At 61.2% G+C, this 57,671-nt stretch carries 49 protein-coding genes, 1 tRNA gene and 2 pseudogenes (1 of these 52 running past the window's edge); 22 read left to right on the top strand and 30 right to left on the bottom strand.

Annotated features, from left to right (window positions below; translation table 11 throughout):
- On the top strand, positions 1–162 hold the 3' portion of the coding sequence (hrpT, locus tag AOA60_RS07840) for an HrpT family type III secretion system protein (RefSeq protein ID WP_099583939.1). Its footprint begins 42 nt before the window's first position; 162 of the gene's 204 nt are visible here — the last part of the coding sequence; the start codon falls outside the window, past its left edge; it ends in the stop codon at positions 160–162.
- A complete protein-coding gene (locus tag AOA60_RS07835) occupies positions 159–527 on the top strand; it encodes a transcriptional regulator (RefSeq protein ID WP_099583938.1) in 369 nt (122 codons plus the stop codon). The genes hrpT and AOA60_RS07835 overlap by 4 nt, the downstream gene beginning before the upstream one ends.
- Here the strand turns inward: AOA60_RS07835 and sctU are convergent, their stop codons facing one another.
- The 11 genes and pseudogenes from sctU to sctW form a co-directional block, all read right to left on the bottom strand.
- Positions 528–1,625: a type III secretion system export apparatus subunit SctU gene (gene sctU / locus AOA60_RS07830; protein WP_099583937.1), complete on the bottom strand. Its 1,098-nt coding sequence runs from the start codon at positions 1,623–1,625 to the stop codon at positions 528–530.
- Complete coding sequence (gene sctT / locus AOA60_RS07825) at positions 1,622–2,410, bottom strand: type III secretion system export apparatus subunit SctT (protein ID WP_099583936.1); 789 nt, start codon at positions 2,408–2,410, stop codon at positions 1,622–1,624. The genes sctU and sctT overlap by 4 nt, the downstream gene beginning before the upstream one ends.
- 9 nt (positions 2,411–2,419) lie before the next feature.
- Entirely contained in the window at positions 2,420–2,683 is a 264-nt protein-coding gene (sctS, locus tag AOA60_RS07820; protein ID WP_065938437.1) for a type III secretion system export apparatus subunit SctS, read from the bottom strand.
- A 7-nt stretch (positions 2,684–2,690) separates the two neighbouring features.
- The gene (sctR, locus tag AOA60_RS07815; protein WP_099583935.1) at positions 2,691–3,344 is read right to left on the bottom strand and encodes a type III secretion system export apparatus subunit SctR; all 654 of its coding nucleotides are present in this window, start codon (positions 3,342–3,344) and stop codon (positions 2,691–2,693) included.
- On the bottom strand, positions 3,341–4,354 hold the full coding sequence (locus tag AOA60_RS07810; RefSeq protein WP_099583934.1) for a FliM/FliN family flagellar motor switch protein: 1,014 nt from the start codon (positions 4,352–4,354) through the stop codon (positions 3,341–3,343). The genes sctR and AOA60_RS07810 overlap by 4 nt, the downstream gene beginning before the upstream one ends.
- Positions 4,351–4,809, bottom strand: a complete 459-nt coding sequence (locus AOA60_RS07805) for a type III secretion system HrpP C-terminal domain-containing protein (protein WP_099583933.1) — start codon at positions 4,807–4,809, stop codon at positions 4,351–4,353. The genes AOA60_RS07810 and AOA60_RS07805 overlap by 4 nt, the downstream gene beginning before the upstream one ends.
- Positions 4,806–5,249, bottom strand: coding sequence for a YscO family type III secretion system apparatus protein (locus AOA60_RS07800; RefSeq protein WP_099583932.1), 444 nt, complete (start codon positions 5,247–5,249; stop codon positions 4,806–4,808). Before AOA60_RS07800 ends, AOA60_RS07805 begins: the two co-directional genes overlap by 4 nt.
- Positions 5,236–6,594: a FliI/YscN family ATPase gene (locus AOA60_RS07795; protein ID WP_099583931.1), complete on the bottom strand. Its 1,359-nt coding sequence runs from the start codon at positions 6,592–6,594 to the stop codon at positions 5,236–5,238. The genes AOA60_RS07800 and AOA60_RS07795 overlap by 14 nt, the downstream gene beginning before the upstream one ends.
- Positions 6,591–7,502: an FHA domain-containing protein gene (locus AOA60_RS07790; protein WP_099583993.1), complete on the bottom strand. Its 912-nt coding sequence runs from the start codon at positions 7,500–7,502 to the stop codon at positions 6,591–6,593. The genes AOA60_RS07795 and AOA60_RS07790 overlap by 4 nt, the downstream gene beginning before the upstream one ends.
- 37 nt (positions 7,503–7,539) lie before the next feature.
- Positions 7,540–9,633 (bottom strand): annotated as a pseudogene (gene sctV / locus AOA60_RS07785) (type III secretion system export apparatus subunit SctV).
- On the bottom strand, positions 9,630–10,703 hold the full coding sequence (gene sctW / locus AOA60_RS07780; protein ID WP_099583930.1) for a type III secretion system gatekeeper subunit SctW: 1,074 nt from the start codon (positions 10,701–10,703) through the stop codon (positions 9,630–9,632). Before sctW ends, sctV begins: the two are co-directional and overlap by 4 nt.
- 261 nt (positions 10,704–10,964) lie before the next feature.
- On the opposite strand from sctW, the gene AOA60_RS07775 reads away from it, so the two are divergent.
- Together AOA60_RS07775 and AOA60_RS07770 are read left to right on the top strand one after the other, a co-directional pair.
- Positions 10,965–11,516, top strand: coding sequence for an RNA polymerase sigma factor (locus AOA60_RS07775; protein WP_099583929.1), 552 nt, complete (start codon positions 10,965–10,967; stop codon positions 11,514–11,516).
- A 235-nt stretch (positions 11,517–11,751) separates the two neighbouring features.
- A tRNA-Met gene (locus AOA60_RS07770) sits at positions 11,752–11,828 on the top strand.
- 195 nt (positions 11,829–12,023) lie between these two features.
- Here AOA60_RS07770 and AOA60_RS07765 read toward each other — a convergent pair.
- The 5 genes from AOA60_RS07765 to AOA60_RS07745 are packed head-to-tail and all read right to left on the bottom strand — an operon-like array spanning position 12,024 to position 18,223.
- On the bottom strand, positions 12,024–13,763 hold the full coding sequence (locus AOA60_RS07765; protein ID WP_099583928.1) for a biotin carboxylase N-terminal domain-containing protein: 1,740 nt from the start codon (positions 13,761–13,763) through the stop codon (positions 12,024–12,026).
- Positions 13,760–15,379 carry a 5-oxoprolinase/urea amidolyase family protein gene (locus AOA60_RS07760; protein WP_099583927.1) on the bottom strand — a complete coding sequence of 540 codons (1,620 nt, stop codon included), beginning with the start codon at positions 15,377–15,379 and terminating at the stop codon, positions 13,760–13,762. The genes AOA60_RS07765 and AOA60_RS07760 overlap by 4 nt, the downstream gene beginning before the upstream one ends.
- Before the next feature lie 9 nt (positions 15,380–15,388).
- A complete protein-coding gene (locus AOA60_RS07755; RefSeq protein ID WP_099583926.1) occupies positions 15,389–16,195 on the bottom strand; it encodes a putative hydro-lyase in 807 nt (268 codons plus the stop codon).
- Positions 16,192–16,962 carry a LamB/YcsF family protein gene (locus tag AOA60_RS07750; protein ID WP_099583925.1) on the bottom strand — a complete coding sequence of 257 codons (771 nt, stop codon included), beginning with the start codon at positions 16,960–16,962 and terminating at the stop codon, positions 16,192–16,194. The genes AOA60_RS07755 and AOA60_RS07750 overlap by 4 nt, the downstream gene beginning before the upstream one ends.
- A 28-nt stretch (positions 16,963–16,990) precedes the next feature.
- The gene (locus tag AOA60_RS07745) at positions 16,991–18,223 is read right to left on the bottom strand and encodes an NRAMP family divalent metal transporter (RefSeq protein ID WP_099583924.1); all 1,233 of its coding nucleotides are present in this window, start codon (positions 18,221–18,223) and stop codon (positions 16,991–16,993) included.
- A 253-nt stretch (positions 18,224–18,476) separates the two neighbouring features.
- Here AOA60_RS07745 and AOA60_RS07740 point away from each other — a divergent pair, with 253 nt between their 5' ends.
- The 6 genes from AOA60_RS07740 (at position 18,477) to ggt (ending at position 25,988) form a co-directional block, all read left to right on the top strand.
- Positions 18,477–19,142, top strand: coding sequence for a GntR family transcriptional regulator (locus AOA60_RS07740; RefSeq protein WP_099583923.1), 666 nt, complete (start codon positions 18,477–18,479; stop codon positions 19,140–19,142).
- An 82-nt stretch (positions 19,143–19,224) separates the two neighbouring features.
- The gene (locus AOA60_RS07735; RefSeq protein WP_099583922.1) at positions 19,225–19,752 is read left to right on the top strand and encodes an RNA polymerase sigma factor; all 528 of its coding nucleotides are present in this window, start codon (positions 19,225–19,227) and stop codon (positions 19,750–19,752) included.
- Positions 19,745–20,701, top strand: coding sequence for a FecR domain-containing protein (locus tag AOA60_RS07730; protein ID WP_099583921.1), 957 nt, complete (start codon positions 19,745–19,747; stop codon positions 20,699–20,701). Before AOA60_RS07735 ends, AOA60_RS07730 begins: the two co-directional genes overlap by 8 nt.
- A gap of 103 nt (positions 20,702–20,804) precedes the next feature.
- A complete protein-coding gene (locus AOA60_RS07725; RefSeq protein WP_099583920.1) occupies positions 20,805–23,246 on the top strand; it encodes a TonB-dependent siderophore receptor in 2,442 nt (813 codons plus the stop codon).
- Positions 23,247–23,343: 97 nt separating this feature from the next.
- The gene (locus tag AOA60_RS07720) at positions 23,344–24,123 is read left to right on the top strand and encodes a PhzF family phenazine biosynthesis protein (RefSeq protein WP_099583919.1); all 780 of its coding nucleotides are present in this window, start codon (positions 23,344–23,346) and stop codon (positions 24,121–24,123) included.
- 35 nt (positions 24,124–24,158) lie between these two features.
- On the top strand, positions 24,159–25,988 hold the full coding sequence (gene ggt, locus AOA60_RS07715) for a gamma-glutamyltransferase (protein WP_099583918.1): 1,830 nt from the start codon (positions 24,159–24,161) through the stop codon (positions 25,986–25,988).
- Between the two features lie 37 nt (positions 25,989–26,025).
- On the opposite strand, the gene ddlA is transcribed toward ggt, so the two are convergent.
- Positions 26,026–27,120: a D-alanine--D-alanine ligase gene (gene ddlA, locus AOA60_RS07710; protein ID WP_099583917.1), complete on the bottom strand. Its 1,095-nt coding sequence runs from the start codon at positions 27,118–27,120 to the stop codon at positions 26,026–26,028.
- A 44-nt stretch (positions 27,121–27,164) separates the two neighbouring features.
- A pseudogene (locus AOA60_RS07705) lies at positions 27,165–27,338 on the bottom strand (lysine transporter LysE); the annotation flags it as partial.
- Positions 27,339–27,433: 95 nt separating this feature from the next.
- Between AOA60_RS07705 and AOA60_RS07700 the strand changes: the two are divergent.
- Positions 27,434–28,243 (top strand): AraC family transcriptional regulator, encoded by an 810-nt coding sequence (locus AOA60_RS07700; RefSeq protein WP_099583916.1) that lies wholly within the window; start codon positions 27,434–27,436, stop codon positions 28,241–28,243.
- 66 nt (positions 28,244–28,309) lie between these two features.
- Here AOA60_RS07700 and AOA60_RS07695 read toward each other — a convergent pair whose 3' ends face one another.
- Together AOA60_RS07695 and AOA60_RS07690 are read right to left on the bottom strand one after the other, a co-directional pair.
- Positions 28,310–29,626 carry a methyl-accepting chemotaxis protein gene (locus tag AOA60_RS07695; RefSeq protein WP_099583915.1) on the bottom strand — a complete coding sequence of 439 codons (1,317 nt, stop codon included), beginning with the start codon at positions 29,624–29,626 and terminating at the stop codon, positions 28,310–28,312.
- A gap of 106 nt (positions 29,627–29,732) precedes the next feature.
- The gene (locus AOA60_RS07690; protein ID WP_099583914.1) at positions 29,733–30,065 is read right to left on the bottom strand and encodes a DUF2790 domain-containing protein; all 333 of its coding nucleotides are present in this window, start codon (positions 30,063–30,065) and stop codon (positions 29,733–29,735) included.
- 225 nt (positions 30,066–30,290) lie between these two features.
- On the opposite strand from AOA60_RS07690, the gene AOA60_RS07685 reads away from it, so the two are divergent.
- The 3 genes from AOA60_RS07685 to AOA60_RS07675 all read left to right on the top strand — a co-directional run bounded on the left by AOA60_RS07685 (position 30,291) and on the right by AOA60_RS07675 (position 34,007).
- Positions 30,291–31,610, top strand: coding sequence for an OprD family porin (locus tag AOA60_RS07685; protein WP_099583992.1), 1,320 nt, complete (start codon positions 30,291–30,293; stop codon positions 31,608–31,610).
- 340 nt (positions 31,611–31,950) lie between these two features.
- A complete protein-coding gene (locus tag AOA60_RS07680; RefSeq protein WP_099583913.1) occupies positions 31,951–32,625 on the top strand; it encodes a heavy metal response regulator transcription factor in 675 nt (224 codons plus the stop codon).
- Positions 32,622–34,007, top strand: coding sequence for a heavy metal sensor histidine kinase (locus AOA60_RS07675; protein ID WP_099583912.1), 1,386 nt, complete (start codon positions 32,622–32,624; stop codon positions 34,005–34,007). Before AOA60_RS07680 ends, AOA60_RS07675 begins: the two co-directional genes overlap by 4 nt.
- 66 nt (positions 34,008–34,073) lie before the next feature.
- On the opposite strand, the gene AOA60_RS07670 is transcribed toward AOA60_RS07675, so the two are convergent.
- The 4 genes from AOA60_RS07670 to AOA60_RS07655 form a co-directional block, all read right to left on the bottom strand.
- A complete protein-coding gene (locus AOA60_RS07670; RefSeq protein ID WP_099583911.1) occupies positions 34,074–37,208 on the bottom strand; it encodes a CusA/CzcA family heavy metal efflux RND transporter in 3,135 nt (1,044 codons plus the stop codon).
- Positions 37,209–37,226: 18 nt separating this feature from the next.
- Positions 37,227–38,333 carry an efflux RND transporter periplasmic adaptor subunit gene (locus AOA60_RS07665; protein ID WP_099583910.1) on the bottom strand — a complete coding sequence of 369 codons (1,107 nt, stop codon included), beginning with the start codon at positions 38,331–38,333 and terminating at the stop codon, positions 37,227–37,229.
- Between the two features lie 18 nt (positions 38,334–38,351).
- On the bottom strand, positions 38,352–39,572 hold the full coding sequence (locus AOA60_RS07660; RefSeq protein ID WP_099583909.1) for a TolC family protein: 1,221 nt from the start codon (positions 39,570–39,572) through the stop codon (positions 38,352–38,354).
- Between the two features lie 121 nt (positions 39,573–39,693).
- Positions 39,694–40,983 carry an MFS transporter gene (locus tag AOA60_RS07655; RefSeq protein ID WP_099583908.1) on the bottom strand — a complete coding sequence of 430 codons (1,290 nt, stop codon included), beginning with the start codon at positions 40,981–40,983 and terminating at the stop codon, positions 39,694–39,696.
- Between the two features lie 183 nt (positions 40,984–41,166).
- On the opposite strand from AOA60_RS07655, the gene AOA60_RS07650 reads away from it, so the two are divergent.
- The 4 genes from AOA60_RS07650 (at position 41,167) to AOA60_RS07635 (ending at position 46,350) form a co-directional block, all read left to right on the top strand.
- Positions 41,167–42,585 carry a short-chain fatty acid transporter gene (locus AOA60_RS07650; RefSeq protein WP_099583907.1) on the top strand — a complete coding sequence of 473 codons (1,419 nt, stop codon included), beginning with the start codon at positions 41,167–41,169 and terminating at the stop codon, positions 42,583–42,585.
- 101 nt (positions 42,586–42,686) lie between these two features.
- Positions 42,687–44,387: an acid phosphatase gene (gene acpA / locus AOA60_RS07645; RefSeq protein ID WP_099583906.1), complete on the top strand. Its 1,701-nt coding sequence runs from the start codon at positions 42,687–42,689 to the stop codon at positions 44,385–44,387.
- Positions 44,388–44,508: 121 nt separating this feature from the next.
- Positions 44,509–45,678: a hypothetical protein gene (locus AOA60_RS07640; RefSeq protein ID WP_099583905.1), complete on the top strand. Its 1,170-nt coding sequence runs from the start codon at positions 44,509–44,511 to the stop codon at positions 45,676–45,678.
- Between the two features lie 147 nt (positions 45,679–45,825).
- Positions 45,826–46,350, top strand: a complete 525-nt coding sequence (locus AOA60_RS07635) for an SET domain-containing protein-lysine N-methyltransferase (protein ID WP_099583904.1) — start codon at positions 45,826–45,828, stop codon at positions 46,348–46,350.
- On the opposite strand, the gene can is transcribed toward AOA60_RS07635, so the two are convergent.
- Positions 46,347–46,991, bottom strand: a complete 645-nt coding sequence (gene can, locus AOA60_RS07630; protein WP_099583903.1) for a carbonate dehydratase — start codon at positions 46,989–46,991, stop codon at positions 46,347–46,349. The genes AOA60_RS07635 and can overlap by 4 nt on opposite strands.
- Before the next feature lie 139 nt (positions 46,992–47,130).
- Here can and AOA60_RS07625 point away from each other — a divergent pair, with 139 nt between their 5' ends.
- Positions 47,131–47,535 carry a serine kinase/phosphatase gene (locus AOA60_RS07625; RefSeq protein ID WP_099583902.1) on the top strand — a complete coding sequence of 135 codons (405 nt, stop codon included), beginning with the start codon at positions 47,131–47,133 and terminating at the stop codon, positions 47,533–47,535.
- Positions 47,536–47,595: 60 nt separating this feature from the next.
- On the opposite strand, the gene rimI is transcribed toward AOA60_RS07625, so the two are convergent.
- Positions 47,596–48,048, bottom strand: a complete 453-nt coding sequence (rimI, locus tag AOA60_RS07620; protein WP_099583901.1) for a ribosomal protein S18-alanine N-acetyltransferase — start codon at positions 48,046–48,048, stop codon at positions 47,596–47,598.
- On the bottom strand, positions 48,041–48,784 hold the full coding sequence (locus AOA60_RS07615) for an SPOR domain-containing protein (RefSeq protein ID WP_099583900.1): 744 nt from the start codon (positions 48,782–48,784) through the stop codon (positions 48,041–48,043). Before AOA60_RS07615 ends, rimI begins: the two co-directional genes overlap by 8 nt.
- A 187-nt stretch (positions 48,785–48,971) precedes the next feature.
- Here AOA60_RS07615 and mksB point away from each other — a divergent pair, with 187 nt between their 5' ends.
- From mksB to mksF, 3 genes are read left to right on the top strand one after another with little or no spacing between them, the layout of a single operon-like run.
- Positions 48,972–50,249, top strand: coding sequence for an Mks condensin complex protein MksB (gene mksB, locus AOA60_RS07610; protein WP_099583899.1), 1,278 nt, complete (start codon positions 48,972–48,974; stop codon positions 50,247–50,249).
- Complete coding sequence (mksE, locus tag AOA60_RS07605) at positions 50,239–50,946, top strand: Mks condensin complex protein MksE (protein ID WP_065923985.1); 708 nt, start codon at positions 50,239–50,241, stop codon at positions 50,944–50,946. The genes mksB and mksE overlap by 11 nt, the downstream gene beginning before the upstream one ends.
- The gene (mksF, locus tag AOA60_RS07600) at positions 50,943–53,783 is read left to right on the top strand and encodes an Mks condensin complex protein MksF (RefSeq protein WP_099583898.1); all 2,841 of its coding nucleotides are present in this window, start codon (positions 50,943–50,945) and stop codon (positions 53,781–53,783) included. Before mksE ends, mksF begins: the two co-directional genes overlap by 4 nt.
- 102 nt (positions 53,784–53,885) lie before the next feature.
- Here the strand turns inward: mksF and AOA60_RS07595 are convergent, their stop codons facing one another.
- The 3 genes from AOA60_RS07595 to AOA60_RS07585 are packed head-to-tail and all read right to left on the bottom strand — an operon-like array spanning position 53,886 to position 57,451.
- The gene (locus tag AOA60_RS07595) at positions 53,886–56,189 is read right to left on the bottom strand and encodes a PqiB family protein (RefSeq protein WP_099583897.1); all 2,304 of its coding nucleotides are present in this window, start codon (positions 56,187–56,189) and stop codon (positions 53,886–53,888) included.
- Positions 56,182–56,805: a paraquat-inducible protein A gene (locus AOA60_RS07590; protein ID WP_099583896.1), complete on the bottom strand. Its 624-nt coding sequence runs from the start codon at positions 56,803–56,805 to the stop codon at positions 56,182–56,184. The genes AOA60_RS07595 and AOA60_RS07590 overlap by 8 nt, the downstream gene beginning before the upstream one ends.
- A complete protein-coding gene (locus tag AOA60_RS07585; RefSeq protein ID WP_099583895.1) occupies positions 56,792–57,451 on the bottom strand; it encodes a paraquat-inducible protein A in 660 nt (219 codons plus the stop codon). The genes AOA60_RS07590 and AOA60_RS07585 overlap by 14 nt, the downstream gene beginning before the upstream one ends.
- Positions 57,452–57,671: the final 220 nt, after the last annotated feature.

Here is a 57,671-nt window from a genome sequence, read left to right as displayed (position 1 = left end):
TTGCTCGCCACCGGTTGCACACCGACCTGCAAGGGCGACTCCTGCTCACGCCCGCAATCCACCAAGGATAAGCTGGTGATCTGGTGGCCGCCTCAAATGCGCGTCGAACCCGGCCCCGCCGGGGAGCGTGCGGACTATCAGACGGTGTCGCTGGAGCGATGAGTACTCCGGGGATACTGGACGACCATCAGCGTCAGGTCTTCCTCGATAACCTGGTGGGCGGCACTGCCGCTCACCTTACGCTCGGCCCTGGTATAACGGTGTGCGCACAGAACGCAGGCACCCAACCAGGGGTGGCGCTGCTGGTCGCTCGCGAAGCGCTGCAGACTGGGCAATTGCAGCAGGCGTTGGAACGACGCTTTGAGCAAGCGCTGGCGTTCGATGGCTGTTTTATCTACCTCGACGCCCAGGACACCCTGGTGATCTGGCACGCGCTGCCTGCAACAACCCGCGCTGCGGACAGGGTCCTCAGCCGGATGCTGACACTGGCCAGCCTGCAAGCCCTGGACACGGGCTCAACCCGCTGATCAATGTTGCTCAAGCTCTGGCAACTCCAGGGTTTCACGCTTGGCCTCATCATCCAGCTCGCGCAAGGTCCGGTAGATCAACGCGACGGCTTGCAAGGTTTCGCGCGGAATGTTCTCGCCCAGTTTCTTCGTATAAAGCGTGCGAGCGAGCCAAACACACTGGATCACTGGCACGTCGGCCGCCTTGGCGCGGTGGATCAGTTTGCGAGCGTTGGCGTCAGTGCCCTTGTCCACCAGCAAGGGCAACGGTGTTTTGCCGGGGCGGTAGTAAAGCGCTACGGCAAAGTGCGTCGGGTTGACCACCAGCATATCGGCCTCCTCCAGCTTGGGCAGCTTGACCTTCGGTTCCTCTTGGGCCAATTGGTACGCCAACGAGCGGCGCTGCCCTTTCACATGGGGGTCGCCCTCCATATCCTTATACTCTTTGACGACCTCGACCTGAGTCATGCGCATGCGCTTGGCAAAAAAGTGCTTCTGCAATATCAGGTCGATCAGAGCCAGCACCAGCAGCAACCCCAGGCACGCGTGCAGCAGGTGACGGAACAGTGCAATCAGCGCCAGAAGGTAACTTTGCAGATCGCTATTGGCCAGGTTGATCAACGTTCCCAACGAAGGCCAGACCACCACGTACACAATCAATCCCAGGAGAAACGCTTTGGCGATGCTCATCAATAGGTTCATCAGCGACTGGGCTGAGAACATCTGCTTGATTTGGCTGAGGGGGTTCAGGCGGTTGAAATCGAGCTTCAGGGTCTGCGGAGCAAACAGTATCCCGAACTGCATCCAACTGCTGATCAGCTTCACGATGATCGCAACACCGGCCATCAGCAGGGCGAACGAGAAAAACACCACCAGGCCTTCGGCCAACACTTCCTCCAGCGCTCGCACGAAAGGCTGATTCAGGCGGGACATCGGTAACATCATCAGTTGCTGGAACCGTTGCAAACTGGTCTGGGCGGTGAACAACGCGATTTCGCTGATGGCGGTGAGCACCAGCAACTTGCCCACATCCTGGCTTTGAGCAACCTGGCCTTTCTTGCGTTGGTCACGCAGCTTCTTGGCAGATGCCGGGTGTTTTTTCTCCCCGGAATCACTCATGGTATCGCCGCCTTGAACAGCAGGCCCAGCGAGTGCTTGAGGTCCCCCAACTGGCTCATGCGCCCGACGATCAAGTCCTGTAGCAGCGCAAAGTACAACAGCAGGATTCCGATACCCGCCAGGCTCTTGACCGGTGGCGCCAGCGAACTCACCTGCAACTGCTGACTGTAGACCCCCAGCAACGCGATGCCGAATTCCAGCAACAGCAGCACTGCAATGAACGGTGCGGCATAGAGCATCATGTGCGTGAAGGTATCCGCGAGCAGGTCGACAAATACGCTCATGCCATTCGCCGCCGGCAGCGGAAACCACACCGTGGGGGGCCAGATCAGGTAACTGTCCCAGATCACCTGAGTCAGGGAGCCCAGCCCCAGGCTGACGATCAACAGAAAAATCGCCAACTGCTTGAACAAGTGCCCGATGGGCGTCGCATCCGGCCCCAGCGAAGGGTTGAGCTGGCCGCCGGCCAAGGCGCCGCGCTGGTTATCGAGCAGTGCGCCTACCGACTCGAACATCCAGAACGGCATAGAAAGCAAAACGCCCAACAAAAACCCCAGGGCCACTTCCTTGAGCACCAGGCCACCGAGCATGAGCCCTGAGTAGTCGTGGCCCTCCAATGCCGCATGAATACCCGGTGCAGGCATCAGCGCCATGACCATCACGATGGTGTGCCGTGGCATGCCGCGGATATGCTGAAAACAGAACGCGACCACCAGAAAGGCGCAGGGGTAGATACGCGCCATGCCAATGATCAGGCTGGGCAGGAACTCCAGATACAGCAGCACAGGCAAACCTCAATTCAGGGCCGAGCGACCGATCATCTCGAACGTCAGGTTGATCAGTTGAATCAACTCCACACCAATCCAGCGGCCGGTCATGATCAACGTGATACCCACGGCCACCAGCTTGATACCAAAGGGCAGCGTCTGGTCCTGTATCTGCATCAGCGCCTGCACCAGCGACGTCAGCACGCCCACCACCACCGCCACAATCAGCGGCGGTGCCGACAGCACCACCACCAGCAACATGCCTTGCTTGAACAGTACGATCGGTTCCATACGCCCCTCAGAGATAGGAAAGGAACAGGCTGTCGAGCAACCGCGACCAGCCAGACACCAGCACGAACAAGAGCAACTTGAGCGGCAGGGAGATGGTCATGGGCGAGACCATCTGCATCCCCAATGCCAGCAGCAGGTTGGAGACGATCAGGTCGATCACGATGAAGGGGATATAGATGAGAAAGCCGATCTCGAACCCCGCCTGCAGTTGCGACAGCACGAAGGCCGGTATCAACAGGATCAGGTCCTCGCGCTGCACCTCTTGCGCCATCTGCGCAGGCCACAGGCGCGCGGTATTTTCCAGCAGATGGGTCAGTACGTCCGGGTCGACGTTGCGCAGCATGAATGCACGCAGCGGTTTGATTGCCTCATTCCCGGTCTGCAGAAACGTCTGTACGTTAGTCATGTCCAGAGGCGAAGCCTTGACGCTCTCGGCGATCTCGTACCCCACCGGGGCCATGATAAACAGCGTGGCCGCCAACGCGATCCCGTTGATGGCCATGCTTGGCGGGACCTGCTGCACACCGATGGCGTTGCGGGTAATCATCAGCACAATGACAATCTTCAAGAACGATGTGCAGATGATCAACAGCATGGGCATCAACGACAATGCCCCAAGGAACATCGCTAGAATGAGGGGATCTATCCCCTGCAGTGTCATCGACCGACCATCACGCGAGACAACTGCAAGCCCAGGCGCCCGTCGACTTCCACCAACTGACCCTGGCCAATAGGGAGATCCCCATAGTAAAGGCCGGCCATTCCTGGGGCATATCCGGCAATCCCCAGCACCGCGCCGGGGGCGAGGTTACGCAACTCACCCAGAGTAAGGTTCAACGTCCCGCAGCGTACGTTCAGCCCGATGCTCAACTCATCGAACGGCTCGCTGCCGAACACATCCACTATGGGCTCATCCTCCTCATGCCCTGAGAAGGGGGGTATTGAAAATTCCTCGTCCACAGACGTGTCCTCGATAGAAGTAAGGGTCAGACGCAGCTGCCCGGTGTCGTCATCAATGCAGCCATGCAGCCGCTGTCTGCCAACCTGTAAATGGCCATTGCCGTGGGCTTGAAACAAGCACTGCTCAAAGATCAGCACGTCGCCAGGCCGCAGGCTGCGTGCCTGCGCAATGGGTAATTGCAAACGTCCCAGGATCACGGCAATTGGCAGTTGAAATGCTCCAGGCATCGGAGCGCCCATGGCGCGCCAAGGCCCCGCATCACACAACGCCAGGAAACTTTCAGCCGACAACCACATATAGCCCGTGACACGCGACGCCCCCAGGGTCACGCTGAGCCGGCAACCAAACCCGGTGGGGCGCTCTGTCTCCAGCAAGCGCACATAGCCCAGCAGGGCCAGCACCTGAGGGCTGAGATGATGTTGAAACAGCGCCCAGAACCAGGACTCTGCATCGTTGCCAGCCTCGGCCAGCGTCACCGGGCACTCACCCAGCAAGCTCAATAACGGCCCGGCCTCAGCGAGCGCCAGCACCCCGCATACGGTTTCCAGGCACACGGCTTTGACCCCGGCAGGCGCGCGCCCTGGTTCGAGACACAACTCACCGCCCTGCCCCGCCACGTGGAACGGCAGGCGCAAGCCGCGCCCCAATCGACGGCGTGCGGCAACCGTATCGCCGTTGACCAAAGGCAATATCAACTGCGGCATCATCATGCCGACCCGGCGTTGGGTATAAACAGGCTGACCGGCTGCCCCAGCGCGGCGGCAAATCGACCTTCGCACTGTTGGCGCGTGCCCCTGAGCCAACGCGCTGTGGCGTCATCTTCCGCTTCCAGATCAATGCTCCAGGCGTTCTGCTCACGGCGTACGCTGGCGTTGATCCGTCCCAGCCGCGGCAAATACAACACCGCCTGAAGCGGCCACTGCGCGCTGCCCATCACGCGAGGTGCCAGTTGCTCCGCAAGCGCCTCAATCATGGAAGTCGTCATCGACTCTTTCATGCCCGACAAGCCACCCCGCGTCCCGCTACCTTCATCGCTATCGCTGAACAACTGGGCAAACAGCCGCCCTTGCTCCCACGGCACCACGACGCCAGCACCAGGCTCATGTCCCTCTCTAGGCTCGCGCTGTCGTGGGCGTTCGGTGGGTTTGGTTGAAACCTGGGTCATGTCGACTCCTGGAGCAGTAAAAGAGATAACTCCTGCAGTTTTTCCACCTGACGCAGACACTCGGTAACCTGTTTCTGAGTACTGTCGACGCGGGCTTCCTTTTCTTCCTGCTGCCCCCGTAGCGTTTCCAGCTGACCTTGGTCGCGCCGAGTCGTGGCAGACAATGAGCGCTCCTGCGCACCCCAGGATTTGAGCGCCTGCAGGGTCAATACCTGGCCTTGATGCTGACTGAGCAATTGGGCGCTTTGCCGGGCCTCTTCCTCCCGGGCTTGCTCAAGGGCGGCCTGGGCCTGCTGGATATGTGCGAGCAAGGCTTTCTGAGCCCGCTTCGCTTCACGCAGCGCGCGCTCGGCCCGGTCCGCCCGATGCCGGCGCAGGCGTCGCAAGGTCTCGACTTCATCCAGCAGCACATTCGAATAGTTTGATTCAGAAAGGGACATAGGCAGTCAGCTCCTTGAGCTGGTCCAGCGTAGCCGCGAGTGGCGCCGGCTCACGCAAGTCTTGGCGCAGGAAATCGTCCACGGCCTGACGACTGTCCACGGCCAGGTCGGTCAGGGCATCGCTGCCGGGCTGGTACTCACCCAGCTTGAGCATCAACTCGATCTGCTGGTACGCCGACAACAGGCGCCGCAACGCCGTCCCGGCACGGATGTCGTCAGGCTCGGCGACATTGCTCAAAATCCGCGACAGGCTCGCGAGGACATCGACCGCCGGGTAGTGCCCGCGCTCGGCCAGCTTGCGGGACAGCACGATATGCCCATCGAGCAGCGAACGAACCTCATCGGCCACGGGGTCGTTCATGGAGTCCTGTTCGATCAGCACCGTGTAGATAGCGGTGATCACGCCTTCACGGGTCAGGCCGGCGCGCTCGACCAGCCGTGGCAACAGGCTGTACACCGACGGAGGTAAACCACCGCGCCCCAAGGGTTCGCCGGCGGCCAGGCCGATTTCGCGCTGGGCCCGGGCGAAACGCGTCAGGGAATCGATCAGCAGCAACACCCGCTTCCCCTTGCGTCGAAAACCTTCCGCCAATGCGGTTGCCGTAAAGGCCGCACGGGCGCGCTCCATGCTGGAGCGATCGGACGTGGCACACACCAGTACCGCTTTGGAGCGCAGCTGCTCATCCAGTTCGTGGTCGAGAAACTCACGCAGCTCCCGGCCCCGCTCGCCGATCAGGCCGAATACAATCACATCGCACTCGACATTACGGGCGATCTCGGCCAACAAGGTGGTCTTGCCGCAACCGGCCCCCGCAAACAACCCCACACGCTGGCCTTCGCCGAGCGTCAGAAGGCCGTCGATCGAGCGCACACCCGTGGCCAGCGCGCGGTTGATCCTCGGCCGGTCGGTGGGCAAGGGCGCTTCACATAACACCGGGCTTGCATCAGGCGCATCAGCCTCGGCAAACGCACTGGGGCCATCCCCCGTAATCGGCCGTCCAAAACCATCCAGCACCTGGCCCAGCAGCGCGTCACTGACCTGCACGCAATGCGGCACACCCAGGCGCTCCACGCCGGCGCCCACGCGCACACCTTCCAGGTTGCCCAGGGCACTGAGCACCGCATCCTGCTGATCAAAACCGATGATCTCGGCCAGCATGTATTCGCCTGGCTTTTTTTCTACCTGGCACAAGTCACCGATACGCGCCTGAGGCAACCGGCATTGCAGCAGCATGCCGTTGACGCGCTGGATACGACCGCGCATCTTCACCGGCGAAAACCTCACCAGCGATTGTGTCTGGCGCTGCTGCCATGCATCGAGGCGCGCTTGCAGATCCGTACTCACCAGCGCACCTCATAGCGCTGTGCGCCATCGAAAATCACTTTGCTGTTATCGATCAAGACCAGACGCAAGCCATCCAATTCGTCCCCCACAAACAGCCGACCGCCGTCTTCAAGCACCACATGACCGTTCGGCCCGCCAACGATCTGCACAATCCTGAACGGCGGTGCGCTGTCGCGTACCCGGACACGGCTGATCACCGGAACGTCACTGTCAAACTGCTCGCCAAAGCGGCTGAGCATGCGCGCCACCAAGTCCACATCCTCTTGGGAAACATCCCCATTGAGGGCAACCTGGCCATTGATCACCTGCAAGCTGACGCGATGATCCAACTCGCGCTCGTTGAGCATCTTCAGCAACTGCTGGCGCACTTCGAACGGCGAACCCAGCTCGTTTTTCTTGACCTCAGGAGGCATCAGCGAAGCCTGGGCCTCGCGCTCCCCCGTAGAGGCCATGCCCACCGCCATGATGATGATCGTCACCACCAACACCAGGCTGAGCAGGCGCTTTTGCTGGGAGTGCGAGATGGACGACAACGTGAGTGTTCGCACAGGGTCGACGCTCGGGCGCGATGATGTCGGTACCGCCGCCGGAGCTGGCGCTGGTGCCTGGGGCCAGGGATGATCAGCCAGGGCGACACACAGCCGAACTGTGCCCACCAGAAACGGTACGCTGACTTCCAGCCTCGCAATCTGGGCCAGCACCTGTCCGTCGACGCTGCGCAGCAGACCGGCTTCGGCTTGTACCGACCAGTTCGAGTCGATAAACCGCAACCGCGCATGCTGCTCGGCGATCCCAGAATCATTGAGCACCAAATCTGCATCTGCATGGGCACCAATACTCCATTCGTCGCCAAACAACGGCAACGCAGCGCCTTGGTGTAAACCGTCCAGCACACGTAGCTCAAACATCATCGAGCCCTACCTGACACTGACCATGGATGGGCACTCACGCCACGGCACCCCGCATCAGTTCGTCCTGGCCGAAGTCAAAACGTCCCAGTACTTTCACCTTCGAGGTGCTTCCCAGTTCAGCAAAGGACAGCACCGGAACATGGTTGAACTCCTCCAGCAGCAGGGTACGTAGAGGGCTGCGCAAGTCCTGCGCTACCAACATCACGCTTTTGGTTTTTGGACGTAAGGTAAAGGCCTGGTTGAGCAGGCTGACCAGCGCTGCACTGCTCTCATCGTCAAGCGCAAAAAACACCCCGGTCTGAGTCTGGCGCAGCGCCTCGCGCAAGGTGTTTTCGCTCTGTGGTGACAACAACCACACGTGCAGGCCATCAGCTTCACTGTACTGGTGAAATATCTGGGACTTGAGGGCAATACGGGCATAGCCGGCCAATGCCTCCGGCTCACGTTCATGCTGGCCATATTCGATCAGCGACTCGACGATCAGCCGCACTGCGCGCAGCGGCACGCCTTCACCGGCCAGTCGTTGCAATACCGCTGAAAACCGCGAAAGCGGCATGATGCGTTGTAACTCTTGCACCAGTTCGGGCTGGTTGTGCTCCAGCCAACTGAGAATCGACTTGCTCTCCTGAATACCCAGGAACTGCGGTCCGCTGAGCATCATCGCTTGCTTCATGCGTTCAATAATCAGGGTCGTTGCACTGAAGCGCTCCAACTGCTGATCATCCAGCACCGGATCATCAGGCCTCACCCAGACCCATTCCTGCTCATCACGCTCGGCCAGCCCTTGCTGGGCGTCTTCCAGCTCAACAGTCAGCGCCTTGCGCTCTACCGCCACGCGGCTGACGACAGAGGCTTTGATCATCGGCACTTCATGCACGCAAAACCGCATTTCATCGTCGGCCAGCGAATCATCCAGCTCGACCTCGAATGGCGGCAACGTGAGCCCGATGTTAGCGACAAGCGCATTGCGTGCCTGGCGGATGCCGTGAATCAAGTCCGTCACTTGCGGCGTCCCTCGCAGTGCAGGGGGAAACTTCAACAAGTAAGGCCGCGACGGATCAAAGCCACGCAGGTCTTCACTGCCGTTCTCTTCAGGGCGTACCGCTTCGGCTGCCTGGGCTTCGGGCTGCGCTTGTTGCTGCCGCTTGCGCGCGAGGTAATAACCCAGAGCCCCGGTCATAATCGAGATAAAGATAAACACGAGTGTGGGCATGCCCGGCACTATCGCGAACGCCAGCATTCCGACCGAAGCAATCATCCAGCTCTTGGGCTCGCTGGTCATTTGCCGGGCAATTTCGGCGCCCATATTGCTGACGCCCTTGCGGCCGTCCGGTGCGACGCGAGTAATGATCATGCCCGCCGTCAGCGAGATCAGCAGCGCAGGAATCTGCGCAATCAGGCCATCACCGATGGTCAGTACGGAATACAGCGAGATCGACTCGGCAGCGCTCAAGCCGTGCTGGAACATTCCCGTGGAGAAGCCGCCCAGCAGGTTGACCAGCACAATGATCAAACCGGCGATGGCGTCGCCCTTGACGAACTTCATCGCCCCGTCCATGGCTCCGAACAATTAGCTTTCACGGGACAACTGCTCGCGCTTGTCCCGCGCTTGCCCGCCGTCAATCAGCCCGGCGCGCAGGTCGCTGTCGATAGACATTTGCTTACCGGGCATCGCATCCAGGCTGAACCGCGCCGCGACTTCGGCGACCCGTTCCGAGCCTTTGGTGATGACCAGAAAGTTGACCAGTGTCAGGATCAGGAAGATCACCATCCCCACCGCCAGATTGCCCCCGACCACAAAGTTGCCGAAGGCCTCGACGATCTCACCGGCGTCCTGTTCCAGCAGGATCAAGCGGGTGGTAGCGATCGACAGCGCCAGACGAAACATCGTGGTCAACAGCAAAATCGACGGGAACGACGAGAACGCCAACGGCCCCGGCAAATACAGCGCCAGCACGATCAACAGGCACGAGATACAAATATTCAGTGCAATAAGGATATCCACCAGCCAGGTGGGCAAAGGCACGATAAAAATAAACACGATGGCCATGACCACCACGGCGCCCAGCACCTCCGCACGCCGTGCCACCTTGAGCAGCACGTTATTGATGACCGCCAGTGCGGTCACGCCCGGTCCCTCGAAAAGCCTGCCACGTAGGCAGAACCCCGTTCGATACGAGCAAACTCATCCATCACCAGCAAAAAGTTGTGCAGGGCCTCCTGACGCCCACGCTGATCACTCCACAACGCGATAGGGAATTGTTGGAACAACGGGTACAGCGCATTGAGCAACACTAGAGAAACCGATGACTTGTCACCAGCCAACTCCTGCACCAGGCTCTGGATCTCCGCAGGGGCGATGCCGCTGCCGGCATAACCCAGCAGGCGCTGCAGCAGGCTGACCGAGTCCTGCTCGATACTCATGCGCTGAATCAGCATCTGGCATGCACCGAGCACCGCACTCAACTGCCCACAGCTTTGCAGGCCCAGTAACAACGTACGCAACTGCGCCGTGGGTACCGACGGCGTGTGTGCCGCAATATCGTCCGCCAAGGCCTTGCGCATCACCATGAGCCCTGCGGCGAAACGGTCGCCACCGTACACGCCCAGCAAGGCCTGCATCATGCGAGCCAGGGACTGGCGCTGCACCACACTCGCGTAGTAGAGCGCCCGCACCGCCTGACACTCCTGCGGATCACCACTGGCCGCATGCAGCGTCATGGCGATGTTGAGCCCGGCCTGGATCTCACCCTTGTAGCGAACCTCCAACTTGGCCAGCGCGTCTCGGGCCAGCCCGGCTTCGGTCTCGCGCAATTCACCTTCGGCCTGGGTCAGGACATGCTTGAGCACCACATACGTGCAAGCAGGATCACGGCCAGTCAGCTCCACTATTGTGTCAACGCTGGGCCGTTGCAGCAGTTGCATCCTGATCCGACGCGCAACAGCGGAAAGGCTTGCATCAGCGGGGAGGCTAAGCAGGCTGTAGAGCCGCTTGAACTGCTCGATGGGCGGCACGCGCACCTCAAACGTACGCTCGCCCAACGGTTGGTTGTTACGCATTGCTTCCTGGCTGAACACGTTGGCCAGTTCATCGATGCCCGTCGTAGCCGACAGCGTCTGGGGTGCGATCCCAGTGCTGGGACCCAGCTGATCCAGATACTGGCTCTTTTGCACTTCAGGGGTGATTTCGACGTTCATGGGCGTGCCGAGATAAGAAGAGTGTGTGCTTGTGTGGCAAGAAACCCCGAGACGGTTCCACTTTTATTCACACCCTGAACTTTTGAAAAAACCGGCACAAAACACCCATGGTTTTTTGCAAAAAACTGCGCAACCAGCATCAGATAAAATATTTTTATTCATATATTTCAGCTGCTTACATAGATCTTCCGTTTGGCACAGCCAGTGCTACAGGGCTTTGCGTCGAAAGCATTTCGACCCGTTCACCCTGAGGAAAAAACCATGAATCTTCCCATTGAAGCTTTAGCTCACCTCGTTGGCAGCTCGCCTCAATTCATGCATCACCTGACAGACGAACAGCAGAAAAAACTCCGACGCTTCATTCACAAACGCGTACTCAACCCGGAAGATGCGGATGACCTTCTGCAACTGACTTACCTGGAAGCATGGCGCAACCGCGAGCGCTTCTGCGGTAACGCATCGCTCAGCACCTGGATGTGTGGCATCGCACAGAACCTGATCCGCAATCATTTCAGGCGCATGTATGCTAAACCTGTGCATTGCGAATTTGATGAGTCGTTGTGGCATGGCCAGGCAGAAAACAACAACCTGGATTGGGAATTTGAGGTCAACCGCCGCCTGGAGAACACCCTGAGCGCCATCGACCATCTGCCAACGGAAATGCGCAAGACGCTATACGCATCGCTGGAAACCGACGGCAGCTACCAGGACACCGCCGACGTATTGGACATTCCTATCGGAACAGTCCGCTCACGCTTGTCGCGCGCGCGCGAACAGCTCAAGCGCGCCACCCAAAACCCGTTTCAACCGTAAGACTGGCTGACAGGCCAAACGTTGGGCGGCAGGGATATCTGCCCAACCGGACTCCACCTGTTTCCAGCCGGCGCCCCCAATGTTGCCAGGCCCCCACCACTGTCCAGACATCACGAAAGCAGAGGCTGGCAGTCACGCAACACCCTCAGTTTCGTTAAACAATTGAAAGCGTAGAAAAAATCTTCACAAAAGTGCTTGACGCATTTGCGTTCTACGCGAATAATGCGCGCCACTTGGCTACGTAGCTCAGTTGGTTAGAGCATAGCATTCATAATGCTGGGGTCCGGGGTTCAAGTCCCTGCGTAGCCACCAAGTACCGATTCATAGATGTCTACAGCAGTCTGTGAATCACCTCAAGAAGCCCGCCTAGTGCGGGCTTTCTTGTGTCTGGAGTTTCATCCAGATCCGCCCCTCACATTACGCATGCTCTCTGAAAGCCTCGATTAAGCACGCGGCAAACGGGTGATTAACCCGTTGCGCGTAAGGCCTGCGAAAGAAGCAGTTGAATCAACTGACGGCGTTGATACGGCCGATCAGGGAGCCGGCTTCAAAGTAATCACCCGCCTGTTTGGCAATCTGAAGTTCACCCGCACAGGGGGCCAGAATCGATGTTTCCATCTTCATCGCTTCGACCACCGCGATCACTTGCCCGGCACTGACCGATTCGCCATCGTCGACGACCCAGGTGTGCAGGTTGCCTGCTACCGGCGTCAGTACCGCGTGCGGATCAACCGCCTCGCGTGTGATTGTGCTTTCGCTGGCGGGACCGGCGGCATTGAGGCTGACACCGCGCAACAGGGCCGCAGGCAGGCCTAGCTCATGGCGCTTGCCGTCGATCTCGACAAAGGTACGCAGCACGTCAGGGTCGGCCGACATGGCGTTGCGCGGCGCGATGGTGATCTGTTCGGCGAAGTCGGTCTCGATCCAGCGGGTGTGCACGGCGAAGCGATCGGCGCCGGTGAAGTCGGCATGATCCATCACGGCCCGGTGGAAAGGCAGTACCGACGCGATGCCCTCGATGTTGAATTCAGCCAGTGCCCGGCGTGCACGGGCGATAGCCTGTTCGCGGGTGGCGCCGCTGACGATCAGTTTGGCCATCATCGAATCGAAGGTGCTGGGCACGCGTGAACCGCTGGTCACGCCGCTGTCCAGGCGCACGCCCGGGCCCGAGGGCGGCACAAACTCGGAAATTTGCCCCGGTGTCGGCAAGAAGCCCTTGCCCGCGTCTTCGGCGTTGATACGAAACTCAAAGCTATGGCCGCGTGGGGTTGGCGTCTCACTGAACGACAAAGGGAAACCGTCGGCGATGCGCAGTTGCTCGATCACCAGATCGACGCCGGTGGTTTCTTCGGTCACCGGGTGCTCGACTTGCAAGCGCGTGTTGACCTCAAGAAACGACAAGGTGCCATCCTGACTGAGCAGGAACTCCACCGTGCCGGCGCCGACGTAGCCGGCCTTGGCGCAGATATCGTGGGCCGACTGATGAATGCGCTGGCGCTGCGTGTCGCTGATAAAGGGCGCGGGCGCCTCTTCCACCAGCTTCTGGTTGCGTCGTTGCAGCGAGCAGTCACGCGTGCCGACCACCACCACCTTGCCGTGTTTGTCGCCCAGAATCTGCGCTTCAATGTGACGAGGGCGGTCGAGGAACTGCTCGACGAAACATTCACCGCGACCAAAGGCGGCTTCGGCTTCACGCACGGCCGAGGCAAACAGCTCGGCGACCTCATCCAGGCGCCAGGCGACTTTCATGCCGCGCCCCCCGCCGCCGAAGGCTGCCTTGATGGCAATCGGCAGGCCATGCTGCTCGGCAAAGGCCAGCACTTGGGCGGCGCTTTCGACAGGTCCGGGTGTACCCGCAACCAGAGGTGCGCCGACCTGCTGGGCCAGTTTCCGCGCTTCGACCTTGTCCCCCAGCACGTCGATGGTCTCTGGGTTGGGACCCACCCAGATCAAGCCAGCGGCGATCACTGCGCGAGCAAAGTCGGCGCGCTCCGACAAAAAACCATAACCCGGGTGCACGGCATCGGCGCCGCTGCGTTTGGCGATGGCCAGGAGTTTTTCGATATCCAGGTAGGTCTCTGCCGGGCGTTGGCCATTCAGCGAAAACGCTTCGTCCGCCTGGCGCACATGCAGGGCGTCGATGTCCGCGTCGGCATACACCGCGACAGACTGCACACCGTAGTCGCGACACGCGCGGGCGATGCGGACGGCGATTTCACCACGGTTGGCGATCAATAATTTTTTCATGGAGTTGTCTTCGCATCGGCAGTTGAAGAAGAGGCGTCTGTGCTGGGTTGGATTTCGTGGAATCCGCCCAGGGGGTTGAAGCGAATCTGCGCGTTGATCGGTATCTGCCCCGCCAGGTCCAAGTGGTGTGTAGCCACTGCGGCGATCACCGGGTAGCCACCGGTCAACGGATGGTCGGCCAAAAACAGCACGGGCTGGCCGCTGGCTGGCACTTGGATAGCGCCGACGGAGGTGCCTTCGCTGGGCAGTTCCTGAGGGTTGCTGCGCGTCAGCGGCGCATCACCGGCCAGGCGAATGCCCACCCGATTGGACTGCGAGGTCACGCGCCAGAGCTGGCCGCTCAGGCGCTGGATCGCGTCTTCGGTAAACCAATCGGTGCGCGGCCCCATGACCACATCAAGGGTAACGATATGGGTCGCCGTCGGCAGCTCAAAGGCCGGGGCTTCGGTCAGCGATACGCTGGTGCCCGTGGTCAGGGTGGTGAAGCCCAGACGATCACCAGCGGCAAGTGCCGCAGGGCCGACCTGGGCCAACGTGTCCGTGGACAAGCTGCCGAGCACCGGCGTGACCTCAAAACCGCCACGAATGGCCAGGTAGCTGCGCAGGCCCGCCAGCGGTGCGCCCAGACTGACACGGTCACCCACGTCCAGTTCGATGGGTTGATAGTTGCTGGCCGGCCATTGCAGGCCACTGGCGTTGGTGATGGTGACCGGCGTGTGCGCACCGGTGATCGCTATCACCGCACGGCCATGGCTAACGAAGCTCAAGCCGCCAAGTACCGACTCTACGCAAGCCATGTCCGAGCGATTGCCCACCGCGCGGTTGGCGGCGCGCAGGGCGCCGAGGTCGAGCGCACCAGAGCGGGAGACGCCTTGACCGGTTTGGCCGGGCCGTCCCATATCCTGCAAGACGCTGTGTAACCCAGGATGGATGATTTCCAGATAAGCACCGCTGGGGGCGGCGGGACGCAGTGCCGCAGCGGGGGTTGGCAGGCCGTTGGCCGGGAGCGGGCCGGCGTCGGTAAAGCGCACTTTATAACCAGGGCGCAGCAGGGCCGGCTCCGTGCGGTTCAGGTCCCACATCTGCAGGGGCGTGACACCGATGATCTGCCAGCCGCCAGGACTGGCTTGCGGATAGACGCCACTGAAATCCCCGGCCAGCGCCACGGCGCCCGCCGGTATGCGGGTGCGAGGAGTTTGTCGGCGCGGCACCTGGAAACCGGCGCCGCCCGTGAGGTAGGCAAACCCCGGCGCGAACCCACAAAAGGCCACGCTGTAGTCATGGGCGGTGTGGCGCTGTATCACTTCGTTACGGCTGATGCCGAGCAGCGTGGCGACCTCGTCGAGGTCTTCGCCGTTGTAATGCACGGGGATTTCCACGCGGCGCTGTTCGCCCTCGCGGCGCTGGCTCAGGTCCCGGCCGGCGATACGATCGACCAGCGCCTGACGCTCTATGGCGCTGGGGCGAAACTGGATCAGCAGCGTCCGCGCAGCAGGCACAATTTCTTCCACGCCCGCAATAGGCTCCGCCATCAGGGCGTCGAACAAAGCCAAGGTCTCGTCGAGATCGTTCAATTCGACGAGCAGGGTGTCCAGGTTGACCGGTAGAAAACGCACGGGAGACTCCTAGACGTGATAGGTGCTGTCAGGCACATCGGTAATGAACATGTGGCCAGGGGCGTGGGTGATCGCGAAAGGCACGCCCGACGCCGCCACCGCCGCCTGGGGCGTCACACCGCAGGCCCAGAACACCGGGACTTCGCCGGGCTCGATGCGCACGGCATCGCCGAAATCGGGTCGACTCAGGTCATGGATGCCCAGCAGCGCGGGCTCTCCGATATGCACCGGAGCGCCGTGGACCGACGGATAACGCCCGGAGATGCCACTGGCCTCGGCCACACGATCGGCCGGGATCGGGCGCATGGACACAACCATTTCACCCTGCAATCGTCCCGCCGGACGGCAAGCGCGGTTGGTCCGGTACATCGGTACGTTGCAGCCATCGGCGATATGCCGCACTTCGATGCCGGCTTCTTGCAAGGCGGTTTCAAAGGTAAAGCTGCAGCCAATCAAAAACGCCACCATATCGGCGTGCTCGGCCCAAGCCTGGGTGGCATCGCTGACTTCCTCGACCAGCTTGCCGTCCCGCCAGATGCGATACAGGGGGATGTCGGTACGCAGGTCGGCGCCTTCAGCCAGCAGTGTTCGCGGGCTGCCCGCGTCGCTGACGTCGAGAATCGGGCAGGCTTTCGGGTTGCGCTGGGCGTACAGCAGAAAGTCGTAGGCCCATTCGCGCGGCAAGGCGATCAGGTTGGCCTGGGTCATGCCCGGCGCGATGCCCGCCGTGGGGGTGACCAGCCCGCCACGGTAGGTTTGACGTGCGTCCTGGGCAGCGGCAATGGCCGCTCGTCGGGCGCGGGCGAGCGTATTCATGGACGACCTCCGGCGAACGGTTGCAGCGACAGGTTGGCCTGCTCCAGCACTCGGCGCAATTCGCGAGCCATCGCTACGGCGGCAGGGCTGTCGCCGTGGACACAGATCGAGTCGGCCTGGATTCGGGTGAGCGTGCCGTCGATGGCTTCGAGGGTGCCGTCTTGCACCAGGCGCAACATGCGTTGAGCCACAAGCTGCGGATCGTGCAGCACGGCGCCCGGTTCGCGTCGCGAAACCAGGGTGCCTTGCGGCGTATAGGCACGGTCGGCGAAGGCCTCGGCGACACACTGCAAGCCCGCGTTACGTGCCCACTCAATCAGCTCGGAGCCAGCCAACGCCACCAGGATCAGCGTGGGATCAATGGCACGGATGGCGGCGATCACCGCCAGCGCCTGGCGACGGTCGTGGGCAATGGTGTTGTACAACGCGCCATGGGGTTTCACGTAACGCACCGAGGTGCCGGCAGCCTTGGCCAAGCCTTGCAGCGCACCGATCTGGTAGATCACGTCGGCGGTGAGTTCATCGCTGGCCAGGTCCATGTTCCGTCGACCGAAACCCACCTTGTCCGGGTAGGCAACGTGGGCGCCAATGGCGACATTTCTTGCGGCGGCGGCTTTGAGTGTCCGCAGGATGCCGGCGGGGTCGCCGGCGTGGAAACCACAGGCGACGTTAGCGCTGGTTACCACATCGAGCATGGCGTCGTCGTCGCCCATGCTCCAGGCGCCGAAGCTTTCGCCGAGGTCGCTGTTGATATCTATCGTTGGCATTCACGTAACTCCTTTTTCGTTATCCGGCTCAGGCGACGCTGAGGATGGCAAAGATCGGCACAACGGATTTGATCGCCATGTACCAGGTCAGCAGGCAGGTCAGAGCGCCCAGGACCAAGAGCCAGCGTGGGTAATGGTAACCGCCCATGAGGTCGGATCGGCGCCAGCCGACGTAGATAAAGATGCTCAGGCCGATGGGCAGTATCAGACCGTTGAACCCGCCGGCAAACAGCAGCAGTGCGGCAGGCGCGGTGCCCAACAGAACAAAGATCAGCAGCGATACGGCGATGAACACAGTGGTGGCACGGTTGCGACTCTGCTCGGTGATGTCCGGCTTGAATACGGTGATAAAGGAAATGGACGTGTACGCGGCACCGATCACACTGGTGATGCTGGCGGCCCAGAGGATGAGGCCGAAGATGCGCAGGCCGATCTGTCCCGCGGCTGCCTGGAAGGCTTGTGCAGCCGGATTGGCGCCCTGCCCCGAGGTGTCGATGACGACGCCGCTGGCAACAACGCCAAGGATGGCGAGAAACAGGATATAGCGCATAAGGCCGGTGACCAGGATGCCGCTCAGGGCCGCCTTGGTCACAGCCTGGAGGTTTTCGACGCCGGTAGCACCGCGATCCAGCAGTTTATGAGCCCCCGCATAGGTGATGTAGCCACCGACCGTGCCTCCAACAATGGTGGTAATGGTGGCAAAGTTGATCTGGTCCGGAAGGACGGTCTGGTAGAGGGCTTCACCCAGAGGCGGGTTGGAGGCGAAGGCCACGAACAGCGTCAAGCCAATCATCACCACGCCCAGCACGACGATCAGCCGATCGACGGCCAACCCGGCGCGGTGAGAGAGGAAGATGCCGATAGCCAGCAGGGCGCTCAGGCCACCGCCCCACTTTGCATCAAGCCCCATCAGCGCATTCAGACCCAGCCCGGCACCGGCGATGTTGCCGACGTTGAACACCAGCCCACCGAAAATCACCAGCACCGCCAGCAGGTAACCGCTGCCTGGAATCGCTTTGTTGGCCACGTCTGCGGCACGCATTCGAGTCAGGGAAACGATACGCCAGACGTTAAGTTGAACCACGAAGTCGATCAGAATCGACGCCAGGATACCGAACGCAAATGCCGCCCCCATCTTGGCCGTGAACGTGGCGGTCTGGGTGATGAATCCAGGGCCGATGGCAGACGTCGCCATCATGAAAATCGCGGCGATCAACGAAGCGCGCCGCGCTTTTGTGAACGCTTGAGGGGTCTGTGTCACGGCATCATTCCTACAGTGAGAGGTAGTTTGACTGAGCAATGAGCATGCCAAGACTCAGGCAAACACCCTGAAATGTAGATGCATCAAGGCATTCTTGTTGAACAATCCATATCCTATAGTTGATCGATTGGCACCAAATTGTTACCTCATACCGCGCATGTGCTACTTAATGACGCATACGACGCGCGTCATCCTTGTGCCACTCACCCGCTCTGATGGAATAATGGAGCGGTTTTCTCACCTAGGATTTTTTATGAACGACGCCTCTTCCGCCCTGCCAAGATCACTGGGAGAAACCATCACCCAGGAAATTCGCAGGATGCTGGTCGAAGGCGAGCTCGTGCCCGGCCAACGCCTTTCAGAAGCGGCACTGGCCGAGAACCTGGATATTTCGCGCAACACGTTGAGAGAGGCCTTCCGGGTCCTGACGCGTGAAGGGTTGCTCAAACACGAACCCAACCGCGGCGTCACGGTGGCGGAACCGGACATGGGGTCGATCATCGACATCTACCGGGTGCGCCGCTTCATCGAGTGCAAGGCGATCGCACAGGGTTACCCCCAGCATCCAGGCACGCTGCACATGCGCGAGGCGGTCGAATTGGGCGTGCGTGCGCGCGAAGCGAAAGACTGGGGCGCGGTCGGCACGGCCAACATGATGTTCCACACCGCTATCGTCGAACTGGCCGACAGCCCGCGCCTGCTGGTGTTCTACGGTCAGATCTCGGCTGAATTGCGGCTGGCGTTCGGGCTGCTCAACGACCCTCAGTTCTTGCATTTGCCGTTTCTCAATATGAACGCTTCGATACTGCAGTGCGTTGAGGAGGGCCGGCCAGACGAGGCGACTGTCATGCTGGATGCCTACCTTGTGCAATCGGAGCGAACGGTGCTGGCCGCCTACGAGCGCAGCCTGAGGCGATAGTCACCCAGCGCCCTATCAAATGAGACGACTTCTCATTAGTATGCCTGCTATTCGCGCAACGCAGCAGTAAGGTATCGGGGCCATGGAGACAGGGACGCCAGGGGATCAGGAAAAACTCAGCGCCGTTTTTATCGGGCAGCGCAGTGCGTTAATCCGTATGCTGTCGCGCGTCGTCGGCTGTTCGAACCAGGCGGAGGACCTGGCCCAGGAAACCTACCTGAAGGTAGCCAAGGCGCTGTACGCCCGCCCCATCGAACACTTGAAGCCGTTTCTTTATCAAACCGCGCAGTACCTGGCCTTTGACCATTTGCGCAGTGTGCGCAGCAAAAGGCGCTATGAGTGCCATTTGGCCGAAAGCCTGGTGGTCGAAGTGCCCACGACGGCGCCCGGGCCGGAGAGTCAGGCTCAGGGCCAGCAGCAACTGCGGCAGTTTCAACAGGTGCTCGCTACCTTGCCCAAACGCCAGCAACAAATCCTGGTTTTACATCGACTGCACGACCTGTCCCAAGGCGAGATCGCCCAGCGCCTGCAGGTATCGTTGAGCACGGTGGAAAAGGACCTGCGCCAAGCCCTCACCGCCTGCGTCAAGCAAACGACCTACCATGATTGATCGCCCCGACATTCCCGATGCCGTACGTGAGCAGGCAGCCGACTGGTTCGCGCTGCGCGATGAGACAGCGCGCAACCTCATCACCCGCCAGCGCTTTGAGCAGTGGCGCACGGCCGATCCCCGGCACGCCAGCGCGTATGCGGAACTGGATACGATGTGGGAAAACCGCGCCTTCGAACAGGCCTTGAAAGACCTCGCCGTCGGCCTCGAATCACCCTCGCCCCCGCTAATCGCCAAGCCTCCCAGGATGCGTTTGACGGCCGCCGCTGCTGCCGTGTTGCTCGCACTGGGCATCGGCTGGATGGCCGATGTGCCGATGCGCCTGCAAGCCGATCACATGACCGACGTTGCGCAGCTGGAACGCTTTGACCTCGAAGACGGCTCGCACATCGTGCTGGGCAGCCACAGCGCAATCAGCACCGCCTTCGACGGCGCGCATCGACGCATCAAGTTGCTGCGCGGCGAGCTCTACGTAGAAGCCGCCCATGATGCCAACCGCCCCATGAGCATCGAGACCGCCGAGGCCAGCGTGACCGTGGTCGGCACGCAATTGAGCGTCAGCCAGCGCAACTCGGGGGTCACCGTCGCCGTGCGCCAGGGCCAAGTGCGCTTCGCCGACCGCAAGGGCGAACAGAGCCTGTTGCACGCGGGCAACTGGCAACAGTTGCGCGATGGACAGTTGCAACCGCTGTCACTGGAAGGCAGTGAACGGCAGATGGCCTGGATCAACGGGCGGCTGTCGTTCCAGAACGCGCCACTGGTGCAGGTACTCGAAGAGATCCGGCGCTATTACCCGGCGCCGATCCTGTTATTCAACGATGCCGCCGCCAGTGAGCGCGTCAGCGGGAATTACCAGTTGGATGACCCCGTGGCGATCGTAAAGGCATTGAGTAAAGTCACGTCCACCCAGGTCCAGCGCCTGCCCGGTGGCATCCTGGTTATCCGCTGACACAGAGCCCCGACACCGTCGAAAAAAGTTTTACGGCTTTCGAAGGTTCAACCCGTCAAGAACTTTGCCTTTGCAAATCATTCCTATTTCTAACGGGGCTCACATGCACTTTCCAGCATTCAATCCGACCCATGCCCGCAGCGTCCTGGCGCTCGCCATTTGCCTGGCGTGCAGCCACGCGGTTGCCGTGGAACCGGCGGGCCAGCTGGCCACTCGCGAAGCGGCGGACACCCGCAGTTTTGCCATCGCCGGCCAGTCGCTGGTCAATGCCCTGGATCAATTGAGTGTGCAGAGCGGGCTGCAAATTGCCTACACGGCTGACCTGGCCCAGGGTGTCGAATCGCCCGGTGTCAACGGCCGCATGACCGCCCTGGAGGCGCTGGCCCAACTGCTCGAAGGTACGCCGCTGAGCTTCGAGCGAAACGGTCCCAACGCGGTGATGCTAACCCGCACCGAACAGCCCGGCGCAGCCTTGCAACTGGGCACCACCACGGTGATCAGCAACCAACTGGGCACCGTCACCGAAGGGACCGGTTCCTACACACCTGGGACGATCGCCACGGCCACGCGCCTGGTGCTCACACCCCGTGAAACGCCGCAGTCCATCAGCGTCGTCACGCGCCAGCACATGGACGACTTCGCCCTCGACAGCGTCGACGACGTGATGCGCCACACGCCCGGCATTACCGTCTCGGCCTACGACACCGACCGCAGCAACTACTACTCGCGCGGTTTCTCGATCAACAACTTCCAATACGACGGCATCCCCTCGGCCGTGCGCAACGTGGCCTATTCGGCGGGCAACACCCTGAGCGACATGGCTATCTATGACCGCGTCGAAGTGCTCAAAGGCGCCTCCGGCCTGCTCAGCGGCGCCGGCTCCCTGGGCGGCACCATCAACCTGGTGCGCAAGAAGCCCACGGCGGAGTTTCTCGGCCACATCACCACGGCAGCCGGCACATGGGACAACTACCGCACGGAAGTGGACGTCAGCGGCCCGCTGACCGAAACCGGCAATGTGCGCGGGCGTGCCGTGGCGGCTTATCAGGACAGCAAGTCGTGGATCGACCGTTACTCGAACAAAAGCTCGGTGTTCTACGGCATCCTTGAATTCGACCTGTCGCCCGACACCCTGCTCACCGTCGGCGCGGACTATCAGGACAGCAAACCCAAAGGCTCGACCTGGTCCGGCAGTTTCCCGCTGTTCAACTATTCGGGTGCGCTCAACGATGCCAAGCGGTCTTTCAGCAATGCCACCGACTGGAGCAGTTGGCAGCAATACACCCGCACGGTGTTCGCGAACCTGGAGCACGACCTCGGCGACGGCTGGGTGACCAAGCTGCAACTGGACCACAAGCTCAACGGCTACGATGCCCAGCTGGGCGCGATCCAGTTCTACCAGCCGGCAGCGGACGGTACTGCAGACATCAACGCGCAGCGCTACAAAGGCGAGACCACCAGCGATTCGGCCGACCTGTACCTCAGCGGCCCGTTCAACTTCCTCGGCCGCGAACATGACCTGGTGGTCGGCGGCTCGATCAGCACCGCCCATTGGAAGGGCAAGGGCTACTGGGATGAAACCTTCCCCACGGCCAACCTCGTCGACTACTTCAACTGGCACGGCAACCTGGCCAAGCCCGACTGGGGCGTGGCCTCGCAAGTCATCGACGACACCATCCGCCAGACCGGCATGTACGTCACCACCCGCTGGAACCTCACCGATGACCTGAAACTGTTGCTGGGCGGTCGCGTGGTCGACTACACCCTGACCGGCAGCACCGACACCTACCGTGAAACCGGTCGTTTCATTCCCTATGCCGGGGCCATTTATGACCTCACGGAAAACCTGTCAGCCTATGTCAGCTACACCGATGTGTTCATGCCCCAGGAAAGCTACAACCTCGACCGCGACCGCAAGCTGATCGACCCGGACGAAGGCGAGAACTACGAAGTGGGCCTCAAGGGCGAGTTCCTTGACGGTCGCATGAACGCCAGCCTGGCGTACTTCGAAGTCAAGGAAAGCAACCGCTCCCTCCCCGACGACGCTTACAACAACCAGACGCCAACCCCGTCCAACTTTGCCTTCAAGGGCACCGACGCGACGACCAAGGGCTATGAGTTGGAACTGTCCGGCGAAATCGCCCCCGGCTGGCAGTTGCAAGGTGGCTACACTCACAAAGTGGTGCGCGACGATGCCGGCAAAAAAATCTCGACCTTCGAACCCGAAGACCAGGTGAGCATGTACACGATCTACAAGCTCAAGGGCGAGTTGGACAAAGTCAGCGTCGGCGGTGGCCTGCGCTGGCAGAACACGGTGTGGCAGGACATCTACAACAGCCCCAAGGGCACTACCGATGAATTCTCCCAGGAGTCCTATTGGGTGGTGGATTTGATGACGCGCTACCAATTCACCAAAAACCTGTCGACCACGCTGAACCTGAACAACGTGTTCGATAAGCACTACTACACCAACGTGGGTTTCTATAACTCCGCCATCTACGGCGCGCCGCGTCACTTCATGCTGACCACACGCTGGGATTTCTGATGACCTGGCCACACGGCCTATCCCAAGGCAGGCCGCTTTTGACGCCCTGCTTTGCCACTGTTAGTGTCCAGCCTCCCACCACACGGAGTGCTTCACGGTGAAACTGGACATCTACCAAGTCGACGCCTTCAGCCAACATCCTTTCGGCGGCAACCCGGCAGCCGTGTGCCCGCTCACCGAGTGGCTGCCTGACGATCAACTGCAAAGTATCGCCGCCGAAAACAACCTCTCCGAAACCGCCTACTTCGTGCCCCGTGATGGGTTCTACGAGTTGCGCTGGTTTACCCCCGAAGTCGAGGTGGACCTGTGTGGCCATGCCACGCTGGCGGCGGCGTGGGTGCTGATTAATCAGTTGCCCGATGCACCCGAAGTGCTGCGCTTTTCCACCCGCAGCGGCGAGCTGCGGGTGACACGCGATGGCGATGAGTTGGCGATGGATTTCCCGGCCAAGACGCCGCAGCTCTGTGAGCCGCCAGCCGGCATGTTGAGTGCCCTGGGGATCGAGCACGCCGAAGTATTCAGCACCGATGACTACATCGTGCTGGTGGCCAACGAAGCCCAGGTCGCTGCGCTGACGCCGAATTTCGCACGGCTCAAGGGCCTGCCTAAACGCGGGATCGCAGTGACCACCCAAGGCACGCAGTTCGATTTTATTTCGCGCTGGTTCGGGCCGAACGTGGGCGTCAATGAAGACCCGGTCACGGGTTCTGCGCACACCTCGCTCGCGCCGTTCTGGGCTGCACGCCTGGGGAAAACAACACTGACGGCGGAACAAGGCGGTAAACGCAAAGGCCAATTGCGCTGCGCGCTCAAAGGCGACCGAGTGATCATTTCCGGCAAGGCCGTGTTGTACATGCAAGGCACGATCTACCTGTAATCGGCAGCAACCAGGGACAACAGATCATTCTCAAAATGAACGGAGTTCAGCACGTGTTTTCGATTTCCCGCCGTCAGTTGTCGGTTATTGCCGCAGCCCTGGCCCTTGTGGCCTGCCACACCCCGGTCAACGAACAACCACCGGCACCGGAGCTGGGCTCGGGCTATCGCACCGACCTGAGCACGCAGCACGCGCAACGGCATATGGCCGCCGCCGCCAACCCGCTGGCCGCCGAAGCCGGCCGCGCGATGTTGCGCCAAGGCGGTTCGGCGATTGATGCCGCCATCGCCATGCAGGCGGTGTTGACCCTGGTGGAACCGCAATCCTCCGGCATCGGCGGCGGTGCGTTCATCATGCTGTGGGATGGGGAAAAGGTGCGCGCCTATGACGGCCGCGAAACGGCACCGGCCGGGGCGACGCAGCGGTTGTTCCTCAATGCCGACGGCACTCCCATGGCCTTCACCGACGCGCAGATCGGCGGGCGCTCGGTGGGCACGCCCGGTGTGTTGCGGGCCTTGGAAATGGCCCATAAGAAGAGCGGCCACCTGCAATGGGCCAAGCTGTTTGAACCGGCGATCCGCTTGTCTGAGCAAGGCTTCGCGATTTCACCACGCTTGCACAGCCTGATCGCAGCAGACCGCTTTATCGCGCAATCGCCAGAGATGGCCGCCTACTTTCTGAATGCCGATGGCACGCCCAAAGCCGCGGGTACGCTGCTGAAAAACCCGGCGCTGGCCGCCGTGTTCAGGCGCATCGCCACAGAGGGTCCGGACGCGTTGTACCACGGGCCGATTGCCTATGAGATCGCACGCAAAGTACAGGGCAATCGCAACCCGGGCAGCCTGTCCCAGACCGACCTCAAGGCTTACGCGGCCAAGGAGCGTGAACCGCTGTGCACCGATTACAAACGCTGGAAAATCTGTGGCATGCCGCCGCCATCGTCAGGTGGGATTGCGGTCGCGCAGATCCTCGGAACGTTGCAGGCCCTGGAAGCCCGCGATCCGCGTCTGGCTATTGCACCGATGACACCGATCAAGAGCGCCTCGCCTGCCGGGCTTGAGCCAATGCCCGAGGCCGTGCACCTGATCGCCGAAGCCGGCCGCCTGGCCTTCGCCGACCGCGCGCTGTATGTGGCTGATGCGGACTTTACGCCGGTGCCGGTGGCTGGCCTGGTCGCGCCGAACTACCTGGCCCAACGCGCCACGTTGATCAGTGAACGCAGCATGGGCATCGCCAAACCGGGCCAGCCTGCGGGCATTCAAGTGGCTTACGCGCCGGACCGTTCGCCGCTGCGCATCTCCACCTCGCAAGTGGTGGCTGTGGATGACTGGGGCGGCGCCGTGTCGATGACCACCACCGTGGAAGCCGCGTTTGGCGCACATGTAATGGTTCAGGGCTTTTTGCTCAACAACCAGATGACCGACTTCTCGTTCATCCCCGAAGAAAACGGCCAGCCCGTCGCCAACCGCGTACAACCCGGCAAACGCCCGCGTTCGGCCATGGCGCCGACGCTGGTATTCGACCGCAAGAGCGGTGAGCTGCTGGCCACGGTGGGGTCACCGGGCGGCTCACAAATCATCGAATATGTGAGCAAATCCCTGGTGGCCATGCTCGACTGGAACCTCGACCCACAGGCCGCCATCAGCCTGCCCAACTTCGGCAGCCGCAACGGCGCTACCGAGTTGGAAGCCGGTTTGTTCAGCCCTGGCGTGAAGCAGGCGTTGAAGGACAAAGGCCATGCGCTGAGCGAGATCGAGATGACCAGCGGCGTGCAGGCGATTGTTCGCACGCGGGATGCTCAGGGCAAGGTGTCGCTGAGCGGCGGCGCGGATCCTCGGCGTGAAGGCGAAGCCCTGGGGGATTGATGAACACACAGCCTCCCCTGTGGCGAGGCGTGGCAAGTCAGCGGCTGATCTTCAGCCCCTTGCGCCCCGCATGCCGTTCCAGCGCCAGCTCAATCAAGCGGCTTACCAACTCGCTGTAGCTCATGCCCGCCGCCTGCCACAGCTTGGGGTACATGCTGATGCGGGTGAAGCCGGGGAGTGAGTTGATTTCGTTGATCAGCACTTCGCCGTCTGGCGTAAGAAACACGTCGACGCGCGCCAGGCCCGAGCAGCCCAACACCTCAAACGCTTCAATGGCCAATTGGCGGATCCGCTCGCTGGCCTCGGGACTGATCGCCGCCGGCACCACCACCTGGGCCGCCTGGTCGTCGATGTATTTGCTGTCGTAGGAATAGAAACCGCTGCTCACCACAATCTCGCCGCAACCGCTGGCGATGGGGTGTTCATTGCCGAGCACGGCACATTCGATTTCACGGCCTTGCACGGCCGATTCGACCAGCACTTTTTCATCGAAACCCAAGGCCAGCTCAACCGCCGCGTGGTACTCGGCTTCATTCGCCACTTTGCTCACGCCCACTGAAGAACCCTGGTTGGCCGGTTTGACGAACATCGGCAGGCCGAGTTTATTCAGCGCAGTGTCGAAGGAAGTACGCGCAGCGTTGCTGCGGGTCAGGGTAATGAACGGCGTCACCGCAATGCCCGCGTCGCGCAGCAGGCGCTTGCTGATGTCCTTGTCCATGCACACCGCCGAACCGAGCACGTCGGAGCCGACGAAAGGCAGGTCAGCCATGCGCAGCAGGCCTTGCAGGCAGCCGTCTTCGCCAAGGGTGCCGTGGACGATGGGAAAGATCACATCAATGTGTGCCAGCAGGTCGTTGCCAGAGGTTTCCACCACTTGCTGGCTGGCTTTGCCGGGCACCACCGCCAGTTCGCGGTTGGATTGGTTGAGGGCGATGAGCGCCGGGTTTTCCTGGTTGATCAGGAAGTTCGAGGTGTCGTTGAGGTGCCAATGGCCAGCCTTGTCGATGCCGATCAGGACGGGCTCGAAGCGCGAACGGTCCAGCGCGTCGACGATATTGCGCGCCGACTGCAATGACACTTCGTGTTCAGCCGAACGGCCCCCAAAAATAATACCGACCCGCAGCTTGCTCATGACCCGACCTCACAAATAAACGTCAGGCTTCTTACCACGGGCCGTCAGCGATTTGCTACAAGATCTGCGCCGAACAACACGTAGCAACCGCCGGCAAAACGATCGAGCCATTTGCGTGAGCGACTGTAGAGACTGGCCATATGCGCACTGGAAAACACCAGCGCCACGCAGGAATACCAACTGAACGACAGGGTAGCCATGAGGGTCACCAGCATAGGCCGCCCCCACCGCCCGCACAATCGTACAAGACCCCGGCAGACAGGCGATGCAGACTGGGTTAACGTAATTCCCTCTCTTTTTGTGACAAGCCACCATGGGCAAACCGACCCCCACCTTCGACTGGCTGCACCGCGCCCCGCACGCCAGCGGCCTGGACCGTATCGAGGCGTACTTTGCGGGCTTTGCGTTCGATCCCCATCGCCATGACACCTACGCCATCGGGCGTACCTTGTCCGGGGTGCAGAGCTTTCACTATCGCGGCGACATGATCCACAGCCTGCCCGGCACGACCATGGTGCTCCATCCCGATGAGACCCACGACGGCCACGCCGGCAGCGACGAGGGCTTCAAGTACCGGATGATTTACGTGGAGCCGTCGCTGATCCAGCAGATTCTCGGCGGCAAGCCGCTGCCGTTTATCCCCAGTGGTTTATCCACCGACCCCAGGCTGTTCCGCGCCAGCGAAGTACTGCTGCAGAACCTCGATCACCCGATTGATCCACTGCAGGAGCAGGACGCGATGTTCGACCTGGCCCACGCGCTCAGCACTGCCGCCGGGGCCATCATCAGCCGCAAGACCTTCGATTACGTGGCCGCCGAACGCGCCCGGGAATTTATCCACAGCGCCCTGGGCCGCAGCATCACCCTGGATGAAATGGCCGACCACGCCGGCCGTGACCGCTGGGCGTTGTCGCGGGATTTTCGTGTGCTGTTCGGCACCAGCCCCTATCGCTACCTGACCATGCGCCGCCTGGATCTGGTGCGCAGCCTGCTGGCCCAAGGGCGTTCATTGGTCGATGCAGCCTTGACCGCCGGATTCACCGACCAGAGTCACATGACCCGGCAGTTTCGCAGCACCTACGGCATGCCGCCGTCGCGCTGGGTGAAGATGCTGGGGCGCTGAGTCAGCGACTTGAGATCGGCTCTTCAAACGAAAAAACCTACGACACCTCAGCATCAGCCCTACGGGTCAGGTCGATAGCTGGTTTGCGAATTGCCCTACGGCGCTGACCACCTTCTGGGCGCCGTCCTGGATTTCCACGATCACCGTACCTGCCTCCGCCGCCAGAGCCAGGCCTTGCTCGGCTTGCAGGCGGCCGTCGGTCATCAGCGCCACCGCGTCGCGGGCCATGTCCTGGTTCTGACGCACCACGCCGACAATTTCTTCGGTGGCTTTGCTGGTACGTGACGCCAGTTGGCGCACCTCATCAGCCACCACCGCAAAACCGCGGCCCTGCTCGCCGGCACGCGCCGCCTCGATGGCCGCGTTAAGCGCCAGCAAGTTGGTCTGTTCAGCGATGCCACTGATGGTCTTGACGATGGTGCCGATGACTTGGGATTGCGCATTCAGCGCCTCGATACCTTCGCCCGCCTGTTGCATGTGCGTGGCCAGGTCGCGCATCACCTCGACCGCCTGAGTCACCACCGTGGTGCCGCGCTGGGCGCTGCTGTCGGTTTGCAAGGACGTGCTGTACGCGATGTTCGCGGCGTCGGCCACCGTCTGTTCACGGTTGACCTGATCGGTGATCACCGTGGCGAACTTGACCACTTTGTACAGCCGCTCGTTGGCGTCCAGCACCGGGTTGTAGGTGGCTTCCAACCACACCACCTGGCCACGGCTGTCCACACGTTTGAAACGCGATGCGACAAACTCACCGTTGTTCAGTCGCTTCCAGAAGGCCTGGTACTCGTCGCTGTTGTATTCCTGCGGCTCACAGAACATACGGTGATGTTTGCCCTGGATCTGCGCCAGGCTGTACCCCATGCCGGCAAGGAAGCGATAGTTCGCGGTGAGCACATGGCCGCCCAGGTCGAACTCGATCACGGCGGTGGAGCGTACCAACGCGGTGATCAGGTTTTCATGCTCACGCGACGCTTCGATGGTGCGCGTGAGGTCGCTGGAAAAAATCGAGAAATGCTTGATGCGTCCATCGGAACTGCGCACCGGCTGCACGATGGAGCGCAGCCAGGCTTCCTGGCCACTGCCACGCATCAGCCGCACGGTGCCAGCGAAGTGTTCGCCACGGCGCAGGGCATTGTTGAAGCGCTGCTGGAATTCATCCCGGCGCACATGGGCCGGCACCAAGTCTTCAATAGGGCGCCCTACAATGTTGCTCGACTGGTAGGCCAGTTCCTGCAGGAAATTGGCATTCGCCCATTCCACCCGACCATCGGCGTCCAGCGTCAGGCACAACATTTCGCTTTCCAGGCTCTCTTTGACCTGCTGCAAGCTGGACAATTCTTCGCGAAGAGCCGACAGCTCCTGCTTCAAACGGGTGTTGAACATTAGGCACCGATGGTCAATTGGAGAGAGTGATCTGACCTGCATCGGCCCTGAGGGGCTTTTCTGAAGCGAACTTCAGTGCCATACCCGACTGTTTTTTTTGACGCCGTTAACCGCCGTTATTTCGACACACGCCCATGACTTGATACTCCAGTGTATTGAGGGCGCCGCTGGAGTCTTCATAGGTCATGCGCGACGGCACCGGGTTACAGGCACGGATCGGCGGCGTGACACTAACCACCTTGGCAATGTCCAGATCCATGCCATAGCGATACACCTGTACTTGAGGCGCCGGCTTGCCCTGCTTTTCGGCATAGGCGGCCATGGCCTTTTCATTGCGCTCCATCATCAGGGCAAAGGTGCGATCACCGCCGTTTTCGGCCAGCGCCCCCAATGACAACGTTGCGATCAATACACCCAAGCCAACGCGATAAAAGTTCATGGTTGATTCCTCGACTGAAAGTTCAGTGCCGAGACTAACCAGCGCACCCTGTCACGAGGTTCACCAGAACATTACTTATTTGTTAGATGCCGGTGAGTTTCCAGAATTGTAATGTTCAAGCCACCTGATCGTTATCCACGGTTTGCAACTATCAGCCCGGGCCAGATCAATAAGAACGCCCACCTCCATAAGAAGCTGATCACTGCCAATACCGAGGAGCGAAACATGCACATCCGTTATTACAGCCTTCCCCTTTCACTGTGCGCCGCGCTGCCCTTGGCCGCTGTGGCCGTGGAAGACAAGGCCGAAGGGTTTATCGAAGGCAGCAGCATCAATGTGCTCGCACGCAATTTTTACTTCAATCGGGACGACCGCAAGGGCCAGTCCAGCCCAACCGGCAATGGCTATTCCGAGGCCTGGGCCCAGGGGTTGATCGGTAAATTCGAGTCCGGCTTTACCCAAGGCACCGTGGGGTTTGGCCTGGACGCGTTTGCCATGATCGGCGTGAAGCTCGACTCGGGCACCGGTCGCAGCGGCGGCAAAGGCTCATTCGGGGTCATGCCCGTGGACAGCAACAACCATCCCGAAGACAGCTACAGCAAAGTCGGCGGCGCGGCGAAACTGCGCGTGCTGGACACGGTGGTCAAGGCCGGCGACGTGTTCCCGCTCACACCGGTAGTGGCCTACGGCGATTCGCGCGTATTGCCGGAAAGTTTTCGCGGCGTGACCTTGCAGAACACCAGCCTGGACGGCCTGACCTTGCAGGGCGGGCGCCTGGACGGCATGAGCCAACCCACCCAAAGCGGCATGAACAAAGGCTTCGCAACGTTTTACGCAGGCCCCGTCGACTCGCCCTGGATCGCCTATGGCGGCGGCGATTACCAGCTCAACAAACACCTCAGCCTGAGCCTGTACGGCAGCCGCCTCAAGGACGCGTGGAACCAGTATTACGCAGGCAGCGCCGCCAGTTACCCGCTGAGCGACGACGTCTCGTTGTTCGGCGACGTCAACGTCTACAAGGCGGTGGACGAAGGTAAAAAACTGCTCGGTGAATTCGATAACACCATCTGGAGTGCCCGGCTCGGCGCGAAGGTCGGCGCTCACAGCCTCGCCGTGTCCCATCAACGCAACAACGGCGATGACGACTTCGACTACCTGCGCAACTCGGACTCGATCTTCCTCAACAACTCGATCCAGTACAGCGACTTCAACTCGCCCAAGGAACGCTCGTGGATGGTCCGCTATGACCTGGACATGCACGCCTTCGGCATCCCCGGCCTGTCGTTCATGACCCGCTACGCCAAAGGCACCGGCGCCGATTACAACAACGCCAACGCGGTGTACATGCGCCGCGACGGGGCCGGCGACCCGCTTACCAATCAACGCCGCTGGGAGCGGGATATCGAAGCCAAATACGTGGTGCAAAGTGGCAATTTGAAAGATCTATCCCTCAGGCTGCGCCAGGCCACCGTGCGCTCAAGTGCATTCGAATCAGACCTGGAAGAAGTTCGCGTGATTGTCGAGTATCCGTTGGCCGTGCTTTAGGTGGTCCACTTACATTCACTTGCCAATGCCGTACATCTCTTAACAAGTTGAAGTCTGTCAGAACTGTAATATCGGCCTCACCTTCTCGTTAAGTTGCACTTTTTATACTGCACATCGAGCACACTTCATCTCTGCAGCTTTTGTGTAGCTCCTTTGGAACAGAGATGATTTTTTACGCCCCGTTTGGGGCGTTTTTTTTGTGCGCGCATCCAGCGACGAATCGTCGCAGCGGCCTGACCTGCCTTGACCCTAAAGCTACTTCAGGCTTCAGAGTTTTCCTACAGACCCCTCAGCGCTTCTATGAGGCCATCTCCTTTCGTTTCCTTGAAGGTAAATCCCCATGCGTATCCTTGTGGTTGAGGACGAGCAGAAAACCGCCGATTACTTGCAGCAAGGCCTGACCGAAAGCGGTTACGTCGTCGACTGCGCCGCCAGCGGCATCGACGGTCTGCACCTGGCCAGGCAGAACACTTATGAACTGGTGATCCTCGACGTCAACCTGCCCAACACCGATGGCTGGGACGTGCTGGAGCAACTGCGCCGCGAGGGCAACCAGCGCGTGATGATGCTGACCGCGCGCGGACGCCTGGCCGACAAGATCAAGGGCCTGGACATGGGCGCCGACGACTACCTGGTCAAACCCTTCGAATTTCCCGAGTTGCTCGCCCGCGTGCGCACCTTGCTGCGGCGCAGTGAACATATCCCGCTGCCGGACGTGCTGCGCGTCTCGGACTTGGAGTTGGACCCGCGTCGGCATCGTGCCTATCGCGGCAACCGACGCATCGACCTGACCACCAAGGAGTTCGCCCTGTTGCATGTGTTGATGCGCCAGACCGGCGAAGTGATGACGCGCACGCAGATCATTTCCCTGGTGTGGGACATGAACTTCGATTGCGACACCAACGTGGTGGAAGTCTCCATCAGCCGCCTGCGCGGCAAGGTCGATGACCAGAGCGAGGTCAAGCTGATCCACACCATTCGCGGCGTGGGCTATGTGCTGGAAGCGCGCCAATGAAGACCAGCAGCCTGTCGATGCGCCTGGGCCTGACGGTCAGCCTGATGGGCGCAGGGCTGGTGGTGCTGCTCGCGACCCTCGCCTACCTGGCCCTGACCCACGAGCTGGAAAACCTCGCGCGCAAGGGCCTGGAAAACAAAATGGAGCAGTTGGAACACAGCCTGCGCCAGGACCTCAAACCCCACGACATCGCCGCCCGCCCCCATTCGTTGCTGGACCTGGTGATGGGCCACGACAATATTTACCTGACCATCACCGGCACCCAGCCTGACGCGCCGGTGCTGCTCAGCGTCGGGGCCAAACCCCAGCAGCCGTTGTTGCTCGACGCACCCGCCGGCAAAAACCTGGCCTACGTGAATTGGGTAGACGGCCGCGACAATCGCATCCTCACCGCCACCCACGTGATGCCGCTGCGCGGTGGCGACTATGTGCGTGTATTGCTGTCGCTGGACCGCTCCGACGATGAAGCGTTGCTCAGCGCCTACCTGCGCTCCACCGTGATCGCCGTGCCGTTGCTGTTGATCCTGATCGGCATGGGCGCCTGGTGGCTGGTGCAGCGCGGCTTGGCACCGTTGAAGCAGTTCAGCCATGTGGCCGCCCAGGTCACCACTCAGGACCTGACCCATCGCTTGTCCGTGGATAACCTGCCCAAGGAACTGGGCGAGTTGGCCCAGGGTTTCAACGTGATGCTCAATCGCCTGGATGCCGGCGTACAGCAGCTGTCGCAATTCTCCGACGACCTGGCCCACGAACTGCGCGCGCCGTTGACCAACCTGATGGGCAAGGCCCAGGTGACGCTGTCTCGCGAGCGGCCTTCGGCAGACTACAAGGCCGGGCTGGAGTCCTGCACCGAGGAAATGGAACGCCTGTCGCGCATCGTTTCCGACATGCTGTTTCTGGCCCAGGTCAGCCACCCGGCGGCACGCGCCGAGTTTGGGGCAGTATCGCTGGGTGACGAAGCGCAGCGGGTGATTGAACTGTTCGCCCTGAGTGCCGAGGACAAGCAAGTAACCCTGAGCCTGCGCGGCGACGCCTGGGTGACCGGGGATCGCCTGATGATCCAGCGCGCCATCTCCAACCTGCTGTCCAACGCGATTCGGCATACACCGAGCGGCGCCAGTGTGTTGCTGCTGGTGGAAACCTACGACCAGAGCGTCGCGCTGTCGGTGGGCAACCCCGGTCGCGGCATCGAAGCGCACCATTTGCCGCACCTGTTCGAACGCTTCTACCGCGCCGACAGCAGCCGCACCCGCGCCGAAGGCGGCACGGGCCTGGGGCTGGCCATCGTGCAATCGATCATGCATTTGCATCAGGGCCACGCCGACGTCAGCAGCCAGCCCGGCGTTTTTACACGGTTCAGCCTGGTGTTTCCGCTTCCCTGACAGTTGTGGTGAGCCCGCTCACCACAAAAAAAATACACCCTAAGCGCCTTAAGCACCTTGAGCACCTTAAGCCGTGCCCTCTTCCTTGCGATGCGCCCACTGGTACAACGCCGGCAACACCAGCAAGGTCAGCAACGTCGAGGAGATAATCCCGCCGATCACCACGGTTGCCAGCGGCCTTTGCACCTCAGCCCCGGTGCCGGTGGCCAACGCCATGGGGATAAACCCGAGGGACGCTACCAGCGCGGTCATCAACACGGGGCGCAGTCGGGTCAGCGCACCCTCGGTGGTCGCCACCGACAACGAACGCCCTTCCTCGCGCAGGTTGCGGATGAAGGCAATCATCACCAGACCGTTGAGCACCGCCACACCGGACAACGCGATAAAGCCCACTCCCGCCGAGATCGACAGCGGAATATCCCTGAGCCACAAGGCCATGATCCCACCAGTCAACGCGAACGGAATCCCAGTAAACACCAACAGCCCATCCTTGAGGTTGTTGAACATCATGAACAGCAAGCCGAACACCAGCAGCAGCGCCACCGGCACCACGATGCGCAAGCGCTCGGAGGCTTCCTTGAGCTGTTCGAACTGGCCGCCCCAGGACGTCCAGTAGCCCGCCGGTACTTTCACTTGGCCGGTGATCGCCGCTTCGGCCTCTGCCACGAACGAGCCAATATCGCGCCCGCGCACGTTGGCGCTGACGATCACCAGGCGCTTGCCGTTCTCGCGGCTGATCTGGTTCGGGCCGAGCACCAGGTCCAGGCTGGCAACCTGGGACAAGGCAATAAAACCCAATTGCCCGGAGGCCTGCGCCGGCACCGGAATCAGCAACCGTGACAGGCCGTCGATATCGGTGCGCAGCGCGTCGGACAAACGCACGACCATGTCGAAACGGCGGTCGCCTTCATACAACGTACCGGCCTGGCGCCCACCGACGGCCACCGCGAGGGTGTCCTGCACATCGCCGACATTCAGGCCAAAACGCGCCGCCTTGTCGCGGTCGATATTGATGGTCAGCACCGGCAAACCGGCGGTCTGTTCCACCTTCACTTCTGAGGCGCCATCGAGCTTCTGCAAGGTCTCGGCGATTTCCCCGGCGGTCCTGTTCAGCACCGCCATGTCATCGCCAAACACCTTCACCGCCACGTCACTGCGCACCCCGGAAATCAGCTCGTTGAAGCGCAGTTGGATCGGCTGCGACAGCTCATACGCACTGCCCGGCACGATCGCACTGGCGCGCTGGATATCGGCGATCAGCGCCTCGCGGGACTTTTTCGGATCGGGCCATTGGTCCTTCGGCTTGAGCATCACGTAGCTGTCGGAAATATTCGGCGGCATCGGGTCGGAGGCAATTTCTGCGGTGCCGGTGCGGGCAAATACTCGCTCGATTTCCGGCACCTGGGCCATCAACACCTTCTCAAGCTGCTGCTGCATCTGCACCGATTGCGAGAGGCTGGTGCCAGGCACGCGCAGGGCCTGTTGGGCGAAGTCGCCTTCGCTGAGGCTGGGGATGAATTCACTGCCCATGCGGCTGGCCACCACGCCCGAAGCGACGATGCTCAACAGTGCCAGACCGAACACCAGCGCACGTCGCGTCATCACCCAATCCAGCACCGGCGCGTACACCCGGCGTGCGCTGCGCATCACCAGGTTCTCCTCTTCCTTGACCTTGCCGGTAACAAACAGCGCAATCGCCGCCGGTACGAAGGTCACCGACAGAATCATCGCGCCGAGCAAGGCGATCACCACGGTGAAGGCCATGGGGTGGAACATCTTCCCGGCCACACCGGTGAGGGCGAAGATCGGCAGGTAGACGACCATGATGATCAACTGCCCGAAGATCAGCGCACGCCGTGCTTCCTTGGCGGCGGCAAACACTTCGTGCAGGCGCTCGCTGCGAGTCAACAGACGGCCATGGCGCTGTTGCGCATGGGCCAGGCGGCGGATGGCGTTCTCGACGATCACCACCGCGCCGTCGACGATGATGCCGAAATCCAGCGCGCCGAGGCTCATCAGGTTGGCGCTGACTTTGTGGGTGAACATGCCGGTGAAGGTGAACAGCATCGCCAGGGGAATCACCATTGCGGTGATCAACGCCGCGCGGATATTGCCCAGGAACAGAAACAGCACCGCGACCACCAACAGCGCGCCTTCAAAAAGGTTTTTCTTGACGGTGGCGATGGCTTTTTCGACCAGGTTGGTGCGGTCGTAAACGGTGACGGCCACCACGCCCTGGGGCAGCGAACGGTTGATCTCTTCAAGTTTTTTCGCCACGGCCTGGGACACGCTGCGGCTGTTTTCACCGATCAACATGAACACGGTACCCAGTACCACTTCACGGCCGTTTTCCGTAGCGGCGCCGGTGCGCAGCTCGCGACCGATGTCGACCTGGGCCACGTTGCGCACACGAATTGGCGTGCCGTCCGCAGAGGTGATGACGATGTTGGCGATGTCATCGATGGACGCCAATTGCCCCGGTGCGCGGATCAGCAATTGCTCGCCACTGCGCTCGACATAACCGGCGCCGACGTTGGCGTTGTTGCGTTCCAGCGCGGTGACCAGATCGCTCAAGGTCAGGTTGTAGGCCGCCAGGCGCTTGGGATCAGGGGCGATCTGGTATTCCTTGGCAAAGCCGCCAATGGTGTTGATCTCGGCCACGCCCGGCACGTTGCGCAGTTGCGGCTTGATGATCCAGTCCTGAATCACGCGCAAGTCTGTCGGCGTGTAAGGCGTGCCGTCATCCTTGAGCGCACCGTCGTTGGCTTCCACGGTCCACAGGAAAATTTCCCCGAGCCCGGTGGAGATCGGCCCCATCGCCGTTTCGATGCCACTGGGCAATTGCTCGCGGGCCACTTGCAGGCGCTCATTGACCAGTTGCCGGGCAAAGAACAGGTCGGTGCCGTCCTTGAAAATCACCGTGACCTGGGACAACCCGGAGCGCGACAGCGAACGCGTCTGCTGCAAGCCCGGCAACCCGGCCATGGCCGTTTCAATGGGAAAGGTGATGCGTTGTTCGGTTTCCAACGGCGAAAACCCGGCCGCTGCGGAGTTGATCTGCACCTGTACGTTGGTGATGTCGGGCACTGCGTCGATGGGCAATTTCTGATAGCTGGCGATGCCGACACCGGCCATCAACAGCACCGCCAGCAGCACGATGATGCGCTGCTCGATGGCGAATTGGATAAGGCGCTCAAACATGGGGAATCACTCGCAGGATCAATGGGCGTGCTCGGCCGAGCCTTTGCCCAGTTCGGACTTGAGGATGAAGCTGCCGACCGTGGCCACTTGCTCGCCGGCGGCCAGCCCCTGGCGCACTTCGACGTAGCCGTTCTCACTGACGCCCAGCTCAAGGTGGCGGGTGATAAAACCGCCTGGCGTGCGCACGAATACCGAGGGCTTGTCCTCGACCGTCTGGATCGCTTCCTGAGGGATGGTGACCTGGGCCTGGGCGGTGTCCGTGGCCAGTTGCACGGTGACAAACAACCCTGGGCGCCAGGCGTCGTCCGGGTTGGGCACGCTCACGCGCACGGTGGCGGTGCGCGTCTGTTCGCCGAGCAGGCTGCCGACGTAGGCCACGGTGCCGCGCACGTCGGTGCCCAGTTCCGTGGAGCTGACGGTCACCGGTTTGCCGATGCGTACCTTGTTCAAGTCCTTGGGGAATACGCCGAAGGTGACCCACACCTGGGACAGGTCCGAGAGGGTGAAGGCGTTAGTGGTTTCGCTGACGACCTCGCCAACCCCCAGGTGCTTTTCCACCACGACACCGGCGAATGGCGCACGCAGTTCGTAGCGATTGCCGCCGACCAATACGGCACTGCCACTCAGGGCGGTCATCTTCTGGCGGGCATTGTCGAGGGCGATTTCGGCCTCTTGCAGGGCCTGGCGCGCCAGCAGGTAATCCTGCTCGGCGGAGATCTTGTCCTGCCATAACTGGCGTTCGCGCTGGAAGGTGGTGCGCGCCAGTTCGACCCGGCGCTCGCTGGCGGCCAACTCGCTGCGCTGATCGGAAATCTGCTGGCTGGCAATTACCGCCAGCAGCTCGCCCTTCTTCACCGTCTGACCGAGATTGACCTTCACCGACTCAACTACCCCGGCTGCACGCGGGACGATGTGGGAGGTGCGATCTTCGTCAAAACGCACCTCTCCCGGCAGCGTCAGCAAGGTGCTGATGGGCCGGGGTTGGGCCTGGACGAGTTGAATGCCGGCGGCCTCGATTTGCTGCACGGTGAGTTCGAGCGCGCCTTCTTCTTCCTCGGCATTGGCCAGGCTGGACAGCATCAGGCCCAAGGCGACGGCAAGCGCCACGCCGTGTTTTCTATTCATAGGGGACTCCAGGAAAAATCAGAAGCGGGCGAGGTCGCCGTAAATCCGTTCGATGCGCAGCCAGGCGTCGGTGGCCTGGGCCGTGGCCGTGAGGTATTGGGTGCGCGCCGCGATCAGGGTGCGCTGGGCGTCGAGTACGTCGAGGAAGTTGAACTTGCCCATCTCGAAGCCACGGGTGGCGGCATCCACCGCACTTTGAGCGGCGGGCAGGATCTGCTGGTTGAGCGCGCGCACCTCCGTATTAGCGGCTTGCCACAGGTCAAGGGCCTGGCGGGTTTCGGTGCGCAGGCGCAGCTCAGCGGCATTGCGCATGTCACGGGCCTGGTCGGCACGGCGGGTGGCGGCGAGCACGTTGCCCTGGTTGCGGTTGAACAGCGGGAGCGGCATCGACACGCCCACCAGGTTCACGCGCTCGCGCACACTGGCGTCGTATTGGCTGCCGATGGACACATCGAGGTCGGGAATGCGCTGGGTTTTTTCCAGGCTCACACTGGCCTCGCTTTGCTGAATGTGCAGTTCGGCCAGACGCAGCTCAGCGGTCTGCTCAAGGCGTGCCAGCAACTGTGCGGCTGGCGGCAGGGCCGGTGTGGATTGGCTTGGCGTGGCCACAGCGTCAAAGTCGGCGGCGGCGTTACCAGTGCTGGCGGCCAGCCGGCGATACGCGTCAGTGAGGCCGATCTGTGCGCGGTTGAGTTCCAGGCGGATTTGCGACAACTGCACCTGGGCACGGGTGGCTTCCACCGGTGATGTCTTGCCGGCGCTGACGCGGCCGTTGGCGACCACCAGACCGCGTTCAGCCAGGGCCAGTGAACGTTGCGCCAAGTCGAGGCGTTCCTGGGCGCGAAGGGCCGCGTAATAGCTGTCGATCACCTCGGTGCGCAGGGTGTTGCGGCGCTGTTCCAGGGTCAGCGCGGCGGCGTCCTGGGCGCGGCTGGCGACATCGATGCGCGCCCCACGCTTACCGCCCAGCTCCAGGGCTTGGCTGAGTTTGACGGTGGTGGTGCGAGAGTCGCGGCGAGTATCTTCGGCGTCCCAGGACACGACCGGATTGGGGATCAACCCAGCCTGTTGGCGACCGCCCGCAGCGATGTCGATTTCCCATTGCGCGGCGGCCAGGTCCGGGTTGTTGGCGAAGGCGGTTTGCAGGGCGGAATCGAGGGTCAGGGGTTGCGCCAGGGCGGCGTTGGCGGCCGCCCACAGCAGCGTCGCCCCGACCAGTTTTTTAACGGAAATTGCCATAACAAGAGTTCCACGGCCATGAGGTCCAAGCGCAGGCAATGTAGCGCTCGCGACTTATCAGGGCGGTGGAGCAAAGATTACAAAATCGACAGCAAGGGCTCTGGCACTTCCGAGCGGGCCCTCAGGCAGCCAATGTGTGGCGCTTGCCAAACAGCGCCACACTCGTCACGCCCACCGCCCCCATCACCACGCAATACCCCACGCAGATCCACGGGCTGGTAGGCATCAGCGCGATCAGCATCAGCGGCGTGGTGCTCGCCCACAGCGCGTAGGCAATGTTGTAGGTAAAGGAAATCCCCGACACCCGCACCTGGGCCGGAAACAGCCCGACCATCACCGACGGCACCGCGCCCACCACGCCGCAGCTCAAGCCCGCCACGGCGTACGCCGCGCCCAGCCACACGCCGCCATTGATCAGGCTGGCGTACAGCAACGCGATGCCCATGGGCAGCAACAGGCTGTAGACCAGCACCGCGCGCCAGGCGCCGATGCGGTCCACCAGCAGGCCGGCGAGGACGCAGCCGATGTTCAGGAACACGATGCCCAAGGCGCTCAGGGCGAAGGTGTGACTGGGGTTCATGCCGAAGGTTTTTTGCATCATGGTCGGGGTGATGACCACCAGGACCACCACGGCGGAGGTGAGCACGCAGGTGAGGATCATCGCCGGCAACAAGACGGCGCGGTGGTCACGCAGTACGGTACGCAGCGGCAGTTCAGCGGCGGCCTGGCGGCGGGCCTGCATTTCGAGGAACACCGGGGTTTCGCTGAGCCAGCGACGCAGCCATACGCCGATCACGCCGAACACACCGCCGAGCAGAAACGGAAAACGCCAGGCGTAATCCAGGATTTCGGCCGGGGTGAAAACTTGCGCCAGCAGCGTGGCGGTCAAGGCGCCGAGCAGGTAGCCGAAGGTCAGACCGGCCTGCAGAAAGCCCAGCGCGTAGCCACGGTGATTGCGCGGTGCGTGCTCGGCGACGAAGGTCCAGGCGCTCGGCACTTCGCCGCCCACCGCCGCACCTTGCAGCACGCGCAGCGCGAGCAGGATCAGCGGAGCGAAATAACCGATTTGCGCATAGGTCGGCATGATCCCGATCAGCAGGCACGGCAACGCCATCATCAGGATGCTGAGGCTGAACACACGCTTGCGCCCCAGGTGGTCGGCAAAGTGCGCCATCAGGATTCCGCCCAGCGGGCGCGCCAGATAGCCGGTGACGAAGATGCCGAAGCTTTGCAGCAGGCGCAGCCACTCGGGCATTTCCGGGGGGAAAAACAGTTGGCTGAGGGTCAGCGCAAAAAACACGAAAATAATGAAATCGTAGATTTCCAGGGCACCGCCCAGGGCGGCCAGGCCCAGGGTTTTGTAGTCGGAGCGGGAAAAACGCTGCGCCTGTGAAGAAAAGGTGGCAGTCATGTTGAGGCTCGGCAGACAAACAAAATGGCGTGCAGGTTATGAGCTGAGCCGGTTGATGGCAATCGCCGCAGATATATTTGTTTTCCTCATGGATCGATGAAGATAACTGCATTCCCATATCAATGGCCGTGGAGGAACATGCGCGAAAACTGCCGCCCATAATAAATACAAGAGGTACGACCCGTGGCCGATGCTATCGAAGAAAGCCGCTATGCCCGATTTGCCCTGCGTTGCTCCAACTTCGCCGAACGCTGGTTCCCAGACTCCTGGGTGTTCGCCGCGCTCGCGGTGATCATCGTTGCCGTGGCGACCCTGGGCATGGGCGCAGCGCCCACCGAGGCCGCCAAGGCCTTCGGCGATGGGTTCTGGAGCCTGATCCCGTTCACCATGCAAATGGCGTTTGTGGTGATCGGCGGTTACGTCGTCGCCAGTTCGCCGCCGGCGGTCAAGCTGATTGACCGCCTGGCACGCATCCCGAAAAACGGCCGTTCAGCCGTGGCCTGGGTGGCGTTGATTTCCATGGTCGCCTCGCTGCTCAACTGGGGCCTGTCCCTGGTATTCGGCGGCTTGCTGGTACGGGCGCTGGCACGGCGTACGGATTTGCGCATGGACTACCGCGCCGCCGGTGCTGCGGCCTACCTGGGCCTCGGTGCGGTGTGGGCGCTGGGGTTGTCGTCGTCGGCCGCGCAGTTGCAGGCCAACCCGGCCAGCCTGCCGCCGTCGATTCTGGCGATCACCGGGATGATCCCGTTTACCGAGACCATCTTCCTGTGGCAATCCGGCGTGCTGTTACTGGCGCTGATCGTGGTGTCGCTGATCATCGCCTACGCCACCGCGCCCGGCCCGAACAGCGCCCGTGACGCCAAGGCCTGCGGCGTCGACCCGGCCTTCAACCTGCCCAAGCCGCAAGCCCCGACGCGCCCCGGCGAATGGCTGGAACACAGTCCGCTGCTGACCATCCTGCTGGCACTGCTGGCGGCCGGTTGGCTGTTCCACGAGTTCTCGACCAAACCGGCGATCAGCGCCATCTCGGGGCTCAACACTTACAACTTCCTGTTCATCATGGTCGGTGCGCTGTTGCATTGGCGCCCGCGCAGCTTTCTGGATGCGGTGGCGCGGGCGGTGCCGACCACCACTGGCGTGCTGATCCAATTCCCGCTGTACGGCTCGATTGCGGCGCTGATGACGGTGGTGAAAGGGGCTGACGGCCAGACGCTGGCGCACCATATCTCGACCTTCTTCACCTCCATCGCCTCCCACGACACCTACGCGCTGTTGATGGGCGTGTACTCGGCGGTGCTGGGCTTCTTTATCCCGTCGGGCGGCGGCAAGTGGATCATCGAAGCGCCGTACGTGATGCAAGTGGCCAATGACCTGCAATACCACCTGGGCTGGTCGGTGCAGATCTACAACGCGGCTGAAGCGCTGCCCAATCTGATCAACCCTTTCTACATGCTGCCGTTGCTCGGGGTGTTGGGGCTCAAAGCGCGGGATCTGATCGGGTTTTCGTTTGTGCAGTTGCTGGTGCACACGCCACTGGTGCTGTTTTTGTTGTGGGCGTTGGGGACGACGTTGACGTATCTGCCGCCGGTGATGCCATAGGGCACGGCGGTTGCTCTAATGCCTGTCTTCGTTCCGTCACATTGCACTGCTACCGTCCTGCGAAATATCTTGCAACAACTCGCCAGCAAGGACTCCCCGCAATGAGTGACGAGCACGAAGACCGCCCTGCCCCAGGTTCCACATCCAATCCGCCGGTAGACAGCAGCCGGCGGCGCTTCCTGGGAGGCGCGGCTGTGTTGGGGGTGGGGGCGACCTTGAGTGCCTGCGGCCACACCAGTGACGCGCCGGGAAAACCTGCAGCACGGCCACTCACGCCCCAGGAATTGGACAAGGCCTTGCAGGACCAGGTGAAAACCGTGGTGGTGATCTATGCCGAGAACCGCAGCTTCAACAACCTGTTTGCGGATTTCCCAGGTGTTGAGAAACCGCTTTCCGCGCTTTCCGCAACCGACACCCAGCAACGCGACCGCGATGGCAGCTTATTGAGCACGCTGCCACCGGCCTGGGGCGGCGTACTGCAAGTCGGCCCGCAAACCGTCGAAGGGGTGACGTACCCCAGCGAAGTGCAATTCCAGGAAAACCTGCCCAACGCCCCTTTTGACCTCAAGGGGCCGAGTGGCGAGGACCTGCCGCTGAGCCTGGTCACCCGCGATTTGTGGCACGTGTTTTATCAGAACCAGATGCAGATCAACGGCGGCAAGAACGATGGCTTCGTCGCCTGGGCGGATTCCGGCGGGCTGGTGATGGGCCGTTACGCTCAAAGCCGTTATTCCCTGCGCCTGTGGGACGTGGCCAAGGAGTTTGTGCTTTGCGATAACTTCTTCCAGGGTGCGTTCGGCGGTTCGTTCCTTAATCATCAGTACCTGATCAGCGCCACGGCGCCGGTTTATCCGAATGCGGCCGCGTCGGTGGCCAAGGCGCAGATCGCCACGTTGCAAAGCGACGACCCGACCGACACACGCCTCAAACCGCTCGAAAAATCCCCGGCCAGCGCCATGACTGGCCCGCCGCAGTTCGGCCCCAGCGCGCTGACCCCGGACGGTTTCGCCGTGAATACCCTGGCCCCGCCCTATTGGCCGACGTGGATTCGCGACCCGCAGAACCCGGATTACTCCAAACCCGACCTGCCCAACGTGCTGGTGCCGCAGACCCACGAACACATCGGCGACAAGCTGTCGAAAAAGAACGTCGACTGGGCCTGGTATGCCGGGGCCTGGCAGGCGACGTTGGATCAGTTCAAGGATTCGGGGGGCATTCCGAAGATCCCGAACTTCCAGTACCACCATCAGCCGTTCAACTATTTCAAAAAACAGGGGCCCGAGAACCGTGCAGAACGTGACAAGCGCCTGCGCGATGGCGGTTTGGGCGATGAGTCCAGCACCAATAAGTTTTTCGCCGATGCCCAGGCTGGCAAGCTGCCGGCCGTGAGTTTCTACAAACCCCAGGGCAACCTGAACATGCATGCCGGTTACGCCGACGTGGCCTCGGGCGACCGCCATATCGCCCGCGCGTTGAAGGTGCTGCAGGACAGCCCGCAGTGGAAAAACATGGTGGTGATCGTCACCGTCGATGAAAACGGCGGCTGGTGGGACCACGTCGCACCGCCCAAAGGCGACCGCTGGGGCCCTGGCACGCGGGTTCCGGCGCTGGTGGTGTCGCCGTTCGCACGTAAAGGCACGGTGGACCATACGGTGTACGACACCGCGTCGATCCTGCGCTTGATCACCCGGGTCTTCCAACTGGAGACCCTCGACGGCCTCAAGCAGCGCGATGACGCGATGATCGCCCGCGGCCAGAAACCCATGGGCGATTTGAGCAACGCCTTGCAGTTCAACCTGTAGGTTTCTTATCCAATAGCGACACGCCCAGCGATTTAGCACGCGGTTTTCCTGGTCAACCGCTACTGTGAAGAGGTGGGCTTTCACCCCGCGCAGACGGGCTTTCGCTGACAAGGAATCAACTATGTTCAAACCGACCGGGCTTTCCCTCGTCCTGGCCGCACTGATGTGCAGTGCAGTCGTACACGCCGATGTCGACGTACCACTGGGTAGCACGCAACGGGTTACCCAGCTGTTCGCGTTCCCCAACAACTGCAATGTGATCTGCTTTCGTCCCTGGACGCTGGAGCAGACCGCCGAGCACTATCTGAACCAAAGCCTGGTGCGCGACGGTTACAGCCGCGCCAAGGTCAGCGTCAAGAGCCATGACGGCCAAGTCGTGGCAACCTTCAGCGGCGTTCCCGACAGCTATGGCCAACCCCTGACGACGTTGCTCAACACTGCAGACCTGGCTTACCAAGGCGCCAGCAAGCTCAACAGCGACGGCAAGTGGGCCTACAGCTGGTACCTGTTCCTGCCATTGGGCATGGCCCTGGAAAACCGTAAAAGTATTGAGCTGCTGCACTTCCCGCCGGACTATTCATTGACTCAGGCGCAGGATTACCTGGAGTCGAAAACCACGGATCGCTGGGCCGACTTGCTCACCAGCAACGGCGTGCCGGCCACCGAAACCCCGGCTTACCAGACCATCATCGATATCGCCCCCATCGCCGCCCCCTCCAACGCCGGCAAAGACTTGGAAGGCATCTACAGCTACTTCACCGACTACCAAACGCGCATGGTCAAGGAACTGAGCCTGCTGCCCGACGGCTCGCTGCCAATGGTGGCGTTCGGCGCGCCGGTGCGTAACTGGATCAAGCAGCAGTACGGGCAAACCGTGGGCGTACTGGGTTTGGCGCAAATAAACCCGATCGAGGGCAAAGCCGTATCGGTACTGGGCGCCAACCACCCAAGCTATATCTGGTACGCCGCCGACCCCGAGACCTACGACGGCAACGAACAAAAGGCCGACGAGGCGGGCTTGAAAGTAATGGGCCAGGATCTCAGCGCCGCCTGCTGGCAGGCCGGGATGGGCCAGAAACCGGCCAGCGACCCGAATGTGCTGCTCAAGGCCTGCATGAATACCTGGCAGGTGACGCGCAAAGAGCAGACCTGTGAGTTGTTCTACACCTCGGTGCGCAAACTGAGCCCGGAGCAGGCCAACGCCAAGTGCGCCACGTCAGCGATCAAAACTCAGTTGAAACAGCTGAAGAACGCCGCTCCTGCCCCCCTGATCACGGAGCCTGCGTTGTAAAGCGCAGAAAAAAGAACCCGTTTCTACTGTCATATTTGACAGTAGAAATCGGATCCAACTTAAGCGAGTCTTGAGCCGCGCCCATCCGCTGCAAGACTGGCCGTCAGACACCACCCGCAGGTCGATGCAGCCTAACCAAGGAGAGTTATGAAAACTCAAGCCATGGATAAGGCTAGAACTGCTGCAAGTGAATGTTTATACCCGTTCAAGACGCTGCGAATTGAACAGGGCTACCCTTCGTCCGAGCAGTTCAAGGTCGTACGCACCGCAAATGACGCGGGAGGTGGCATCAAGGCGCGCACAGCCTTGGACGGCCGCACGCGCATTGCCATTGTCTCCGGCTACGCAGTGGGCGAACGACGCCTGCACACGCTGCAGTTGTCCCCGCGCATCCACTTGTACGACTGTTGGTTCTGCGGCCTCTTACAGCATTCGTGCAACCCGAATGTGTTCTTCGACACCACGTACCTGGAGCTCTGGACCGTGCAACCCATCGCCGCCGGTGCCTGGCTGACCCTGGACTACGCCAGCACTGAAGATGTGCTGTTCCGGCAGTTCGCTTGCCAATGCGGCGAGCTGAACTGCCGGGGCTGGATCACCGGCAGCCAGGAGCCATTGAATGCCGAAGGCCAGGCCTTCATGGCCCAGTGGCGGATGCGTAAACGGCCTTAGGCTTCGCCCAGTGGACGCAGGCGGTATTGCGGCGGCAGTTGCTCGAAGCCACTGATGGTGGTGTTCAAGCTCTTCCAGCGGCCATCCTTGATGCCGTAGATGCAGCCGTGGATGGACAGGCTCTGCCCACGGTGCCAGGCGTTTTGCACAATGCTGGTGTGGCCGACGTTGGCCACCTGCTGAATCACGTTCAGCTCGCACATGCGGTCCACGCGCTCTTCTTCGGTCGGCAACTGGGACAGCACGTCGCGGTTTTCGTAATACAGGTCGCGAATGGTGCGCAGCCAGCCGTCGATCAGGCCGAACTGGCGATCCTGCATCGACGCCCGCACACCGCCGCAGCCATAGTGACCGGTGACGAGGATGTGTTTGACCTTCAGCACGTCGACTGCGTACTGGATCACCGACAGGCAGTTGAGGTCGGTGTGCAGCACCACGTTGGCCACGTTGCGGTGCACGAACAGATCACCCGGCAGCATGCCGACGATCTCGTTGGCCGGCACACGGGCGTCGGAGCAGCCGATCCACAGGTATTCCGGGGTTTGCTGGCGGGCGAGCTTGGCGAAGAATTCGGGATCTTCCTGTTTGATCGCATCCGCCCAGCGTTCGTTGTTATCAAGCAGGTCTTGTAGTTCGTTCATCAGGGAAAGCCTCAGGAATGATGCGCAGTTTTGTGACTGACAACCCATCGTCCAGGTCACGCGATGCGCAAATTAGCTTGAATCTTTGGCGCGCCGTGCCTGTCCACACACTATAAGCCCCACAGTATGAGGATTGGCCATGACTGAATCACGACGTCCCTACGGCGCTACCCAGCCCGAACCAATTGACGACAACGAAGATCGCATGGGGTCGATGCGCGAGTTGGATTTTGACGAAGAGGAACCGACGGCGGAGATCGGCGATGAGATCCCACGTCGTGAACGCGAGCATCTGATGCCCGCCGAACGGGTGCGTGAAGCCGGTCTGACAGGGGCTTCGACGGATGATCACGAGCCTACCGATGACGATATGAGCCCGGAAACCCTGATCCATGAGGATGGTGCGCGGGATGTCCTGGAGGAAGGTGAGGATAATCCTGCGGACTACGACCTGAGTATCGTGGATGAAAATGCGATTGGCGGCGGGAATGGGTTGGATGAGGCGGAGTTGGCCGATCTCGACCCGGTAGACGGCAACCGCTGAAGAAATGCGGTTCAACAAAATGTGGGAGGGGCTTGCCCCCTCCCACATGGGTTTCAACGTTTAGTCGACGAGGGTGCAGGCCATGACGACCGCATCTTCGCGACCACCGACAGCCGGGTAGTAATCCCGACGACGGCCAATCTCGTTAAAGCCATAGCGCTCGTACAAGCGAAAAGCGCCGGTATTGCTGTCGCGCACTTCCAGGAAACATTCCCGCGCCTTGGCCTCATAGGCCCGAGACATCAAGTGTTCGAGCAAGCTCAAGCCCAAACCACGGCCCTGGTTTTCCGGCTTGACGGTGATGTTGAGCAAATGCGCCTCATCGAGGATGATCTGCACGACGCCATGACCCACCTGCTGCTCACCTTCAAACATCAGCCAGATCTGGTACTTGCCCAGCCCGTCCATAAAGATGCCGCGGGTCCAGGGATGGCTGAACGCCGCGTATTCGATTTTCAGCACGGCGTCGAGGTCAGCCTCGGTCATCGGGCGGAAGGATAAAGCCTCACTCATCGGTTGTTTTCCAGCGCGCCATCAGCCGGCGCATGGCTTGCCAGACATCAGCCTTACGCTGTGGCTCTTCCATTAATAATTCGAGGCCCGGCAGGGCCCATACCGAACCCAGGCCTTCGACCTGCAGTTCGCGGTACCAGGACTCGGCATTGGCCTCACCGGCAAACCGCACGGCGGGCAGGCCGATCAGCCACAGGCACACACAGGGTTCGTCTTCCAGGCGCGCCGAGACAAAGCTCTGCACAAAATCCCGCGCCGCTTCCGGGCCCTGGTCCATGGTGCCGCGCACCAACAGCGGCCAGCGCACCGGATCACCGACGATTTGCGGGCTGTCGGGCAAACCGGCGGCGCGCAGCATGTCTTTGAGCAACATATAAGCGGGATCGCGGGTCTGGAAACGCTCGCCGGTGGGCAATTCCACCAGTAGCAGGCAGCGCCCGGCGCGCAGCAATTGCAGGGCAAAGCGTGGCGGCGGCACTGCCGGGGTCTTGACCACCGGGGCCTCCGCCTCGGCGACCACGGGCTTGGCTATCGGCGACGGGCGTGGCACTTCGATCTTGGTGCGCTCGACCGCCGGGCGCGCCTGCGGCTGCGGCTTGACCACCGCCACCGGTGCGGCGGCCTCCTCGCCCGAGGTCTGGAGCGCCTCATCGGGCTCAAGCGCCTGTAGCAGCTCGGGCCGCGACGGCGCGGCAAACGGCAGTTCGGTGCGGGGCAGCCAGTTGACCACCTGCATGGCGGTCAAGTAAGCGCGACGTCGGGACTCGATAAGCACAGCTCGGCCACTTGTGGATAAGTAAAGAGCGGGGATTCTACCGCTGTTCGGGAACAATCGCCCACTGCGCACTGACCGGCTGTGGATAAATCCCCCGCTTGATGCAGTACAATCGCGACTTTTAATCGCCAACCAGCCGGCCATTCCCATGATCGAACCCAAGCGCGTCCTGCGCGCCCTCGCCGAACACTGGGCCTTACTTGAGCCACTGTGCGAACACTTCGACCAAGGCACCCTGAGCCTGAGCGAGCTGCGCGCACAACTGGCCGCCCAACAACTGGACAGCACGCCCCAGGACATCACCAGCCTGCTGGACGTGTGGATTCGCCTGGATATCCTGGTGCCTGTCGCCAAGAGCCCGAACCGTTTCGAGCTCAACGCGCAGATCCACGATTTCCTGGCTTATCTTCGCAAGGAGCACCGGCTTGGCCTGTGCCTGGAAATCGAAGCCTACCTGCGCCACCTTGAGCGCCTGGCCGGTTATATCCAGGACGCCTTCGACATCCGTGACGGCCACGACCTGGCCCGCCAGCTGCGCCTGCTGGATATGCGCGTGCGGGATGTGCTGAAAAAACTCGCCAACGACGAACAAGCCCTCGCGGCCGTGGCAGACCGTGCCAAGACCAGCGACCGGCAGATCCCGTTGCGCCAGCGTTACGCCGAAGTGCTGGCGACCTGGGACGAATACGTCGAACCCATGATCCAACTGGTGAACGCCGACGGCGCCTTCGAGCAAGGCGTGCGCAAGGTCGAGAATGTGCTGCTGCGCATGCTCACCGAGCAACAGCGTCTTGGCCACCTGGTGGACGACGACATGCTGCTGCGCACCCACGCGCGCATCCTCGAAATGCAGACCAGCGCCCAGTTGACCTTGCGTCATGCCCGCGAGCTGCTGTTGCCGCTGCGTGAAGAAGCGCGCCGGCACAACGCCGTGACCCGTGGCGCGGCACTGGCGCTGTCGGCCATCCGCCGCAAAGGCCTGGATGCGGTACCCCAGGCCGCCATGCCCATGTTCACCCGGCCGCAAAGTACCTTCCTTGGTAGCGCGAGTCAGGTGGAAGCCTATGTATATGCCCTGGCGAATTTCGAGCCGAAACCGGCACGGTTCCCCAAGGCGCACAAATCCCACAAGGGCGAAGCCCAGCGTGCGCCACGTACGGTCAAGGAAATGCTGGAGCGTTGCGAAGACGCCCTGCCGATGCCGGACCTGATGAGCTGGCTGCTGGAGCAGGAACCGGACGGCGCCACCGACGAATTACTGTACTGGTTCTCGCGACTGTCCCGTGAGAAGCGCTTCAAGCGCGAACGCCTGGAACGTCGCGATTACCACACACACGAGCACCAGGTCAGCCTGCGCTCATTCGCCCTGCTCCCGGCCGGCACCGACGCCGCCGAGCATCCTGCGAGTACACCTTATGCATCTTGATCTATCCGAACTGTCCCAGCTGGCGCCGATCTTTCGCGAGCTGTTCAAGGGTTACCACGTCAGCCGCCGCGACCCGGAGCTGTACGCACAACTGTCGAACTTCCAGGACCAGTACCGCACGCTGTTCAAGGCCCTGGGCTTTGAGCTGGTATGCGACACCCGTGGTTTTTATTACTTCGTGCCGGACTCCGCCATCGCCAGCGCGCAGGTGAACAAGACCGCCCAGCGCCTGGCGCTGTTCACCTTCATCATCGTCGAACACCTGGCCGATCAGGGCCGCGACCCGATCGCCGTGCTCGACGGTGGCAGCCTGGGCCGCGACGAGCTGCCGTCCCTGCTGGAAAAATACCGCGACCTGTTTATCCAGGCCGAAGTGCAGACCCAGGAAGAACTCGAAGAAAAAATCATGCGCCGTATGACCCAGCTGGGTTTTGCCAGCGAGGACAACGGCATTTACCGCTTCCTGCCGCCGATGCACCGCTTCCTCGACGTTTGCCTGTCGGTGCAGCAGGACCGCGACCTGGCGGCCAGCGTGCACAGCGTGTTGCCACTGCCGGTGCCGGTGATCATCGACGAAGACAGCGATGAAAAACTGCTGAAGACCGATGACCCGCTGGACCTCAGCGACTTCGCGGACGAAAGCGAAGAAGACGCCCTGGCCCGCGCCATTGCCGAAGAACAGGAGACCGACGCATGAGCAAGGAACGCTACGGCATCCGCCGCTTCGCCCTATTGAACACTGCCGGCTACAGCTTGGGGTTGTTCCCGCTGGAAGAACCGCTGTCGGTGTATGGCGCAAACAACCTGGGTAAATCCGCGTCGATCAACGCCTTGCAGTTCCCGATCCTGGCACGCATGTCGGACATGAGTTTCGGCAAGTACACCCTGGAACAATCGCGGCGCTTCTACTTTGCTACCGACACCAGCTACATCCTGGTGGAAGTCTCCCTGCCCCACGGCCCGCACGTGATCGGCGTGGTCGGGCGCGGGCCGGGCGGTGGTTTCGGTCACCAGTTCTTCGCCTATGCGGGCAAGCTGGACCTGGCGCACTACCAAAAGAACGACACGTGCCTGCGTCAGAAAGAGCTGTTCACCAACCTTGAGCGCGAAGGCCTCAAAGCCTACGAACTCAAGCCGGATGAACTGCGGCGTTTGCTGGTGGGCGGCCACACCTCGATCCCGCTGGACCTGACGCTGATCCCGCTGCGCTCCACCAGCGAGCAGAGCCTGAAGACCTTCCGTGCGTTGTTTATCAACCTGCTGCACATGCGCGAAATCACCGCAGCCAAGCTCAAGCAATTGTTCCTCGATGCCTTCGAACACAGCCTGCGTTCCGGTAGCGTGGATTACATCGCAGCGTGCGAAGAAGCCTTTCGCGATGTGCGACGCATGGAGCAGGACTACAACTCGCTGGTCGCCGCGGGTCCGCTGGTCGAAGCGTTGGCCAATGGCGTTCGCCAGCGCGACAGCTTGCGCGGCAAACTGCATCGCCTGTCGCCGCTGCTGGACTCGCTGCTGGGCACCTGGTCCGATTACGCCAGTGCACGCAAGGAAGAGCTGACCATCCAGGCCGAGCACTACCGCAACGAGCAAGACGCGCTGCAGAACGATCAGCGCGGTGGCACCCAGGAGCTGATGCGCCTGGAGCGTGAGATCAGCGGCATCCAGCGCTGGTTAGGCGAGCTGTCGGTGCTCAAGCATCGCTTTGCCCTGGTGGATGACGTGAAGGTGCTGGAACAGCAACTGCTGGCGGCCAAGGATGCCCACGATGAGCTGGCGGGCGCTTTGGCGCAGTCACGTCAGTTCAGCGCCGAAGACTTGGACGAGCGTCTGCGCGACTTGGAAAAACGCTTGAAGTCGGTCAGACAGCAGCTTGATCACGCCGACAACAACAGCTACGCCAAACTGCGGGAAGAATTCTCACAGCAGGATGTCGAGCGTCTGATGCGTCTGTTCAACAGCTCGTTGTTCAGCCTGCCGTTGGGTGAGCATGGCATCACGCTGGACGAGGACGGCCAGTGGGTCAAATCCCTGGAGCAGATCCTCGATGGCTTCAAGGGCGAGCGCTTTGAAGTGCCGGGGCTGTCCATCGACATCTCCCACATCGAGCCGCCGGCGTTGCAGGCCCTGGCAGATCGCGCCGCATTGCGCGACCAGAAGGAACGCCTGGAAAAAGAGCTCAAGCAACTCAAGACGCAGCAGGCTGTAGCGTCCGACCGCGCCGCGAGCAAGACCCAGACCGAGGCGCTGTACCAGCAGGTGCTTGACGCGCAAAAGGCCCTGGAAGACTTCCGCCGTGCGCAAACCCTGAGCGCCGAAGAAGGCGAGAAGCTGGAAAACCTGGCGCAGATGGAAGCTGCCCAGGACGAGTTGAAGCGCTCCAGCGATGCGTTTACCGAACGTGTCCAACAACTGTCGGCGAAGCTGCAACTGGTCGGCCGGCAGATTGGCGACATGGAAGCCAAGCAACGTACGCTGGACGACGCCTTGCGCCGTCGTCAGTTGCTGCCAGCGGATTTGCCGTTCGGCACGCCGTTCATGGACCCGGTCGACGACTCCATGGACAACCTGCTGCCGTTGCTCAATGACTATCAGGACAGCTGGCAAGGTCTGCTGCGCGCCGACGGCCAGATCGAGGCGCTGTATGCGCAGGTGCGCCTCAAGGGTGTGGCCAAGTTCGACAGCGAGGATGATGTTGAGCGCCGCCTGCAACTGCTGATCAATGCCTACGCCCACCGCACTGATGAAGCGCTGACGCTGGGCAAGGCGCGCCGCGCGGCGGTGACCGATATCGCTCGGACCCTGCGCAATATCCGCAGCGACTACGACAGCCTTGAGCACCAGTTGGCGTTGTTCAACCGCGAGATCAACAAGCGTCAGGTGTCCAACCTGCAGAGCTTCCGCATCGTGCTGGCGCCGAACAAAGAAGCTCTCAAGCATATCGACCAGATCATCCACAGTGCGGGTCAGTACGAGGAAGGCGAAACGCTGTCGGTGTTCGACCTCAGCCAGAGCGCCGAGCAAGACAACAAGAACGAAGAGGCCAAGGAGTATCTGGCGCGTCTGGTGGCGGCCAACCACAACCAGTTGGGCCTCAAGGACTTGTTCGAGCTGGCGTTTGAGATCACCAAGGTAAATGGTCAGCCGGTCATTCACACCGACATTGATGGTGCGGCGTCCAACGGCACCACCATGACCATCAAGGCGCTGACCAACATGTACTTGTTGCTGCACCTGATGGACCGCGATCAGGCTGGGCGTGTGCGCTTGCCGTACTACCTGGATGAAGCGGCGGACATCGACGAGAAGAACCAGGCCGCGTTGCTGGAAACCAGCCTGCAACTGGGCTTCGTGCCGATTCTGGCGAGTGTGAAGCCGCAAGTGTCTGCCCAGGTGGCGATTGACCTGGAAGGTGGCAGCGGCCCGAACGGGATCTACATCGATGAGGCGGATTGGAAGTACATCCGTCGTCACGATGTGGTGAAGGCGACGGTGAATGTGCAGGCGGATGAACCGGAGTTGGATGAGGTCTGATTTTTTGGGCTGAAATGCAAAGGCCCCTGGGTTCTCCCCAGGGGCCTTTTTTGTGTCTGGGGCGGCCTCACGGGGGCAAGCCCCCGATAGCCGCGCCTGGGTCTACTTGCCGAGCGGAATTTTAGGCGCCCAGGTCAGCCATTCATCTTCAAACTTATCAAACAACGGGAAGGTCTGCTGTGGCCGCGCAGCGTTACCCATCCGCTCGCCGTCTGGCGTGGCGAAGGCGATGCCGCCGGCAACCAGCGTCTCCAAGGACTCAGTCCGTACGGTGGCGCCTTTGAAGAGGCCGAAGTCGAGACCGAAGCCACTGGTATTCCAGAAACGACTGCCACCGCGCACCAGCGATGCGTACTTGGGTTCGATGAGGATGTGGATCAGCACGCGGTCAGCGGTTTGGCCCAACTCGTAGCCCGTAACTTTGCCCACAGTAACCTCACGGTAAGTCACAGGCACACCTTCCTTCAACGAGCCACGGCGTGCGGCGCTGAGCGTTAGGCTCAGACCTTCCTCTTGGTGTACCACCTCAGGCGGCTGGTTCATGGCGACGAAGCTCTTTTGCGGACCCGAGCTTTTTACTGCGGGTTGCACTTCGATGTATTGGCCGGTGACCAGGGTTTCCAGGTTGGAGGTTTTCATCAGGCCGAGCTCCGGCTTGACCACCCAGAACTGGCTACCGGCACGTGCGATCCGGTCCGCCACCTGGGTGATGCGGGCACTGAGCAGCACCGACTGCATATCGGAACTCAGGTCGACACTCTCGATCTTGCCGACATCCAGGCCTTTGAAACGTACCGCAGTGCCTGGGCGCAGGCCATCGGCGCGGTCAACCTTGATGGTCACCAGAGTGCCGTGCTGGTTGGCGGCTTCACGGTCGGCGAACAAGCGGAAACGCGGAATGCGCTTTTTCAGGGGTACGTTCGGCTGTGGAGTTTCGAAGGCGATGCCGCCGGCCATCAGGCTGGCGAGGGATTCACTCTTCACCTGGATGCCGCCGGTGAGGCCACCGGTCAGGGTAACGCCACTGGCATTCCAGAACCGCGTGGAACCGTTGACCAGGTTTTCGTATTCCTTCTCGATGTGAACGCCAATCACCAGTTGCTTGTTCTTGCGCGAGAACTGGTAGCTCTGTACGGAACCGACCCTGACCTGCTTGTAAAGGATCGGGCTGCCGACATCCAGGGAGCCAAGGTTATCGGTGAATAGCACCATGTGCAGGCCCGGAGAGCGCAGGTCCAGCGGTGGTGCTTTGGCGCGGGCGACGTATTCACGCTGAGGAGCGCTGCCCTTATCGCCGGGACGGACGGCGATGTAGTTACCTTTTACCAAAGCTTCCAGACCGGTGATGCCTGCCAGGGAAATGGACGGTTTGACTACCCAGAATTGGGTGTCCTGCACCAGGTAGTCTTCGGCCAGTGGGTCGAGGGTCAACTCGGCGTTAGCGCTGGACAGATCGGGGTCGATCTTCAGGGTTTTAAGGCTGCCGACCTGGATGCCTTTGTACATCACCGGGGTACGCCCAGCTTGCAGGCCTTCGAAGTCAGTGAGCTTGACCTTCACCCTGATGCCAGCCGCGGCGGCGTCGAAGTCTTCGTATAACCGGAACGGTAGGCTTGGGTCGGTGGGTGGGCTGTCTTTTCGATTTTCCGGAGTGGCGAACGCTATACCGCCGGCGACGATGCTGGAGAGCGACTCGCTGCGCACTTTCACACCGGAAAGGTTGGCGTCGATGCTGATGCCGCTGGCATTCCAGAAACGCGTGTGTTTGCGCACCAGGTTAGCGTAAGTCGGTTCGATGTAGACCTTGATCTCGACGGTGCTCTGATCCTCGGACAGCAGGTAGCTTTTGACCTGACCGACCTGGATCTGCTTGTAGAAGACAGGGCTGCCACGGTTCAGCGAGCCTAGACGATCAGCCTTGATGGTCAGATGCAGGCCGGGCTTGGCGTCGGATAATGGCGGCTCTTCAGAGAGCGCCTTGAATTTACGTGTGGGTTCGCCATCGCCAGGGCTGGCAGCGATGTAGTTACCTGAGACCAGGGTTTCCAAGCCAGTGATACCGGCGAGGCTGACGCTGGGTTTGACCAGCCAGAAGCGCGTGTTGGTCTTGAGGTATTGATCGACGTCCTTGTTCATCTCGATGGTCGCAATCACCCCGCGATTATTGCCCTCGTCATCCAAGGCCAAGGCTTTGACCTTACCCACTGGCATGCCTTTGTAGACAACTTCAGTCTTGTTGACCTGGATGCCTTCGCCGCTTTCAAAGCGCACTTGGATCTCAATGCCCTGCTGGGAATAGGCACGCCATCCCAACCAGCCGCCGATGATCAGGGCAATCAGGGGTAACACCCAAATGGCCGACCAGTTGGAAGCTGGACGGGTTTTAGCTTTAGGCAAATCACTCATGGTCGTCGTCCGACTCCGTGTTATCCCAAATCAGTCGGGGATCAAAAGTTACAGCGGCAAGCATCGTCAAGATCACCACACTGGCGAACGCCGCAGCACCGAGGTTGGCCTCGACGCTGGCAAGCCGTCCAAAGTTTACGACCGCCACAAGGATGGCGATCACGAAGATATCCAACATGGACCAGCGCCCAATGAATTCGATAAAGCGGTACATCACAATGCGTTGCTGTGCAGAAAGCGGCTGGTGACGCTGCACCGAGAACAGTAGCAGGCCAATGCCAACCAGCTTGAACGTGGGCACCAGGATACTGGCGATAAATACCACGGCTGCGATGGGAAACATACCGTGCTGCACCAGTTGAATCACACCCGCCATGATGGTGCTGGGGTCACCCTGACCCAATGAGTTGATCGTCATGATCGGCAACAGGTTCGCGGGGATGTATAAAATCGCGGCAGTGATCAGCAAAGACCACGTGCGCGCGAGGCTGTTGGGGCGACGGGCATGGATCAGCGCACCGCAACGGGAGCAGATTTGCTCATCGGTATCTGCTTCCTGCTTGTTCAACTCGTGGCATTCGGTACAAATCAGAATGCCCGCATCAATCGCCCGCATGATCATCCTCTCCCGACAGTGCTTGCCAGATCTGGTGCGGCGACATCACCACCTCAAGCAGAACCTGAACCATTAATAGACTGACGAAGCAGACCAAACCGAGGCCAATCGTGATGGCGGCCATGTCGGCAAGTTTCACAATTGCCACCAGCACGCCCATCAAGTAGACCTCCAACATTCCCCAATCTTTCATGTGGTGGTAGATGCGGTACAACAATAAGCCGTAACTGCGGCCGACTTTCCAACGAATACTGAGCAACACCGCCAATTGGCAGAGCAATTTGAGCAAGGGAATGCCCATGCTGCATAGAAACACCACGGCAGCAACGCCTTGCATACCAGTATCAAATAGGCCGACTACGCCACTCCACACGGTGTCCTCAGAGGACTGCCCGAGTAGATTGAGCTGCATGATGGGGAGAAAGTTTGCGGGGATGTACAGCAACAGCGCGGCGAGTACCAGGGCAAGACTACGCTCAACGACATTGTGGCGGTGAGCGTACAGCTCGTAACCGCAACGCGGGCATTGGGCTTTTTCGCCGAGGGCGAGCACGGGTTTGCGCATCAGTAAGTCGCACTCATGGCATGCCACCAGGTCGTCCAGTGGTAAATCCGACACCTCAAGGGCATCAACCGGATCGGGCATAAATAGGGCTCTGGCTCTAAAAAAGGTTAGGTACCTATTCTAGTGGTCTGGTTCAGAAATAACTGTGCAAATTTGTCGTGGGTCTAACCGCGCTTTCCGAGCGCCCAAAACAAAACCCCATCTGCTTTCGCAAATGGGGTTCTGGAATTTAATCTTGACGATGACCTACTCTCACATGGGGAAACCCCACACTACCATCGGCGATGCATCGTTTCACTAC

Origin of the sequence: Pseudomonas sp. 2822-17, from assembly GCF_002742485.1 — a bacterium.
Taxonomy (GTDB): Bacteria; Pseudomonadota; Gammaproteobacteria; order Pseudomonadales; family Pseudomonadaceae; genus Aquipseudomonas; species Aquipseudomonas cyclaminis.
This window is presented reverse-complemented; position numbering and strand designations above follow the sequence as displayed.

Bases quoted from the DNA above. Each gene is read 5' to 3' on its own strand.
- AOA60_RS07735 (WP_099583922.1), top strand. From the start codon at position 19,225: ATGGAGACAGGGACGCCAGGGGATCAGGAAAAACTCAGCGCCGTTTTT.
- sctR (WP_099583935.1), bottom strand. From the start codon at position 3,344: ATGACACTGCAGGGGATAGATCCCCTCATTCTAGCGATGTTCCTTGGG.
- AOA60_RS07585 (WP_099583895.1), bottom strand. From the start codon at position 57,451: ATGCCCGATCCGGTTGATGCCCTTGAGGTGTCGGATTTACCACTGGAC.
- AOA60_RS07750 (WP_099583925.1), bottom strand. From the start codon at position 16,962: ATGCCAACGATAGATATCAACAGCGACCTCGGCGAAAGCTTCGGCGCC.
- AOA60_RS07665 (WP_099583910.1), bottom strand. From the start codon at position 38,333: ATGAATAGAAAACACGGCGTGGCGCTTGCCGTCGCCTTGGGCCTGATG.
- AOA60_RS07615 (WP_099583900.1), bottom strand. From the start codon at position 48,784: ATGCAGGTGGTCAACTGGCTGCCCCGCACCGAACTGCCGTTTGCCGCG.
- AOA60_RS07640 (WP_099583905.1), top strand. From the start codon at position 44,509: ATGTTCAAACCGACCGGGCTTTCCCTCGTCCTGGCCGCACTGATGTGC.
- acpA (WP_099583906.1), top strand. From the start codon at position 42,687: ATGAGTGACGAGCACGAAGACCGCCCTGCCCCAGGTTCCACATCCAAT.
- AOA60_RS07685 (WP_099583992.1), top strand. From the start codon at position 30,291: ATGCACATCCGTTATTACAGCCTTCCCCTTTCACTGTGCGCCGCGCTG.
- sctS (WP_065938437.1), bottom strand. From the start codon at position 2,683: ATGGAACCGATCGTACTGTTCAAGCAAGGCATGTTGCTGGTGGTGGTG.
- AOA60_RS07675 (WP_099583912.1), top strand. From the start codon at position 32,622: ATGAAGACCAGCAGCCTGTCGATGCGCCTGGGCCTGACGGTCAGCCTG.
- AOA60_RS07835 (WP_099583938.1), top strand. From the start codon at position 159: ATGAGTACTCCGGGGATACTGGACGACCATCAGCGTCAGGTCTTCCTC.
- AOA60_RS07810 (WP_099583934.1), bottom strand. From the start codon at position 4,354: ATGATGATGCCGCAGTTGATATTGCCTTTGGTCAACGGCGATACGGTT.
- AOA60_RS07695 (WP_099583915.1), bottom strand. From the start codon at position 29,626: ATGTTCAACACCCGTTTGAAGCAGGAGCTGTCGGCTCTTCGCGAAGAA.
- sctU (WP_099583937.1), bottom strand. From the start codon at position 1,625: ATGAGTGATTCCGGGGAGAAAAAACACCCGGCATCTGCCAAGAAGCTG.
- AOA60_RS07700 (WP_099583916.1), top strand. From the start codon at position 27,434: ATGGGCAAACCGACCCCCACCTTCGACTGGCTGCACCGCGCCCCGCAC.
- can (WP_099583903.1), bottom strand. From the start codon at position 46,991: ATGAACGAACTACAAGACCTGCTTGATAACAACGAACGCTGGGCGGAT.
- AOA60_RS07805 (WP_099583933.1), bottom strand. From the start codon at position 4,809: ATGACCCAGGTTTCAACCAAACCCACCGAACGCCCACGACAGCGCGAG.
- AOA60_RS07725 (WP_099583920.1), top strand. From the start codon at position 20,805: ATGCACTTTCCAGCATTCAATCCGACCCATGCCCGCAGCGTCCTGGCG.
- AOA60_RS07800 (WP_099583932.1), bottom strand. From the start codon at position 5,249: ATGTCCCTTTCTGAATCAAACTATTCGAATGTGCTGCTGGATGAAGTC.
- ddlA (WP_099583917.1), bottom strand. From the start codon at position 27,120: ATGAGCAAGCTGCGGGTCGGTATTATTTTTGGGGGCCGTTCGGCTGAA.
- mksE (WP_065923985.1), top strand. From the start codon at position 50,239: ATGCATCTTGATCTATCCGAACTGTCCCAGCTGGCGCCGATCTTTCGC.
- AOA60_RS07740 (WP_099583923.1), top strand. From the start codon at position 18,477: ATGAACGACGCCTCTTCCGCCCTGCCAAGATCACTGGGAGAAACCATC.
- AOA60_RS07595 (WP_099583897.1), bottom strand. From the start codon at position 56,189: ATGAGTGATTTGCCTAAAGCTAAAACCCGTCCAGCTTCCAACTGGTCG.
- AOA60_RS07660 (WP_099583909.1), bottom strand. From the start codon at position 39,572: ATGGCAATTTCCGTTAAAAAACTGGTCGGGGCGACGCTGCTGTGGGCG.
- AOA60_RS07590 (WP_099583896.1), bottom strand. From the start codon at position 56,805: ATGCGGGCGATTGATGCGGGCATTCTGATTTGTACCGAATGCCACGAG.
- AOA60_RS07670 (WP_099583911.1), bottom strand. From the start codon at position 37,208: ATGTTTGAGCGCCTTATCCAATTCGCCATCGAGCAGCGCATCATCGTG.
- AOA60_RS07690 (WP_099583914.1), bottom strand. From the start codon at position 30,065: ATGAACTTTTATCGCGTTGGCTTGGGTGTATTGATCGCAACGTTGTCA.
- AOA60_RS07790 (WP_099583993.1), bottom strand. From the start codon at position 7,502: ATGTTTGAGCTACGTGTGCTGGACGGTTTACACCAAGGCGCTGCGTTG.
- AOA60_RS07625 (WP_099583902.1), top strand. From the start codon at position 47,131: ATGACTGAATCACGACGTCCCTACGGCGCTACCCAGCCCGAACCAATT.
- rimI (WP_099583901.1), bottom strand. From the start codon at position 48,048: ATGAGTGAGGCTTTATCCTTCCGCCCGATGACCGAGGCTGACCTCGAC.
- mksB (WP_099583899.1), top strand. From the start codon at position 48,972: ATGATCGAACCCAAGCGCGTCCTGCGCGCCCTCGCCGAACACTGGGCC.
- sctW (WP_099583930.1), bottom strand. From the start codon at position 10,703: ATGAACGTCGAAATCACCCCTGAAGTGCAAAAGAGCCAGTATCTGGAT.
- AOA60_RS07635 (WP_099583904.1), top strand. From the start codon at position 45,826: ATGAAAACTCAAGCCATGGATAAGGCTAGAACTGCTGCAAGTGAATGT.
- AOA60_RS07755 (WP_099583926.1), bottom strand. From the start codon at position 16,195: ATGAATACGCTCGCCCGCGCCCGACGAGCGGCCATTGCCGCTGCCCAG.
- AOA60_RS07655 (WP_099583908.1), bottom strand. From the start codon at position 40,983: ATGACTGCCACCTTTTCTTCACAGGCGCAGCGTTTTTCCCGCTCCGAC.
- AOA60_RS07680 (WP_099583913.1), top strand. From the start codon at position 31,951: ATGCGTATCCTTGTGGTTGAGGACGAGCAGAAAACCGCCGATTACTTG.
- AOA60_RS07775 (WP_099583929.1), top strand. From the start codon at position 10,965: ATGAATCTTCCCATTGAAGCTTTAGCTCACCTCGTTGGCAGCTCGCCT.
- mksF (WP_099583898.1), top strand. From the start codon at position 50,943: ATGAGCAAGGAACGCTACGGCATCCGCCGCTTCGCCCTATTGAACACT.
- AOA60_RS07765 (WP_099583928.1), bottom strand. From the start codon at position 13,763: ATGAAAAAATTATTGATCGCCAACCGTGGTGAAATCGCCGTCCGCATC.
- AOA60_RS07730 (WP_099583921.1), top strand. From the start codon at position 19,745: ATGATTGATCGCCCCGACATTCCCGATGCCGTACGTGAGCAGGCAGCC.
- ggt (WP_099583918.1), top strand. From the start codon at position 24,159: ATGAACGGAGTTCAGCACGTGTTTTCGATTTCCCGCCGTCAGTTGTCG.